The following is a 55,393-nucleotide window of genomic DNA, read 5'->3' as shown; positions in this document are numbered from 1 at the left end:
TCGAAGGCCGCGACCAGCTCGTCCTTGCCGATCCTGCGGCCGTTGAGGCGCAGATCGATGAACCAGGTCTGGTGGTTGATGCCGGAGCAGATGTAATCGAGTTCGCTCACCGACTTGGCGCCGAGCACCTCGGCGATCTGTTCGGCGCCGTGCTGCACACCGTGGCAGAGGCCGACGGTGTCAACCTTGCCGTATTCGATCGCCGCCCAGGTGTTCATCGCCATCGGGTTGGCATAGTTCAGGAATTTCGCGCCGGGCTCGGCGACCTCTCTTATGTCCTTGCAGAAATCGAGGATGACGGGGATATTGCGCTGGCCATAGAGAATGCCGCCGGCGCAGATCGTATCGCCGACGCACTGGTCGATGCCGTATTTCAGCGGGATCCTGATATCGTCTGCATAGGCCTCCAGCCCACCGACCCGGACGCAGCTGATGATGTAACGCGCGCCTTCCAGCGCCTTGCGCCGGTCGGTCGTCGCCGTCACCCGGGTCGGCAGCTTGTTCGCCTCGACGACACGGTCGAGGATCGCCTTGATCATCTCGAGGTTATGTTCGCTGATATCGGTCAGCGCAAATTCGATGTCGCGAAACTCCGGAACGCACAATATATCGGTGAACAGCTTCTTGGTGAAACCGACGCTGCCCGCACCGATGATAGCGATTTTGAAACTCATGATCTTCACCTCGACCCAATCGAATGCTAGAGAAAAGATGATATGGAGGACCAGGCCGCATGCGGGCGCATGTGGTTGAAAAAGCCGTGAAACTGCCTGTTTTCCTCCCGGCCTCTGTGCTGGCCGTGGTCTCTTCCTCTTGTCGATGGCGATTATGCCGAAAATCCGCAAGCCGACCAGAGAAGGATTATGCTTTCAGGGGTAATTTTGTGCTGCAGGAATTGATCACCAATGGACAGGCGATGAGGACGGTTTCGCTGCCTCGCGGAGGCCAGCGGCTGCATGCTATGCCGACGAGTGCCGGGTACGAAGTGCGCGAGAACGAGACCTATGACTGGGACGGCCGCCGCCGCGGCCAGACTCCTTTCACCGTGCTGCAACACACGATCAGCGGCACCGGCCGGCTGCGCTACCAGAACCGCAACTATCGGCTCCAGGGCGGCGATACGCTGCTCGTTTTGGTGCCGCACAATCACCGCTACTGGCTGGAGAAGGGAGACCGCTGGGAATATTTCTGGATCTCGATGAACGGCGAAGAAACCTTGCGCATCCACAAGCTGGTGCTGGCGACCGCGGGCCCGGTGTTGAAGCTGCAGCCTTCGACGATCGATCACCTCGCCGATTGCAGCCTGCGCCTCCTCAAAGGGGCGACGTCGCCGGGGGCCGCCTCTGCGATTGCCTATGAAGCGGCGATGGCGCTCTATGACGATGTCTTCGGCTCACCGGCCTTTACCGCCGAGCTCAGATTGATGCAGCCGGTGATCGACCATATCAACGCCAATCTCGACAAACCGCTGCCGGTCAGCGAACTAGCGAGCATCGTCGGCCTCAGCCGCGCCCATTTCTCACGCAGCTTCGCCGAGAGCGAAGGCATGCCGCCGGCCGAATTCGTGCTGCAGCAGCGGCTGCAGCGGGCCGTCAAGCTGCTGACCAAGGCCGACTTCCTGCCGGTCAAGGAAGTCGCCATCATGTGCGGCTTCGAGGATGCCAATTATTTCTCGAAGGTCTTCCGCCGCGTCTACGGCACCAATCCGACCGAGTTCCGAACAACCGGGATGTATGCCAGCATCGGCAGGCCGAAATAACTTCGGTCCTGGAGCCGATTCAGGCCCGGACCTCGAACACCATGTTGAACGGCGTTTCCGTCGCCCGACGGAAATGCGTGAATCCGGCGTCGAGCGCCACCTTCCGCAGCTTCCCTCCCGGCGCGTGATAAGGGAGACCTAAATTAGGACCTGTCGACATTCAGTCAATCAACCCTCCCTCACCCAATGAGCGTAGGTCGTCGAAGGTCGCGCAGGCCAGCAGCCGCCTGGTGCTGGGCATCATCTGCTTGCTTTCTCAGCCTGCGGGCACATCTTCATTGCTGACCCAGGACAAGGAACGGAGTCTCAATGCAGGGCGGTTCTTCAGGTCTATCTCCAGCTCAGTGCCGCGCCGCGCGGGCGCTCATCGCGTGGTCGGAGGAGGAGCTGTCTTCAGCCTCGAAGGTGGCCAAGGCGACGATTGCCGGTTTCGAGGCCGGAACGCTTCTCCCCGATGAGCAGACGCTCCAGGATATGAAGCGTAGCCTGGAAGCTGGAGGCGTGTTTTTCATTGCGGAAAATGGCGGCGGCGCTGGCGTTCGCTTGGCAAGATCGGCATCGGCTTCTATAGACACTGACGAGACCGAGACGGTCCAATACGAAGAATATCTCAAAAACGACGCCCCTCCCGGCGCTGGCGGTTGAATGGCAAAGAAACAGAAGCTTGAGCACTCCGAGTTGGCGGGGGAATTCACCGAAGACGGGGTTACGGTGCTCGTCGATATCTTTCGAGCCGCCGGCAGCAATGGAGACTGGACGATGGAAGTCGTCACCCAGGCAGAGGACCTGATCAAGTGGGACGAGCCTTTCGCGACCGACCGCGAAGCTTTCGACGAATTCCTCGCGGTCGTGGCGCGGGACGGCATCCGCTCCTTTCTCGACGATGAAGAACCTTCCGTGCATTGAGGGGCAGCCGTGAAAAGCATCAATGATCTCGTCGCCTCGGCGAAAACCGTCTGCGAGCGATATCGGGCGGGGCGGATGGAGCGCGAAACCGTGCGCGAGTGGGTTCTCCGGCTCGGCGCCTATCCCCCGCCGCACGGCGACCGCGTGCGCGAAGCGGCCGAATGGTTCCGCCTGCACAATCGCGAGCCTGTTTCAGAAGACATCGTGCTCGGGGATATCGATCGGCTCGAGGCGATTTCAGCGCCGTGATTCGGGCGTGCAAGCTCTTTCTCGAATAGCTCCAGCCTCGATCCGGACTGGCGCGTTTGCGCCGTTACTCGGCGGCGTAGGACCAATGGCGATTGTGAGCCTTATGCATAATGGCTCATCGCAGCTTCGATACGGAGAGGTCTGGGGGTTTTGCAGCTTCGGCAAGTGTGACACGCTCACGAGGCTGAAATCGCTCCTGCATCTCACGCGAGAAGCGCAAGCCAAGCGGCTAGGTAATTTCAATTCGTGCGGAAGTAGAAGGAACAGCACGTGGCAGCATTTCCGGAAAAGGCAAAGGTCGTCATCATCGGGCTCGGCGGCATCGTCGGCGCCTCCATCGCTCACCATCTCGTCGAGCGGGGATGGGACGACATCGTCGGCATCGATAAGTCGGGAATACCCACCGATATCGGCTCGACAGCCCATGCCTCGGATTTCTGTTATACCACTAGCCACGACTATCTGTCGGTCTGGACCACGCAATATTCGATCGATTTCTACGAGAAGATGGGCCATTACGCCCGCATCGGCGGCCTCGAAGTGGCGCGCACCGGCGACCACGCCTGGATGGAGGAAATCAAGCGCAAGCTTTCCTCGGCCCGCGCTTTCGGCACACGCGCCCATTATGTCAGCCCTGCCGAGATCAAGGAGAAGTTCCCGCTGATCGAGGAAGATCAGGTGATGGGCGGCCTCTTCGATCCCGACGCCGGCCTCGTCATTCCGCGTTCGCAGACCGTTGCCGGCAAGCTGGTCGATAGCGCCGAAAAGGCAGGCAAGCTCAAGGTTTTCGGCAATACGCCGGCGAAGTCGCTGATCGTCGAAGGCGGCCGCATCAAGGGCGTCGTCACTCATCGCGGCACGATCATGGCCGACCATGTCATCGTCTGCGCCGGCCTGTGGGGCCGCCTGATCGCGGAAATGGTCGGCGAAGACCTGCCGGTCATGCCGGTTGACCACCCGCTCACCTTCTTCGGTCCCTATAACGAGTTTGAAGGCACCGGCAAGGAAATCGGCTTCCCGCTGCTGCGCGACCAGGGCAACTCCGCCTATATGCGCGATACCGGCGACCCGGCGACGACAGAGGGCGGCCAGATCGAGTGGGGTTATTACGAAGCCACCAATCCGCGCATGTGCCATCCGCGCGAACTTCTCGAAAAACACGAGGCGCGGCTTTCGCCCTCGCAGCGCGACCTTGAGATGGAACAGATCATCGAGCCGCTCGAGCGCGCCATGGAACTGACGCCGATCCTCGGCGAACTCGGCTATAACGAAGGTCACTCCTTCAACGGCCTGCTGCAGGTTTCCGCTGCAGGCGGCCCATCCTGCGGCGAGAGCCAGAAGGTGCGCGGCCTCTGGTATTGCGTTGCCATCTGGGTCAAGGATGGCCCGGGCTACGGCAAGCTGATCGCCGACTGGATGACCGACGGCCGCACCGAAATCGATCACAACAGCATCGACTACGCCCGCTTCTACCCGCATCAGCTGACGGAGGAGTTCATCGAAGGCCGCTGCTTCGAAGCCGCCCAGAAGATCTATTTCCCGGCGGTCCACACCCGCGAACCCTATGCATCCGGCCGCAACGTCAAGCGCTCGCCCTTCTACGAGCGGGAAAAGGAGCTTGGCGGCTACTTCATGGAACTGGGCGGCTGGGAGCGTGCGCACGGCTACGCCGCCAACGAGCACCTTCTGGAAAAATATGCCGACCGCGTCCCGGTTCGCGAGAACGAATGGGACAGCCGCCATTTCTGGCGCGTCTCGAATGCCGAACATCTGGCAATGAGCGAGGATTGCGGCATCGTCAATCTCAGCCATTTCCATATGGTCGATATCGAGGGGCCCGACCATGTCGAGCTGATGGAATGGCTGTGCGCCGCCAAGATCGGCGGCGATGCAAATATCGGCAAGGGCATCTACACCCACTTCCTCGACGACGAAGGCATGGTGCGCGCCGACTTCACGGTCTTCCGCATGGCCGACCGGTGCCGTCTCGTCAACGGCGCCGATGCCGGCCCGCGCGACCTGCACTATATGAAGCGCGTCGCCCAAGACCGTGGCCTTGACGTGACCATTACCGACGTCTCGGAAAAATTCGTCACGATCGGCATCTGGGGTCCGAACGCACGCGACACGCTCAAAAAGGCCGTCGCCGATCCGGCCGGGCTCGATCAGGAAAACTTCGCCTTCGCGGCGATCAAGCCGATCGAAATCGCCGGCAAGCCCGTCACCGCCTTCCGCATCTCCTATGTCGGCGAGCAGGGCTGGGAACTGCATATGAAGTACGAAGACGGCCTCGCCGTCTGGGACGCGCTGCGCGCGACCGGTGTGATGGCCTTCGGCGTCGAGACCTATGCGAATTCGCGCCGCATGGAGAAGAGCCTGCGCCTGCAGAACGCCGACCTCCTGACCCAGTACAACCTGATCGAAGCCGATCTTGCCCGTCCGAAGGTCAAGGAAGCCGACTTCCGCGGCAAGGCAAAACATCTTGAATACAAGGCGCGTGAGCATCAGCCCGCCATGCTCTGCACGCTTGTGATGACCGAGAATACCGACAAGTCGGGTGTCAAGCGTTATCCCGTCGGCAACCTCCCGGTTGTCGACCCCGCCACCGGAGAGGTTCTGGTCGACGAGCTCGGCCGCCGGTCGTACACGACCTCGATCGCCTACGGCCCGACAGTTGGCAAGAACATTGCTTTGGCCTACCTGCCCTGGTCGCATTGCCAGGTCGGCCGCAAGCTGAATGTCGAGTATTTCGCCGAGAGCTATCCGGTGGAGGTTGTCGGCGTCGGCTATAAGCCGATCTATGACCCGGAAAATCTGAAGCCGCGCACCTAAAGCGCGTCGCGAACTTTCACGTTCGACTGCCATGGCGCCGCAAACATGCGGCGCCACTTCCTATTGGTCGTCGCCATTTGCAGTTTCGACGCCATCGTCAGGCGCACGGCTGGGAATGAATCGTTTCGAGATCAGCCAGCAGCCGAGCGCCCAGAGCGCACCGGCGCACCATCCGGCGAAGACGTCCGTGGGGTAATGAACGCCGAGATAGATCCGGCTGAGACCGATGATGACGGCCAGGAAGACCCCGGCGCCCATGACGAAGATCCGCGTCGACCGGTAACGCTGGGTGCGCGCGACGAGCGCGCCGAGCGTCAGATAGGTCACCGCCGAGGCCATGGCGTGCCCTGAGGGAAAACTGAGATCGCTGACCTCGATCAGATGCGGCACGACATCGGGACGCGGCCGCGCGATAAGGATCTTGAGCAGCGTGCTCGCGAGCCAGCCCGTCAGCACCGAGGAAAAGACAAAGATCGCAATCGGCCAGCGTCGGTCAAGCAAGAGATAGACGGTGATGAGAACCGTCAGCAGCGCCAGGACCGTGATGCCGCCGAGGCTGGTGATATCGTCGACGGCATGGGTCAGCCACGCCGGACCGATCGGCACGGCAAGATCGTCCGCCCGTCGCAGCGCCAGCAAAACCGCCTCGTCGAAACGGAAGGTTTCCCCCTCGAGAACTTCGCTCGTCAGCCGCTGCAGCACGAATAGCCCGCCTGCGACGGATGCCAGCATGATCAGCGTCAGTGGCTCATAGGCATTGAGCCTCGCCAGGAAACCGCGTCGTTGAACCTCACTCATGCCGGCTTTCGAGCTCCCTTCATATCATGTCCATCCCCGCCAGATCGGCAAGGTGAGCCGCAATTTCAAGGCCTTGCAGCGTTCGGAGTTGTTCGAGGGCCTGATCCCCGCCCGATTTCAGATGACCGGTAGCAAAAGCTCAACTTTCTTTTGCTATGGCTTAAGCCAATTGTCCTGGAGGTTTCAGCGATGAAAATTCTGACCGCTGTGGTTGTAATGGCGGCCGCTCTGCAGCCGGTCTCCGCCTTCGGCGAGACCGAATGGATGGGCGGTGCGAGACAGTGGTCGGTCGGTTTTGTCAGCGAACAGCCTTCCTATTGCCGGCTGCTGTGGGACAGCGAAATCGGCAAGACAATGGAGTTCCGCCAGAGTGCCACGGAGACCTTCTGGCTGGTGGCGAAGAAGACATGGGACATTCCGGCCGACACCAAGACCGAGGTGACGCTGACCGATCGTACGCAGACGAAAGTGGTTGCGGCTGAATTCTTCGACAAGAACACGCTTCGCCTCTGGCCTCCGGGCAGCAAGGGAAGCGCCGGGCTGAAGAAGATCATCAAGAATTCCTTCTCTGGAACTCCCGACGTGCAACTGACCTTTGCCGGCGACGAAGGCGACTGGACGCTGCCGCTCTCGCGGGTCGACCAGCTCTATCCGACCTATGATGAATGCCTCGAGCGTCTCGAAGCCGGGGGAAAACCCAAGCAGGATTCCGCGACCAGCAAGCCTTTCTGACCGTTGCCGGTTCAGCCCATTGGCGGCGCAGTCTCGCGGATCAGGCTTCGCACGGCCTCGATATCGCCATTGAGCGGCCGATCGTCTCGATAATGGGAGACCTGCTGCCGCACGACCGCGTAGACAAGGTCCGTGCCGTGCGCCCGCGGCGCCGTCGCAGCCAGGAAATCATGCGCCTGGGCGGCGGCCATCAGCTCGATCGCCAGGATATATTCGGCATTGTCGATGACGGCGAGCAGCTTGCCGGCGGCAGCGGTCGGGTGGGCGAGGAAATCCTCCTGCAGGCCGGAGGTCAGGCCGCCATCCATCGCCGCGGGTGCGGCAAGGCGGCGGTTCTCGTTGCTGAGCGCGGCTGCGGTATATTGCGCGATCATGAAGCCGGAATGGCTGCCGGCATCGCTCGCGAGAAACGGCGGCAGACCGCTCACCAGCGGATTGACCAGCCGGTCCATGCGCCGTTCGCTGATCGCGCCGATCTGGCCCAGCGCAATCGCAAGGCTATCGGCTGCCTGCCCAAGGGCCGGGGCAACCGCATGCGCCTCGGAGGAGACGATCGGCTGCTCCGGCGTGCCCCAGACGGCCGGATTGTCCGTCACTGAAGCCAGTTCCTGGTCGACGGCGCGAGCGGAATTGTCGAAGACGTCGCGGGCGGCGCCATGGGCATGCGGCACCGAACGAAGGCTCAGCGCATCCTGGGTGCGCCGGCCGAAGGCGGCGGCGACAAGGCCGCTGCCGGAAAGGCGGGCGCGCAACGTCGCCCCGACCTTTTCGATGCCGGCGGACGGGCGCAGCTTCAGCACTGCCTCGTCGAAGGCGGCGATCTGGCAGCCTGCCGCTTCCAGCGTAAGCGCCGCGATGGCATCGGCCCAGTCGAGCAGCCGTTCGGCGCGCAAAAGTGCCGTGGCACTCAAGCCGGTGGCGCAAGCCGTGCCGTTGACGAGGCTCAAGCCCTCCTTGGCGCCGAGCACCCGCGGTTCGAGGCCGATCGCTTCCAGCGCGTCGCGGCCGCTCAGGCGTTCGCCGCCGAGCGTGGCGCTGCCTTCGCCGATTAGCACGAGCGCCGTATGGGCATTATGGGTGAGGTAACCCGCCGAGCCTTTCGACGGCACGTCGGGAATGCAATCATGCGCCAGCAGGGCTACGAGATGCTCGACGATCTCGCGCCGCACGCCGGAATGGCCGTGGGCGAAATTGGCAATCTGGGCGGCGATGATGGCCCGCACTTCGCGGGGCGCGAGCAGCGGCCCCACGCCGCAGGCATGGCTGAGCACGATGCTGCGCGACAACAGGCTCTGCGAGGCACGGTCGACCACCGTATCGGCCAGCGCCCCGACTCCGGTGTTGACGCCATAGGCGCGCACGCCGGTTTCGACGATGCGCGCGACGATGCGGCTTGCCTCGTCGACCCGCGCCCAGGCAGCCGGCGACAAGACAAGACTTTCCCCTGCGCCGACGCGGGCGACATCGCGCCAGCTCAGCAGCCTATCGAGAGTGATGGTCATTGACCCGTTCCGAAATGGCCGATGAACTGGCGGAAGGCGGGTGTCGCGCCGCCGGCAAACATCTCGTCCGGCGTTCCGCTGCTCTCGATCAGCCCTTCGCGCATGAAAACCACGCGGTTGGAGACGTTGCGGGCAAAACTCATCTCATGGGTGACGACGAGCATGGTCATGCCTTCCTCAGCCAGCGCGCGCATGACACGCAGCACCTCGCCGACCAGTTCCGGATCGAGCGCCGATGTCGGCTCGTCGAACAGCATGACCTTCGGCTTCATCGCCAATGCGCGGGCTATTGCGGCGCGCTGCTGCTGGCCGCCGGAGAGATGGGCGGGATAGGCATGGCGCTTGTCTGCGATGCCGACCTTTTCGAGCAGTGCCTCGGCCTCGGCGATGCATTCGGCGCGCGGCCGCTTCAACACGTGGATGGGCCCTTCGATGACGTTCTGCAGGATGGTCATGTGGGACCAGAGATTGAAGGACTGGAAGACCATGCCGAGCTCGGAGCGGATATGGTCCACCTGCTTCTGGCTGGCAGGCTTGCTGCGCCCGTTCTTGTGAACCATCTGAATATGCTCGCCGTCGACCCAGATCTCGCCGTCGCTCGCGACTTCAAGCAGGTTGATGCAGCGCAGGAAGGTCGATTTGCCGGAGCCCGAGGCGCCGAGCAGTGAGATTACATCGCCATCCTCGGCGTCGAGGGAAATGCCGCGCAAGACCTCGTGCGTGCCGAAGCTCTTGCGGATATTGCGAACCGAAAGTCGGGTGACGCCTGGCATGGTTGCTCCAATCAGGTCAAAAACGCCCACGCCTTCAGCGCCTGCGGAATCGCACGGCGGTGTCGGGAGAGCGAATATTCGAGCAGGGCCATGCCCTGCAGGATGATGAAGTTCAAAACGAGATAGATGATCGCCGCGCAGAGGAAGACTTCCATCGTGCGGTAGGTCTGCGAGATCAGCCGCTGGGCCACACCGGTGACCTCCCAGACGGTGACGAGGCTTGCAAGCGCCGTCGACTTCATCATCAGCACGATCTCGGTGGAATAGGCCGGCAGCGCGTGGCGGAAGGCGATCGGCGCCAGGATGCGGCGCACCAGCAGGAAGCCTGACATGCCGATCGAGCGCGCCGCCTCGATCTCCTTCGGCGAGACGGCGCGGATGCCGCCTCGGAAAATCTCCGCCGTGTAGCCGGCCGTGCAGAGCGCCAAGGACAGGATGGCGCAGACCATCGGCTCGCGCAGGAACGGCCAGAGGAACGAATAGCGGATGACACCGAACTGGCCGAGGCCGTAGAAGACCAGGAACATCTGGATCAAGAGCGGCGAGCCGCGGAAGACGAAGATATAGCCCTTGGCAAAGCCCGACAGCACCGGGTTGCCGCTGACCCGCATCCAGACGATGACGAGCGCCAGCAGACCACCGAAGAAGATCGACAGCGAAAACAGGATCAGCGTCGTCGGCACTGCTTTGAGCAGCGTGACCATGGTCGAGGCGAGAAAGGTGAAATCCATCGTCGCCTCCTTACGCCTGGCCCATGGCCGACGCCGGCATGCTGCGGTTGGCGCGGCGCTCGGCGCCGTTAAAGACGCGGTCCGAAAGGCTGGTCAGGATAAGGTAGAGCGCGCCGCCAGCGATGAAGAACAGGAAATATTGCCGTGTCGAGCCCGCCGCCACCTGGCTGGTGCGCATCAGTTCGGCAAGGCCGGTGACCGAGACCAGGGCAGAGTCCTTGAGGCTGAGCTGCCAGACATTGCCGAGGCCGGGTATGGCGAAGCGAAGCACCTGCGGCATGATGATGCGGCGAAAGCGCATGCCGCGATGCATGCCGATCGCCGAGGCGGCTTCGAGTTCGCCCTTGGAAATGGCGAGGAAGGCGCCGCGGAACACTTCCGCCTGATAGGAACCGGAAATGATGCCGACGGCAAGCGCGCCGGCGGCAAAGGAGGGCAGGCCGAGGAAGCCTTCGTAGCCCATCGCCTTGCCGATCGAGGTGACGGCCGAGGAGCCGCCGAAATAGATGAGGTAGATAATCAGCAGTTCCGGCACGCCGCGAAACACGGTGGTGTAGACGTTGCCGAGCGCGACGAGGAAAGGATTGCCGGAGAGTTTCGCTGCCGCGACGATCGCGCCCAGCACGGCGCCGATTGCAAGCGCCGTCCCGGTGACGGCGAGCGTCATCAGGGCGGCGACAATAAGCAGCGCGCCCCATCCCGTCGAGCCGAAGCCGAGCAGTTCCAAGCTTGCCATATCGTCCGTTCCCCGTCCGTGGCGGTGTCTTATGGATTTGAGCATAACACGCGGTCCCCGGCGATAAAGCCGGAGACCGGTGCCCGCGGCCAAATGGCCGGAGGCTTATTGCTGCGGGCTGACGTCCATCTTGAACCATTTCATCGAAAGGGTCTTGACCGTGCCGTCGGCAAGAGCCGACTTGATCGCCGCGTTGAACTTGTCGCGCAGTTCCGTATCGGCCTTGCGGATGCCGAGACCTTCGCCCTCGCCCCAGATCGAGCCCGCGATCTCGGGGCCGGTGAAGGCGAGCGCGCCGTTAGCGGCTTGGAAGGCGTTGGCGAAATAGACGGCATCGTCGAAGCCGAGATCGATGCGGCCATTCTGCAGGTCGAGGTCGCGATCGGCGCCGGTCTTGTATTCGCGGATCTCGGCGATGTCGCCGAAATTGTCATAGACGAACTTGGCGTAAACAGTCGCCGCCTGAATGCCGATCGTCTTGCCCTTGAACAATTCCTTCAGCGCCTCGATCTCCTTCACGCCGGTCTGGCCGGGCGTCATCTTGATGGTGGCGCCGGTGCCGGCGGCGTTGGCGAGCGGGCTGTCCTTGGCCGTGGCGAAGGCGGCCGGCGTGGCGGCATAGGGAATGGTGAAGTCGATCACCTGCCGGCGCTCTTCGGTAATGGACAGCGCATCCATGATGACGTCGAACTTGCCGGCGTTGAGCGCCGGGATCATGCCGTCCCAGTCGGAGGCGACGAGCGTGCATTCGATCTTGGCGCGCTCGCAGAGCACCTTGGCAAGCTCCGGCTCGAAGCCGCCGAGCGTGCCGTCGGCATTGGTAAGATTCCAGGGCGCATAGGCGCCTTCAAGCGTGATGGTGGCCTTCGTCCAGTCCTTGGAAAAGGCCGGCGCTGCGAAAGCGGAAAAAGCCGCCACGCCGCAAAACAGGATTGCGCTGAATTTCATCGATGAATTCTCCTCTGGAGTTGAAACAGACCTTGCGGCACCAACGCCGATCTTCGCCGGCTTGCCCCTTCCGTCCTATTTTCATGCAAGGACCGATTGGGAGGTTGTATATGGTACCATATGAGATATTTTGTGATATGCAAGAGAAAAGTCGATTTAAACGGCGATTGTCATTCGTGCAGAAGGAATAGGCAATGAAGCGTTCCGGGGAGATGAAGCGCGACCTGGCGGGCAACGACACCACGCCGCTTTATGCCGGCGTCAAGCAGGTGATCCTCGACCGCATCCACAGCGGCGAGTGGCCGCCGAAATACCGGGTGCCGTCGGAGAACGAGCTGGTCGTCGAACTCGGCGTCAGCAAGATGACCGCCAACCGGGCGCTGCGCGAACTTGCCAATGAGGGCGAACTCGTGCGCATCCAGGGCGTCGGGTCCTTCGTCGCCGAGCGAAAGGGTTATTCGGCGCTGTTCGAGGTGCGCAACATCGCCGAGGAAATCGCCGAGCGCGGCCATGTCCACGAGGCTTCCGTCGTCGTTCTCGCCCAGGAAACAGCCTCTCCCGAGGTTGCCGACGCCTTGGAACTTGAAATCGGCGCGGCAGTGTTCCACTCGCTGATCGTACACAGCGAAAACGGCGTGCCGGTGCAGATCGAGGACCGCTTCGTCCATCCCGAGGCCGCCCCCGAATATCTCGCCCAGGATTTCACGATCGTGACGCCGAACGCCTATCTGACGGCGGCCGCCCCGCTCAGCGGCTCCGAGCACGTCGTCGAGGCGGCGATGCCGCAGGCCTGGGAATGCAAGCTGCTGACCATATTGAAGACCGAACCCTGCCTGACAATCCGCCGGCGCACATGGTCGGCAAAGCAGGTGGTCTCGACCGCCCGCCTCGTCTACCCCGGCTATCGCTACCGGCTCGAGGCCCGCAGCGGCAAGATGTTTGAAGAGTAAATCGTCGCATCTTGTATATGGAACTTGCCGCCTATTGCGAGGCTGGCGTGAACCGCGCCACCAGCGCGTGACGATCGCCGGGATAGGTGAAGCGCACGTGGGTCACCGGGCCGGCGCCGCTCCAGGTGCGGCGTTCGACCACCAGACAGGCGGTGTTGCGCGCAATGTCGAGTGCCGCGGCCACTTCGGCACCGGCTGATATGGCGTGGATGCGATGTTCGGCCGTGCTCCACGGCACCTGGTTCAGCAGCCACGGCCCCGGCGCCATCGTCAGAAAATCGACATCGGCGGCTTCAGGCACGGTCGCCAGGCTGATCAGCCGCTCCTCCAGGCAGAAGGGCCGGATACCCGCATTGTGGATGCAGACGACCTCGACGACCGAAGACGCCACAGGCAGTTCCAGCCGGCTTCTGTCTTCCGCCTTGGCCTTGCGGCTCGTCTTCTTCGAAACCGTATAGGAATAGGGCAGGTTCAGCGACTGCACCTCGGCCTTGATGTCGTGGATTTCGAGAACGGCCGATTGCGCCTGCGGCTGGGTGACGAAGCTGCCGGATTTCTTGCGGCGCTCGATGAGGCCGGCCTTGGCGAGCTGGGTCAGCACCTTGTTCACCGTCATGCGCGAGCAATCATACTGCGTCGCAAGATCGACCTCGAAAGGAATACGGTGCCCCGGCGGCCATTCGCCCGAAACGATACGGCCCTCGATCTCGCCGAGAATGCGCTGGTGCAGGGTCAGATCCCGGCTTTGGTTCATCGCCACGTTCCGATTGGTTCCTCGATCTAAATCCGATACCCGCCTGTGAAAAGCGCTTTTTCAAGCAGCCAACAATTCGCCCATCGCCGCGAGGAAACGCCGGTCGATCGCGTCGCGCCCGACATGGCGCCCGCCCGCCACCTGCTTGCGGCCGCGCGCCCAGACGCAGTCGACCGAAATGCCGCCGGCAAACAGCCAATGATCGAGGATTTGGTCGCCGGAAAGGTAGGGAACGGCTGAAATATCGAGCGAAACGAGATCGGCAGCATGGCCCTCGACGAGACCGGCCGATGCCTTCAATGCCGCGCCGCCGCCGGCAAGCGCCTGGGTGAACAGGGAAACCGCCGTCGAGCCGCCGGGTGCTGCGACGACATTGCGGGCGCGCAGCGCCAGACGCTGCGAATATTCGAGCTGGCGCAATTCTCCGGGCAGCGAGATCAGCACATTGGAATCCGAACCGATGCCGTAGCGCCCGCCCTCCGCAAGGAAAAGCGGCGCGGCAAAGGCGCCGTCGCCAAGATTGGCCTCGGTGACCGGGCAGAGGCCGGCGATCGCCCCGCTTCTCGCCATCCGCCGCGTCTCGTCCTCGCTCATGTGGGTCGCATGGATCAGGCACCAGCGCCGGTCGACCGGCATATGATCGAGCAGCCATTCCACGGGACGCGCACCCGACCACGCGATGCAGTCCTCGACCTCCTTCACCTGCTCGGCGACATGGATATGAATGGGGCCGCCGCCCGCCATCGGCACCAGTCTTGCAAGTTCCTCCGGCGTCACAGCCCGCAGGCTGTGCGGCGCGAGCCCGAGTTCGGCGCCGTCGAGCCGGCCTGTCACCGCCCGGCACCCTTCCATCAGCCTTTCGAAGCTTTCGAGCGAATTGATGAAACGCCGCTGGCCGTCGATCGGCGCAACGCCCCCGAATCCGGAATGGGCATAAAAGACCGGTAGAAGCGTCAGGCCGATACCCGTCTCTTCGCTCGCCGCGCCGATGCGTTCGGCAAGCTCGGCGACATTGGCGTAAGCGCTGCCATCCCGGTCGTGATGGAGATAGTGGAACTCGCCGACGCGGGAAAAACCGGCCTCTAGCATCTCGGCATAGAGCTTGGCGGCGACCGCCTCGACGTGCTCCGGCGTCATCGCCAAAGCGAATTTGTACATCACCGTGCGCCAGCTCCAGAAGCTGTCATTGGCAGGCCCGCGCACTTCGGCAAGACCCGCCATCGCCCGCTGGAAGGCATGGCTGTGCAGATTGCCCATGGCGGGAACGACGAGAGCATGGCGTTCGTCGCCCGGCGCAGGAGAAACGCTCGCCTCAAGCCGCGCGATGCGCCCGGCTTCGAGCGTCAGCCGCACATCCTTCTGCCAGCCTTGCGGGGTCAGGGCCGTCGCTGCGTGAAGTGTGGTCATGACCTCATTCTCCTCCTGTCGCGCCGCCGATCTTTCTTTTCCAGAAAAGCGCGCAAAATTTCTCTTGTCACCTACCGATTATGTATATACATGTTTCGATATAAGGAAAGGCGCAAAGCTGATGACCGGGAACAATTTTTCAGAGGAAGCCCCATCCGCAGACATAAGGCCGGTACTGTGGCGTAATGCGCGGCTGGCGACGCTCGCGTCTGACAGGGCGGGTCTCGGCATCGTCGAAAAAGGCGCCCTGCTCACTGAAAACGGCCGCATCGCCTTTGCCGGCGCCGAAAGCGAATTGCCGGCATCCGCCATCGAGCAATCCCAGATCGTCGATCTCGAAGGCCGCTGGGTCACCCCCGGTCTCGTCGACTGCCACACCCATATCGTTCACGGCGGCAATCGGGCCCGCGAATTCGAGATGCGCCTGGCCGGCGCGTCCTATGAGGAGATCGCCCGGGCCGGCGGCGGCATCGTCTCCTCGGTCAAGGCGACCAATGCGCTGTCTGTCGAGGAGCTTGTCGCCGAAGCCCTGCCGCGGCTCGATACGCTGCTTGGCGAAGGCGTCACCACGATCGAGGTCAAATCCGGCTATGGGCTCAGCCGGATCGGTGAAGTGAAGATGCTGCAGAGCGCCCGCCTGCTCGGCCATATCAGGCCGGTCCGCGTCGCCACCAGCTATCTCGGCGCACACGCGACGCCAGTGGAATATAGGGGCCGCAACGGCGATTATCTCGACGATGTCGTGCTGCCCGGCCTTGACGACGTTCACAATCTCGGCCTTGCCGATGCCGTCGACGGCTTCTGCGAAGGCATCGCCTTTTCCACGACCGAGATCGCCCGCGTCTTCGACAAGGCGAAAGAGCTTGGCCTGCCGGTCAAGCTGCATGCCGAGCAGCTCTCCAATCTCGGTGGCGCCAAGCTCGCCGCCTCATATGGCGCGCTTTCGGCGGATCATCTGGAATATCTCGATGAGGATGGCGTTACCGCGATGGCTGCCTCCGGCACCGTCGCCGTACTCCTGCCCGGCGCCTTCTACGCCATCCATGAGAAGCAGAAGCCGCCGGTAGAGGCGCTGCGCCAGGCAGGCGTGCCGATCGCGATCGCCACCGATTGCAATCCCGGCACCTCGCCGCTGACCTCGATGCTGCTGACCATGAACATGTCGGCGACGCTCTTCGGCCTCACCGTCGAGGAGTGCATCGCCGGCGCCACCCGAGAAGGCGCCCGTGCGCTGGGCCTCATCGCCGAGACCGGAACGATAGAGCTTGGCAAATCGGCCGATCTCGCCGTTTGGAATGTCGAAAGCCTCGCCGAGCTCGTCTACCGCATCGGCTTCAACCCGCTTCACGAACGTGTCTTCAAGGGCGAAAGGAACGGCCGATGACCATCACGCTCCACCCGGGCTCCGTCTCCCTCAGAGATCTCGAGAGGATCTACTGGACAGGCGAACCTGCTAGGCTCGATCCCGCTTTCGATGCCGGCATAATCAAGGCGGCAGCCCGCATTGGCGAGATCGCAGCCGGCAACGCGCCTGTTTACGGCATCAATACGGGCTTCGGCAAACTCGCCTCGATCAAGATCGACAGCGCCGACGTCGCCACATTGCAGCGCAATCTCATCCTCTCGCATTGCTGCGGCATCGGCGCGCCGCTGCCCGAGGATATCGTCCGACTGATGATGGCGTTGAAGCTGGTCTCGCTCGGACGTGGCGCCTCCGGTGTGCGGCTGGAACTGGTGCGGCTGATCGAAGGCATGCTCGAGAAGGGCGTCATTCCGCTGATTCCGGAAAAAGGGTCGGTCGGCGCCTCCGGCGATCTCGCGCCGCTTGCCCATATGGCGGCGGTGATGATGGGCGAGGCCGAAGCCTTCTTTGCCGGCGAACGCTTTCCCGGTGCGCTGGCCTTGGAAAAGGCCGGGCTGAAACCGGTCGTGCTCGCCGCCAAGGAGGGCCTGGCGCTGATCAACGGCACCCAGGCCTCGACGGCCTTGGCGCTTGCCGGCCTTTTCCGCGCCCATCGAGCCGCCCAATCCGCATTAATTACCGGCGCAATGTCAACCGACGCCGCCATGGGCTCCTCGGCACCCTTCCACGCCGATATTCACAGCCTGCGCGGTCATAGGGGCCAGATCGATACCGCAGCCGCTCTTCGCGGCCTGCTCGAAAACTCCGTGATCCGCCAGAGCCATATCGAGGGCGACGAGCGTGTGCAGGATCCCTATTGCATCCGCTGCCAGCCGCAGGTGGACGGCGCGTGCCTCGATCTCTTGCGCTCAGTCGCCCGCACACTCGAAATCGAGGCTAATGCGGTCACGGACAACCCTCTGGTGCTGTCGGACAATTCCGTCGTGTCGGGCGGCAACTTTCACGCCGAACCCGTCGCCTTCGCCGCCGACCAGATCGCGCTTGCCGTTTGCGAGATCGGCGCCATCTCGCAGCGGCGCATTGCGCTGCTGGTCGATCCCACCCTCTCCTATGGCCTGCCGGCCTTCCTCGCCAAGAAGCCGGGCTTGAATTCCGGCCTCATGATCGCCGAGGTCACCTCGGCCGCGCTGATGTCTGAGAACAAGCAGATGTCGCACCCTGCCTCGGTCGATTCGACCCCGACCTCGGCCAACCAGGAAGACCATGTCTCCATGGCCTGTCACGGCGCCCGCCGCCTCCTGCAGATGACCGAAAACCTGTTCGGCATCATCGGCATCGAAGCGCTGACCGCCGCCCAGGGCGTCGAGCTGCGCGCGCCGCTTTCGACCAGCCCAGAGCTTATGAACGCGATCACGGCGATCCGCGGCAAGGTGCCGAGCCTCGACAGCGACCGCTATATGGCCGATGACCTCGCCGCCGCAGCCGAACTGGTGGCGACAGGGGCTCTGAATGCCGCCATCTCGAATGGCATCTTGCCGGTTCTGGAGGGTTGAGCGTGATGGTTCCGCCCTTGGCACCCCGCAGCGCCGGAGCGCTTTGCCCATGACCACACCATACGAAATCCGTCAGGGCACCTCGCCCATCATCCTCGGGTTCCCGCATACCGGCACCAAGGTGCCGCCCGAGATCTACGGCCATCTCAATGACAATGGCCGGGTTCTCGCCGATACCGACTGGCATATCCACGAGCTCTATGACGGCCTGCTCGATGATGTCACGACCGTTCGGGCCACCTTCCATCGATACGTGATCGACGCCAACCGCGATCCCCAGGGCGTCAGCCTCTACCCCGGTCAGAACACCACCGGCCTCGTTCCGGAAACGGATTTCGACGGCAAGGCAATCTGGAAGGAGGGGCAGGCGCCTGACGAAGGCGATATTGCGGTGCGGCTGCGCGACTTTCATGCGCCCTATCATGCCGCCCTTGCCGCCGAGATCGAGCGCGTGAGAGCGATCCATGGTGTGGCGATCCTCTATGATTGCCATTCGATCCGCTCGCATATTCCCTTTCTGTTTGAGGGCAAGCTGCCGGATTTCAATATCGGCACCGATATGGGCAAGACCTGCGACGGCGCCATCGAGCAGGCGGTGCTGACGGTGGTCGAAGCGGCCGAAGGTTATGACAGCGTGCTCAACGGCCGCTTCAAGGGCGGCTGGACAACCCGCCACTACGGCCGGCCCGAGACCGGCGTGCACGCGATTCAGATGGAGCTCGCGCAATCGACTCATCTCCAGACAGAGACGCCGCCCTTTGCCTATGACAGCGCCAAGGCGGACCGGCTTCGCGTCCATCTCAAAGACATTCTGGTGCGCATTGAGCAGATCGCGCCAAGCCTGAAACGATAACTCGACAGGGGAACCGTCATGAACAATCCACGTCATAACATTCGCGAAATCCGCGCGCCCCGCGGCAGCGATCTCAATGCCAAGAGCTGGATGACCGAAGCGCCGCTGCGCATGCTGATGAACAATCTTGACCCCGATGTCGCCGAAAACCCGAACGAGCTCGTCGTCTATGGCGGCATCGGCCGCGCCGCCCGCACCTGGGAGGATTTCGATCGCATCGTCGCGACCCTGAAGACGCTGACGGAAGAGGAAACGCTGCTGGTGCAGTCCGGCAAGCCGGTCGGCGTCTTCCGCACCCACAAGGATGCGCCGCGGGTGCTGATCGCCAACTCGAATCTCGTGCCGCACTGGGCGACCTGGGATCACTTCAACGAGCTGGATAGGAAGGGTCTTGCGATGTACGGCCAGATGACGGCCGGCTCCTGGATCTATATTGGCACGCAGGGCATCGTGCAGGGCACCTACGAGACCTTCGTCGAGGCCGGCCGCCAGCACTACGGCGGCAATCTCAAGGGCAAGTGGATCCTGACAGGCGGTCTCGGCGGCATGGGCGGCGCCCAGCCGCTGGCAGCCGTCATGGCCGGCGCCTGCTGCCTCGCCGTCGAATGCAATCCGGATTCGATCGATTTCCGGCTGCGCACCCGCTATCTCGACGCCAAGGCAGAGACGCTCGACGAAGCGCTCGACATGATCGATCGCTGGACCAAGGCAGGCGAAGCCAAATCCGTCGGCCTGCTCGGCAATGCTGCCGAAATTCTGCCGGAGATGGTTCGCCGCGGCATCCGCCCGGATATCGTCACCGACCAGACCTCGGCGCATGATCCGATCAACGGCTACCTGCCGAAGGGCTGGACGATGGCCGAATGGAAGGCCAAGCGCGAAAGCGATCCGAAGGCGGTGGAAAGGGCCGCGCGCGCCTCGATGCGCGAACATGTCGAGGCAATGATCGCCTTCTGGAACGCCGGCATCCCGACGCTCGACTACGGCAACAATATCCGCCAGGTCGCCAAGGATGAAGGCCTCGAAAACGCCTTCGCCTTCCCCGGCTTCGTGCCTGCCTATATAAGACCGCTGTTCTGCCGCGGCGTCGGCCCCTTCCGCTGGGCTGCGCTATCCGGCAATCCGGAGGATATCTACAAGACCGACGCCAAGGTGAAGGAACTGCTGCCCGACAACAAGCATCTGCACAATTGGCTCGACATGGCCAGGGAGCGCATCGCCTTCCAGGGCCTGCCGGCGCGCATCTGCTGGGTCGGCCTCGGCGACCGCCACCGCCTGGCATTGGCCTTCAATGAGATGGTCAAGAACGGCGAGCTTTCCGCGCCGATCGTCATCGGCCGCGACCACCTCGATTCGGGTTCCGTCGCCTCGCCGAACCGCGAGACGGAGGCCATGAAGGACGGCTCCGACGCCGTCTCCGATTGGCCGCTCCTGAACGCCCTGCTCAACACCGCTTCGGGCGCCACCTGGGTGTCGCTGCACCACGGCGGCGGCGTCGGCATGGGCTTCTCCCAGCATTCGGGCGTGGTCATCTGCGCGGATGGCACGGATGATGCGGCCAAGCGTCTCGAGCGCGTGCTCTGGAACGATCCGGCGACCGGCGTCATGCGCCACGCCGACGCCGGCTACGACATCGCCATCGACTGCGCCCGGGACAAGGGCCTGCGCCTGCCCGGCATTCTCGGGAACTGAGCCGCGTGAGGATCCTGCGCGCCGGCGATCACAAGCGCATGCCGTGGAAGAATGGCAAGGGAGAGACGGTGGAGATCGCCGTCTTTCCGCCTAGTGCTTCGATCGATGGCTTCGATTGGCGCATCAGCATGGCAACGGTCGCGGAAGACGGACCGTTCTCGATTTTTCCGGGCATTGACCGGACGCTGGCGGTCCTCGAGGGCAACGGCATGGTGCTCGCGATCGACGGCCGCGCCCCGGCGCTGCTGACGACGCAAAGCGCTCCTCTTTCCTTCCCCGCTGATATCCCCGTCACCGCCACACTCGATCACGGCGCGATCACCGATCTCAACGTCATGACGCGCCGGGGCGGTCTCACCCATAGCCTGACCCGAGTCGAAATCGACGGCGCTACGCGCGTACCGTTACCGTCGCCGACATGCCTGTTGCTCTGCCATCGCGGCGCGGCGTCTTTCCGGCGGAATGGCGAGACCGGGATGCTGAGAGATGGCGACGCGCTGCTGATCGAGGACGCGACGGCGACGGCGCTGGAAATCGACGGCGAGGCCATCGCTTATCTCGTCGCAATTGCCACGGACTGACATCGTGCAAGTATCTGTAAACACAGGACGATCTTGCAAAAACCGTGGCCTGAGCACCGACCACTGCCGTTTCGGGCCGTAGACGCCATTCCCGCTTTCGGTCTAAACTTTGCCCTTCTGATGCAGAAGAAGACCTAGACTGCCCGTGACATCAGGGCGGCAAGGGAGCAGGCGTGACGGATCCATACGATATTCTCGGCGTTGAACGCGATGCAGACGAGGCGAAGCTGAAGGCGGCTTACCGTCGCCTGGCAAAGGTCGCCCATCCTGATTCGGGCGGCGATACGGAAGCCTTCGACAATCTGCAGAAGGCCTATGCGCTGCTGCTCGATCCGGTCCGGCGCAAGGTCTATGACGATACCGGCTATGACGTCGAGTTCGCCGATGCGGCCGAGTTGCAGGCGCTTGTGATGATCGAGAAGCTCGTGACCGACGCCGTTCTCGACGAGCGGGCGCCGGGCAGTTTCGATCCGGTCGCCGTCATGCAGGAAAGCCTCTCCGAGGAACTGCGCAAGGCGCGGTTCAGCAAGAGCGAGCTGGAACGCCACGCGTCGCGCGTCGGCCTGCATCTGGAGCGGTTGGAAAAGCAGTCCGGGCGCGATGTGCTCGCCCATATGTTCCGCGCCCGCATCGAAGCGATTTCCAAGGCGGTCGCGGAAACCGAGGCGAAGATCAAGGCGGCCGAACGTGCCGCCGACATGCTGAGCGGTTATGTCTACGATCTCGATCCATCGCTGCTGCCGGAGGCTTCGGTCACCAATCTCGAATGGATCGAGACCTCCAGAAACCGCTCCACCGGCTGACGGCAGAGCGTGCTTGATCTCAATAAGACAGTTTTGGATACCAGTCCGGTGCGCGGCCTTCCGGCGTCGCATCGAGCACGGTCCAGAGCGGCATCAGGTCGGGCGCGCCGCGTGGATCCTCGCCGGGATCGGCCGTCGCTTCGCCCATCTCCTCGCTCCAGAAATGGCGGATGGTGCCGTCGCGCCGCGTGAAGACGTTGAAGGCGGCGCCATCGCTGCCGTCCCTGCCGATCGCGCGGTAGTCGCGGCTGTATTCATCGGTCATATCCGAGTAGAGCGGCAGGTGATGCCAGCCGCGCTCCTTCTTGAAAGCGAGCAGCCTTTCGATCGGCGAGCGGGCGACGACGGCAAGCGCCACGCGTTGCTGGATGTCGGGCACTTCGCCGTCCCAGGCCGACAGCAGCGAGGTGCACATCGGGCACGGACGCTCGCGCTCAGGGCCGTACATGTAGCTGTAGACAACCAGCGTGTCCTTGTCGGCGAAGAGCTCGCTGAAGGATACCGGGCCGTTACTGCCTTCGAAACGATAATCCTTTTTCACCTCGCCGCCCGGCGGCAGCGCCCGGCGCTGTCTCGCCACGCGTTCGATATGCCGGCGCAATTCAATCTCTTCGGCCAGCAGCGCGTCACGCGCAATACGATATTCCTCGCTCTCATTCGGGAAACGGGCGCCATTCTTGGCCGCGAGTACGGCCGCGGGTACCAGCTGTCGACTATCCATGACGATATCCTCCTGTCGTTGCCTGATGATGTGCTGACCGTAAGGAATTTCAGCATATCCTTAGAATGACGAATGGCGGATACGAAAATCGACAGCGCCGAGACGAAAAATCCCGCTTCGGAATCCCGAAATTCCCTCGCTTCGGGATTCCGAAATTCGAGCCGGTTTGCGCGGTGTCTCCGTGGAGAAATAGTCAAGGACTTCAATCCCCCAACCTATTTCGGGATTCCGAAGCGCTATATAGATCTTGGTGGGTATTCACGCTCGCTACACACAAACTGCTCGGACGCACTGATGCCTGAAAAGCAAAAAGGGCGCTCGACCCTTGCGGGGAGCGCCCTTATCCTGTCGGACAGCGAACAGCTCGACGACGTCGATACTGGGCGCATCCATTTTTCAGGCAGGACCGCTATATGGACGCTTGCATTCGCCGTTTCAAGGGGTTTTTGCATCATCTTTAGCGAGCGGCCGCTAGAGAGCGGCGCCGGTCACCGGATTGACCACCGGCCGCTCGCTTTTGTCTCCATCCCCAGCCGGCTGCACGGTCGTCGGCGCCATCGATTCCGCGTCGCCGGGTTCCGGCTTGCCGGGAACGGCATTGACATCCTTGGGGCGGCGCTGCTCGGGCTTTACGTTTTCATCATTCGTCGACATTGTCTGTCTCCTTCCCGGGAAGAAGTCAGAGCCATCGACATGGTTCCCGCGGCGGATGGAGGATTACCGATGCTTGAGAGATTTCTGCTGCAGGGGCCGCAGGATGCGCGCTTCACCATCCTGCTCGCCCATGGCGCCGGCGCGCCGATGGATTCGGCGTCGATGACAGCGGCAGCGGACGCGCTTGCCGGCGTCGGCTTTCGCGTCGTCAGGTTCGAATTCTCCTATATGGCCGCTCGCCGCACTGAGGAAGGCCGCAAGCCGCCGCCGCGCGCCGAAACGCTCAACCCCGAATATGAGGCGGCGATTGCCGCACTTGGCGCCGGCGGTCCTCTCATCATCGGCGGCAAGTCGATGGGCGGACGAGTTGCGAGCATGGTCGCAGACCGTCTCTATGACACGGGGAAGATCGCCGGTCTGCTCTGCCTGGGCTATCCCTTCCATCCCCCCGGCCAGCCAGCCAAGCTGCGCACCGGCCATCTCGCAGGGCTCAAGACGCCCACGCTGATCTGCCAGGGAACGCGCGACGAGTTCGGCACGAAGGACGAAGTGCCGGGCTACGCCCTTTCCGAGCGGATCGAGGTCCTCTGGCTCGAGGACGGCGATCACGACCTCAAGCCGCGCAAGAAAATTTCCGGCTTCTCCGCCGCCGACCACCTTGCGACTATGGCAAAGACGGCAAAGGCATGGGCCGAGCGCCTGCCGGTTTAAACATCTACCTTGCGGCCGTCAGTCGCCGCCGGGTGGAAAGCTTTCTGACATCGATGCGCCGGTCGGCGGCGAAAACGGTGATTTCGAAATGATCGGCCTGCACCACGTCGCGGATATTCCTGGGCCGGTGCGCCGCGACGTTCACCCCACCCCTCAGCCGCACACTGTCGTAGAGGATGCCGGCGCCGCCGCTGGCGCGCACCTGTTCGCCGAGCACCTGCGATGCAGCATAGCTCGCGCCGTCATAGACGTCGGGCCGCAGCGCCTGCTCGCCGCGAATGTCGAGATAATTGCCGATCAGGGTGGCGGCATAGCTTCGATAGCTGCGCGCCATCGTCGCCACCCCACGCGCCACGGCCTCGCGCCTCAGATGATGGCCGACCTCGGCGGCAGCCGTCTTCAGATTGCCGGCGGCATACCAGGCGCCAAGATCGGGGCCGTTGAAGCGCATCCCGCCGGGTGCGACATGCAGGAATGCCGCCATCACGATACTGGCGTTCGGACTGCCGTAGACCCATTCGTTTGCGGGAAGCCGCCGGATGCGATCTGCCACGAGCCGGTCATTGGTCCATCCCACAAGCTCCATCACGGCTTCGAGATCGGCCGCCCTCGCCACCGTATCGAAGAGACCGATCGGCGGAAATTGCGACGGGATCAGCCGGTAGGACGGATGCGGCGCCTCGGCAAAACGCTCGCTCACCGGAAGACGATGTCCGTGTCTTCGTAAGGCGTGAATGCCTCGTCGAGCCTGTTCGGCGGCATGTAGAGCCCGCCGCGCGCGCCGTCGAGGAAGCGGCGCACGGTCATCAGCCCGTCCTGGGTTCCGCTTGTCACGATATCAAGCGGCGGATGGCCCCCGAAAACCGGCGCCTGATGCGGCGCGCGCAGCCAGGCGACGCCGGCGCGTTCGTCGGCAAACAGAACGCCGAGCGCCTGGTGGATGCCGAGCACGGCGGAGATCCGGGTCAGCGTATCGACGTCGAGGGTGAAAGCGCCGTGCTCGCGCGCCTGCTTGGCCCAGCTGTGATAGGTCGAGCGGGAGGGATAGCCGAGCACGAGCAGACGCTGTTCTTCGGTGAGCCCCCAGAGATCGGCGATCGCCAAAAAGGTTCGCAAGGCCGGCGGGCTCAGCCGTCTTCGGTTTGCCGGTGCAAACCGCTCCGCATCCAGCCGCTCCGGCTCCTGTTCCCTGCGTCTTGCCTGTTGCATAGGTATCTCCCGTCTTGAACTAGATTTAGTCCAAATCTGGGCATCGGGCAAGCAGATTGGAAGAGTGATTTCAGGAAAGCTCCCCCGCCGCTTCCCGAATTGTCTGCATCAGGATCGATTGCGGCGCCGACGGCACGCAATCGGCGCGCATCGTCAGCCCGACCGGTCCTTTGGTTTCGCCGGTATCGATCGGCAGAAGCGCCAGCCGCCCATCGGCGACATCGCCTGCCACCACGCCGTTGGAAATGATCCAGATCGCATCGCTTGCCCGCAGAAAGGCGCGGCCGAAGGAATCCGAGACCGTCTCGATCTGGTTCGGCAGACTGGAGATGCCGTTGGCGATGAGGAAATTTTCGACGACCGGCCGGATGATCGAGCCGCGAGTCGGCATCAATACCGTGTAGTCGCCGAAGCCCGAAAACGGCGATTGCCGACGCCTCAGCAGCGGATGGCCGATCCGCACGGCAAACACCACCTGTTCGGAATAAAGATGCTCGAAGGAGAAACCCGCCATCTTTTCGGCGCCGGCGAGGCGCCCGACGACGAGATCGAGGTCGCCGACGCGAAGCTCCTCCAGCAGCACGGCGTTTTCGCCGGTGACGATCTTCACCCGGCTCCGCATCCTTTCCTTAAGGAAGAGTTCCATCGCCCGCGGCATGATGCGCGACGAGACCGTCGGCAGGGCGCCGACCCGGATCGGCGGCGCGTCGGCGAACTGCTCCTGCGAGACGGAATCGAGACCCTGGCGCAGCGCCGTCAGCGCCGCCCCGGCATGCCGCAGGAAAACCTCGCCGTAGCGGGTAATCTTGATGCCACGGCCGTCGCGCTCGAAGACGTCGACGCCCAACACCTGTTCCAGTTCACGGATCGTCTTCGTCACCGCCGGCTGGCTGACATGCAGCAACTCGGCCGCCTTCATGACGCTCTTTTGTCGAGCCACCTCTACAAAGGTCTGCAGATGGCGAAACTTGACGCGGCTGTCGATCATCGGCTTCCATAACTCCGAGGTTATCGAAATGCCTTAAAATATCATTTTACTTAACCGGATCAACCGTTCAGTTTTGTCGTCAAGAGGTGTAGGAAGTTCAACGAGAGTCATCCTCGGACTTGAGCCGAGAAGCCACAGCGCGGCTGCTGGTGGATGTCGTGTGGATGCTCGGGTCAAGCCCGAGCATGACGGAGGGTGGGAAGGCACAAGAGCCATTCGGCTAGCCTATGGCCGAATCCATATGACGCGGGCAGAAAAGAAAGTTCGGTTTTGTGAACACGTGATGCGGCGTGTCACTGTTAGACGAGAAGAATTCGGCGGGAAGGCCAGCTTCACATTCCGTCATCCTCGGGCTTGACCTGAGGATCCATGCCGCGGCTGTTGGTGGGCGCCGTATGGATGCTCCGGTCAAGCCCAAGCATGACGGAGGGGTGGTGTGCGTGACTCGAACAGGGAGAAGCGACGTGCAGTTCGCCCGCATAAACGACGTGACCATCCATTATCAGCTCATCGGCGCTCCCGCCGACCGGCCGGTGATCGTCTTCATCAATTCGCTCGGAACGGATTTCCGCATCTGGCGCGACGTGGTGGTGCGGCTTGCCGGCGACTATGCCATCGTGCTCTACGACAAGCGCGGCCACGGCCTTTCCGACGTCGGCCAGCTTCCCTCGTCCATCGAGGACCATGCGACCGATCTTGCCGGCCTGCTTGATCTTCTGGCGGTAAAAGCTGCCGTCATCTGCGGCCTCTCTGTCGGCGGTCTCATTGCCCAGTCGCTTTATCAGCGCCGGCCGGATCTCGTCGGCGCGCTACTCCTTTGCGATACCGCCCATAAGATCGGCACTGCTGAGAGCTGGAACGCCCGCATCGCCGCCGTTGAAGGAAAGGGCATCGGCAGCATCGTCGACGCCGTCATGGAGCGCTGGTTCACGCCTGCCTTTCGCCGGCCCGAGAACACCGCCTATTCAGGCTATTGCAACATGCTGACGCGGCAGCCGGTCGAGGGTTATGTCGCCGCCTGCGAAGCGATCCGCGACGCAGATTTCACCGAAGCGGCCAAGTCGATCGCTGTGCCGACAATCTGCATCGTCGGCGACCAGGACGGCTCGACGCCGCCCGATCTCGTGCTTTCCACGGCGCGGTTGATCCCGGGCGCCCGTTACGAGATCATCCGCGATTGCGCCCATATTCCCAGTGTCGAGCAGCCGGAGGCACTGACGGCGATCATCCGCGCATTCCTCACATCGATTTCGCCTGGAGAAAGCAGCCCATGAACGAGACCCCTTCCGAACGTTACCGGCAGGGCATGGCGACCCGCCGCGCCGTGCTCGGCGATGCCCATGTCGACCGTGCCGCAGCCAGCGAGACCGCCTTCGACCGCCCCTTCCAGGAACTGATCACCGAAGCCGCCTGGGGCCATGTCTGGTCGCGCCCGGCGCTGACCAAGCGCGAGCGCTCGATCGTCACCATCGCCCTTCTCGCAGCGCTCGGCCAGGATGAGGAGGTCGCCATGCATGTGCGCGCCACCGCCAATACGGGTGCGAGCCGCGAGGATATTTGCGAGGCGCTCTTACATGTGGCGATCTATGCCGGCGTTCCTGCTGCCAATCACGCCATCAGGATCGCAAAACAGGCCTTTGCGCAAATGGACGCCGAAAAGGCGGCCTGAGGGGGAAACATGTCCGAACGAGCAAACAGCAAGCCGGAGACCGGCGCCTTCTTCGCCCGCGACCGCGCCTGGCACGCGCCGGCGCTGACCCCGGGCTACAAAACCTCCGTTCTGCGCTCGCCGCAGCGTGCCCTGCTGTCGCTCGACGGCACGATCTCGGAAACGACAGGCCCGGTCTTCGGTCATTCGATGATCGGCGAACTCGACAACGACCTGATCCTGAACTATGCGCGCCCCGGCGAAAGCGCGATCGGCGAGCGCATCATCGTCCATGGCCGCGTGCTCGACGAGCGCGCCAAGCCGGTGGCGGGCGCCCTGGTCGAGTTCTGGCAGGCCAATGCCGGCGGGCGCTATCGCCACAAAAAGGAAACCTATCTCGCCGCGATCGATCCGAATTTCGGCGGCTGCGGCCGCGCCATCACCGACGCGGAAGGCCGCTACCATTTCCGCACCGTGCGGCCCGGCGCCTATCCCTGGCCGAACGGCGTCAACGACTGGCGCCCCGCCCATATCCACTTCTCGATCTTCGGCCACGGCTTTGCCCAGCGCCTGATCACCCAGATGTATTTCGAGGGCGATCCTATGATCTGGAAATGTCCGATCGTGGGCACGATCCCCGACAAGGCGGCGATCGAGCAGCTGATTGCGCCGCTCGACTGGGGCAATACGATTCCGATGGATTCACGCGCTTATAAATTCGATATCGTGCTGCGCGGGCGCCGCTCGACGATGTTTGAAAACAGGCTGGAGGGCAACTGATCATGCAGCAGCTCGGCTACCTCAAGGAAACCCCATCGCAGACGGCCGGCCCCTACGTCCATATCGGTCTGACGCCGAATTTCTGCGACATAACGGGCGTCTATGACAGCGATCTCGGCACGCGGATGCTCAACGACAAGACGCTCGGCGAACGCATTACCGTCACCGGCCGCATCTTCGACGGCGCCGGTGCCGTGGTGCGCGACGCCGTCGTCGAGATCTGGCAGGCCGACAGCGCCGGCCTCTACAACAGCCCATCGGAAATGCGCGGCGCCGCCGACCCGAATTTCACCGGTTGGGGCCGCTGCCCGACCCGCGCCGAGGACGGCGTCTACAGCTTCGAAACCATCAAGCCCGGCCGCGTCCCCTTCAAGGACGGCCGCAGACAGGCGCCGCACATCACCTTCTGGATCGTCGCCCGCGGCATCAATATCGGCCTGCATACGCGCATGTATTTTCCGGAGGAGACCGAAGCCAACGCCGGCGATCCGCTGCTTCTGCGCATCGAACATCGCGAGCGCGTCGCAACCCTGGTCGCCATCCGCGACGGCGCGACCTGCCATTTCGACATCCATCTGCAGGGGCCGAAGGAAACGGTATTTCTGGATATTTGAGGATAGGCGGGCTACGTTCGGAGAGCTCCGCGCGAATAGCCCCCTCACCCTGCCCTCTCCCCGAGGGGGTCCGAAGAACGGGTCGAGACCGGCGGCTCGACCCCCGGGTCGGCGTCCACCCCTGCACTTTTGCCTGAAATGCTCGAATAGAGGCATCCATGACCGCATCGCCCTTCGACCACCCCTTCCTCTCCGGCCTCGTCGGTGACGATGAAATTGCACCCTACTTCTCCGCCGAAACCGATATCCGCGCCATGCTCTCCTTCGAGGCGGCGCTCGCCAGGGCCGAGGCCGTGCATGGCCTCATCCCCGGCGATGCCGCAACGAAGATTGCCGAAGCCTGCGCCGGTTTTTCTCCGGATCTCACCAGCCTTCGCGCGGCAACCGCAAAAGACGGGGTCGTCGTCCCCGAGCTCGTCAAGCAGCTGCGCGAAGCTGTCGGCGAGGAAGCGGGCAAAAGCCTTCATCTCGGCGCCACCAGCCAGGACGTCGTCGACACTAGCCTGATGATCCGCCTGAAAGCAGTGGTTTTCCTGTTTGCCGGCCGGCTTTCCGCCATCTTTGCGACCTTCGACGGGCTCGACCGGCAGTTCGGCCGCAACCGCCTGATGGGCCATACCCGCATGCAGGCGGCGATCCCGATTACCGTTTCCGACCGTCTCAATGCCTGGCGCGCGCCGCTCGCGACCTATCGCGACCGCCTGACCGAGCAAAGCTTCCCAGTCCAGTTCGGAGGTGCTGCCGGCACGCTCGACAAGCTTGGGCCACAGGCTGCGGCCGTCCGTGCTTCACTCGCCCAGGAGCTCGGCCTTACCGACATCAGGCAGTGGCAGAGCGCGCGTCTGCCGATCGCCGATATCGCCGGCCTGTTCACTTCAATTTCGGGCAGCCTCGGCAAGATGGGACAGGATGTCGCGCTGCTCGCCGAGATGGGCGGCGAGATTGAAATGTCGGGCGGCGGCACCTCCTCAGCCATGGCGCACAAGCAGAATCCGGTTGCCGCCGAAGTGCTCGTCTCGCTCGCCCGCTTCAACGCCGCGGCGCTTTCCGGCATCCATCAATCCCTCATCCACGAACAGGAACGTTCTGGAGCGGCCTGGACGCTCGAATGGCTGCTCCTGCCCGAAATGACAATGGCGACCGCCGCCAGCCTGCGGCTGGCAAAGGAGCTGACGGGGAATATCAGAAGACTTGGAACCGCCTGAGGTGACGGCTCGAGGTCCGGCAGCGGCAAAGTCGGAGCGGAGCTTCGGGGGCGTTGGGGCGGCAATTGTTTTTTTGGTCGCGCGCAACCATCTAATAGGCATGACTTGCGGAAAACGCCCCGCCCGAGCAGCCCGTTTACCGAAAACCAACCATACTGGGTTGCTTTCCGAAGCGAAAGCCGATTGCTTAGGAGAATATACTTCTTCTTCCGCTAGCGGTTAGGAGAACGAAAGGGGGCGCAGGCAAACTCGTGGAATTCTGCTGCTTCGCATCGGGATAAACTATGATTACGATGGCGATGCGGGAAGGCCGGTTTGAAAAACGATGACGACAGAACTGTTTCAAGTTAAATTTTGGGGCGTCCGCGGCAGTATTCCCGTATCCGGCCCTGAATTCGACCGCTACGGCGGCAACACTTCCTGCATCGAGATTCGCTGCGGAAAACATCGGATGCTTTTCGACGCCGGTTCCGGCCTGCGCGAGGCGGGGCTGTCGCTGCTCGCCGACGGCGTCAGTGACGTGGATCTGTTCTTCAGCCACTGCCACTACGACCACATCATCGGCCTGCCCTTCTTCAAGGCGATCTATTATCCCTCGATCAACGTCAACATCTGGTCCGGCCATCTCGACGGGAAGATGAGCACCAGGGAAATGGTCGAGCAGTTCATCAGCCCGCCCTGGTTTCCAGTCAAAACCGACATCTGTCAGGCGACGATGAACTTCCGCGATTTCCATGCCGGTCAGGTTCTGACCCCGCATGAGGGCATCGAGATCAGGACTTTCACGCTGAACCATCCGGGCGGGGCCATCGGCTACCGTATCGAATGGCAAGGCCGCTCGATCGCTCTCATCTACGATATCGAGCATATCCCCGGCACTCACGATCCGGTCTCCCTGGAGATGATGCAGGGCGCCGATCTCGTCGTCTATGACTGCACCTACAATGAAGACGAGATGCAGCGCTTCAAGGGCTTCGGCCATTCGACCTGGCAGCACGGCACCGAGCTCGCCAAAATGGCGGGCGCCAAGCGCTTCGCCCTGTTCCACCACGCCCCCTCCCGCACGGACGAACAGCTGGCCGAGATGGAAGCGCAGGCCGAGGCCGCTTTCCCCGGCGCCTTCGCCGCCCGCGACAACCAGACCGTTGTGATTTAGGCGGTACGCCGGCGCAAGGAGGCGCCGGCCCATTTGTGCCTTGCTGACGGAACAGATGCCGGGTCCGACCGTTTCCCCGGCAGCGCAAGATCGATGAAACGGGGTATCAGCCATGACCGTGCTCTCCGGACAATGCCTTTGCGGGCAGGTGCAGCTTTCTGTGCGGGGCGAACCGTTGCGCGTCGGCATCTGTCATTGCACCGACTGCCGAAAGGAAAGCGGTTCGGCCTTTACCTTCTATGGAATTTGGCCCGCCAATCAGTTTGAACATTCCGGCGAAACGGGCGAATTCCACGGCCGACGCTTCTGCACCGGCTGCGGTTCGCGTCTGTTTTCCGCCGATGACGAAGAGGCCGAAATAAAGCTAGGCACCCTCTCGGAGGCGCCGACGCCGCTCGTGCCGCGCTACGAACTGTGGATCAAACGCCGCGAAGCATGGCTGCGACCACTGGAGGGCGCAGAGCAGTACGAGGAGGACCGAACGTGAACCGGACCACGCTCGTCCGGCATCAGTTCGTTACGGTCGCAGGTATCGAGACCTTTTACCGTGAAGCCGGACCACGGGATGCGCCGGTCCTGTTGCTGCCGCACGGCTATCCCTGCTCGTCCTACGAATTCCGCAATCTCATGCCCCGCCTTGCCGACCGCTGGCGCTTGATCGCCCCGGATTTCCCGGGCGCGGGCTATAGCGGCACGCCCGACGGTTTCGACTACAGCTTCGATGGCTATGCCGCCTGGCTGGAGGCTTTTATCGGCGTGCTCGATCTCGACCGCTTCGCCCTCTATCTCCATGATTTCGGCTCTCCGATCGGAGCGCGGCTAGCAATCAGAAACCCCAGCCGCATCGTGGCGCTGATCATCCAGAATGGCGATATTCCCTATGAGGATGCGCTCGGCCCGAAATATGCTGACATCGAGGCGACGTGGGCGCTCCCACGCGCGGAGATGAGGAGGGCGCTGGCGGAAGCAATCAGCGAGGAGACATTCCGGGAGGAATTCCTCAACGACCTGCCGCCGCCTCTGGCCGACGCTATCCCGCCGGATCTCTGGAAGCTGCACTGGTCGCTGATCACGCCGCGGCGCAAGGAAATCGCCATCGACCTGATCGCCGGGTTGAAGGAGAATCGCGCCTGGTTCCCCGAACACCGGAGATACCTGAGGGAATACCGGCCGCCGACCTTGATCGTCTGGGGGCCGAACGACCACTATATGCCGGAAATGTCGGCACGCGCCTATCTCCGTGATCTGCCGGATGCCGAACTGCATCTGCTCGACGGCGGGCATTGGCTGCTCGAGACGCATCTGGATGAAGCCGCAGCCCTCATGCGGGACTTCCTCGGGCGCGTTCATCCCGGCTGATCGAGTGCTTTAATTGCAATGCCGCCCGCGTCGCATAAATCAAGTCTGATGCAAACCCGCTTCAGGCTTTCAGAAGTGCCGCCGCCGGCAACCAGCGGACGGCGGGATGCAGGGCGGTCGCCGCAAACAAGGCCGAGAGGAAATCCCAGGCCACCTCATCATGCACCAGATGGTGAGTGAGGAGGCCGATGGGCTCTTCGTTGCCGGCAAACCTGTCGCCGAGTTCAGCGACCAACTCGGCCACAAGTTCCTCCTCGCTGCGGCCACCACGGGTGCCGTGCCAGTCGATAATGTCGACATGGGTGTTGAGAAACGGGATCGGCCCACCCAGCTTTGCCCGCCCGTAAACCGAAAGCGCCGCAAAAGCGAGTTCCGGCAATGCCGGGATAAGCCCGGCGTCAATCCGGTTCCACGGCGGCACCAGCACTGGCAGGAAGCGGGCGGGATGGAGCCGCTTCAGGAGCTGCAGTCCCTGACGCAGCTCGCCGAGCACCACCTCTGACGGCCGCTCGCCGCCGAGTTCCTGTTTTTTGCGTTCCGGTCCGGCGTGGTTGGTGTGGCACCAGCCATGGACGGCAACGGTGACGGCCGCCTCCTCCGCCAGCCGCGCGGCCAATGCCTCGCCGGTCAGGCCGGGGATGACGGCAAGCGTCAGCGGAATCGCGTTTTCGCCGCTCAGCGCCAGCAGCCGCTCCAGATCAGGCGTCGGCTCGACGGCATCGTCGTCGCGCAGCCAGAACCGCGCCACGCGGCCGGCGGCCTGCCAGCGGTCCAGCTCGCGGCGCAGCGGTTCCCAGCTCATCCTCATCACCTCGCTCCTATTTTGTACGCTTTTCGCAAAATCTCGTCCAAGGCGCGGGCAGCCGTCGCAAGCGAGCGCTCCTCCAGGACGAAGCGCCGCGCCGCCTGTCCCATCGCTTCGCGTTTTTGCCCATCGCCGAGCAGGGCCGCGACGGCCGACGCATAGGCAGCAACATCGCCCTCCGGCGTCAGCAGGCCGGTCACCCCGGCCTCGACCACGGCGGGCACGCCCGCCGTTTGCTGCGCGACGACAGGCAGGCCGGCGGCCTGAGCCTCGAGATAGGCAAGGCCATAGGCCTCGCCGCAGCCGGGCCAGACATAGATGCCGCCGCGCGCGAGCAAGCCGGCGATCTCGGCCTCGCCCCGCTCGCCCAGCCATTCGATGCGGCCGGCAAAGCACGCAAACAGCGCCTCCACCTCCCGGCGCATCGGCCCGTCGCCGATCACCGCAAGTGTCCATGGCCGGTCTTCGATCAGCCGCAATGCTCTTGCAAGCATCGCGTAGCTTTCCATCTTGTCGCCGTCACGCATCATCGCGACGGTCATCAGCCGGCTGGAATCGGGCGCCGGCCGTACCGCCTCGAACAGCGCCGGATCGATGAACGGCTTGAGAGCTGCAAGCCGCGCGTGCGGAAAGGTGGCGGAAAGCCCGGCCCGGTCACGCTCGGTGAAGCCGATATTGACCGCCGCCTGCATGATCGCCTCGCCCACGCGCTCCTGCCGGGCCGCCCAGCCGGTCTGGTCGCGTTTTGCCGCATAGGAAGCCTCGGCGGTGACATAGGGAATGGCGAATTCGGCCGAGATCGCAGGCCCGAAGGGATCGGGCGATTTGTAATAGGGGTGGTAGCAGAACCAGAGATCCGGTCGAGGCTCGGATCTCCATGTCAACCGCAGCCGCTCCAGCTCGGCGGATATGGCAGGTTCGAGCGCCGCTGCCGCCTCCGGTGTCGAGGCATGGGTGCGGAATTCGGAGACGACCTCGACTTGATGGCCGGCAAGCTCCAATGCCCGGATCAACAGCCGCGCCATCAGCCGGTCGCCCGAGGGCACCGGATGGTTCGGCGATTTCATCGGCGCATAAAAGGCCACCCGCATGCGCATCCTCTTCATAGACACTCTGTTTCCAATCGGCATTCACAAGCGATCATAGCTATCCGAATTCATCGTGAAATCAGCTTGATGCAGCACGAGGTCGCATTAACTCCGTCCTGGTTTACGGCATCATGCCCGGCGGCAAAAATTTCCCCTGTTGCTGCTTTCCCGAAAACTTGCGCATAAGCATATGGAATGTGATCGCAATGGAAGCAATTCCGCCTCCTTCCCCATCTCTATGGGCCTGCGGTTGCATCGACAAGAACGGGAATGAATGACGACGGCCTCGGTTAAAGGGATTTTTTCGGAACGCTCGATCAGAAGGGCAAGGCTCGGTTCCGGGCTGGTCATCTTCGTCTTCGTCCTCCTGCATTTGTCGAACCATGCGCTAGGGCTTATTTCGCTCGCCTCTGCGGACAAGGCCCGCCACCTTTTCCTGGTCCTCTGGCGCAATCCCATCGGCACCGCCCTCTTTTATGGATCAGTCCTGATCCACATCGCTCTGGTGCTGCGCGCCATCTACATCAGGCGCAGCCTGGTCATGCCGAAGGGGGAAATGGCGCAGATCGTGCTTGGCCTGCTGATCCCGCTGCTCCTGATGGACCATGTCATCGGCACGCGGGTCGCCCATGAACTTTACGGCTATATCGATGACTACGAGACGGTCGTCGAACAGCTGTGGATCAGGGCGCCGGCGAACGGTGTGCGTCAGGTGCTGGGCGTCCTCGCCGTCTGGATCCACGGCTGCATCGGCATCCATTTCTGGCTGCGCTACCGCCCATGGTACGCCGAATGGTCGGCGCTTCTGCTCGCGCCGGCGATCCTCATACCGGTGCTCTCGCTCCTCGGATTCGTCCAGATGGGCCGCACCCTTGCAGACCCCGCCTATCAGTTGACGACCAATCCGTACGAGGTGAACCTCAACGCCCGCTATCTCTCCGATCCCGAGGTCCGCAGCCGCGTCGCCACAGTGCGCGCCGGGCTCTACGGCGCTTTCTCGGCCTCGCTGCTCCTGGTTGTCATCGCCCGCGCCCGGCGCAAGCTGAAGGAGCGCCTCGATCAGGTCGTCGTGCATTATCCCGGCGGCGAGGTGATCCGGGTGCCGCGTGGCTTTACGGTGCTGGAAGCAAGCCGGCTCGGCGGGTTGCCGCATTATGCCGTCTGCGGTGGCAAGGGCCAGTGCTCAACCTGCCGAGTACAGATCCTTGGCGATTACCAGTATTTGCCGCCGCCAGACAAGCTGGAGCAGACCACCCTGAAACGCATCAATGCCGGTCCGGACGTGCGGCTCGCCTGCCAGCTTCGGCCGAACGCCGACCTAGCGGTCGCGCCTCTTCTCGTGCCGTCCGTCGAGGCTCCTCCTGCCAACAGCCAGGAGACGAGCCCCGGCCGTGAGCGTGAGATCGTCGTGTTCTTCGTCGATATCCGTCATTTCACCACGCTGACTGAAACCCGCCTCCCCTTCGACGTCGTCTTCCTGCTGAACCGCTATTTCGCCATCATCGGCAAGGCGGTGGAGCAGGCAGGCGGGCGGCTCGACAAGTTCATCGGCGACGGCGCCATGGCGCTGTTTGGCCTCGACACCGCGCCGGAGGAGGCCTGCCGCCAGGCGCTCAACGCAGCCGCGGCGATCGTTGCTGAGATCGAGAAGCTCGCTGCCGAACTCGCCGATGAACTGACGCTGCCGCTTCGCATTGCGATCGGTATCCACACCGGCCCGGCCGTCGTCGGCACGATGGGATATGGTCGCGTGCGCAGCATGACGGCGATCGGTGATACGGTGAACGTCGCGAGCCGGCTGGAAAGCGCGGCCAAGGAATTCGAAGCAGCGATTGTCATCTCCGAACCGGTGGCGGACCTTTCCGGCGCCGCTCTTTCAGGCATCGAAAGCCGTGAAATCAACGTGCGCGGCCGCGCCCTGCCCTTGAAAGTCTATGTCATTCCGAGAGAGAAAGCGGCAGAACCGCTCGAAGGAAAAGCCTGATGCACGGCAAGCCCTGGCTCACCGCCAAATATTGGAGCCGCCGTCTGCGCAAGGCGCGCAATGGCGCTGCGTCGCGCTTCTTCAACACCCGCTTCGGCCGCCGACTGCTGATCGAGAATATCGGTCCGCGCGTCGTCTCAATGACGGTCGATGCCGGCGATCATCTGATGACCTTCTCGCCCGCCGACTATATCGGCCGCAAGGTCTTCCGGAAGGGCCATTTCGAACGCGACGCCGTCGACCGGCTGATCGCCATCCTGCGCGAACGCGGCCTGCTAAGAAAAGACGCGACGCTGCTCGAGATCGGCGGCAATATCGGCACCCAGACGGTCTATTTCGCCTTGAGCGGCACCTACGCCCGTATCGTCAGCGTCGAGCCCGACCCGCGCAATTTCCCGCTGCTTGAACTCAACATCCGTCAGAATCGGCTGGAGGAGAAGGTCCGGCTCGTCAACTGCGCCGCCGGCGAGAGCGAAGGCAAGATCGACTTTTTTTTGAACCTCAACAATCACGGCAAGAGCAGCGCCGTCCGCCAGAGCCCGACCGACAGGAAGATCAGCGTGCCGGTGAAGCCGGTCTCCGAAATCCTCGCCGAACTTTCGATCGATCCGGCCGCAATTGGCCTTGTCTGGATGGATATCGAAGGCTACGAGCCGGTCGCCTGCCGGTCGATGCAGCCGCTGCTTTCCCGCCGCGTGCCGCTTCATATGGAATTCACGCCGCTGTTCTACGGCCCGGAGGGCACGAAGGAATTCATCGCGATGCTGTCAGGTTTCTATGAGGATTGTCTCGTGCTCTTCGAGGACCTCGAGGAAGAGATGAAGGTGCGGGATCTGCCGAGCGACATCGACCAGTACAACGTGCTGTTTTTGCCGTAGAGGCAGCCTTGTCCCGTGGATCCCCTCATCCGGCTTTGCTTCCTCTTCTCCCCAGGCGGGGAGAAGGTGGCCCGCAGGGCCGGATGAGGGTGCTGCACGGCACGGCTTTCATTTGGCTAGCATTTTCAGTCGTCGCTGACGCCGATTGCAACAATGATGCCCCGACCACCTTCAATGCAGACGATGAATTCGGCATTATGCTTGCCACCACCTGGCCCTTTCAAGGACGACTTTCCGCACCACTTTGCGGTTGTCGGGAACCAGCTGCGGCGGCTGTGCGATCGTCGGCTTGAGCGTGACCTGCAACCGAAAGACCGCGGCGTAATGCTTCCGGTCATGCTCTAGGCAAAGACCTCTGCTCTTATTTCCGGACGCAGCGGATCCGCCCCGAACTTGTTCGGACCTTCGGTGCCCGGTAACATGGAAATAATAATGATCACCGGGAATGTGACCAGAACGACATAGGGAACAAAGCTCAGAATGAACAGCGCGAGATACCACCAGCCGGAAATGTTGCGATCATGGAAGCGGCGAACCTGCAGAGATATTAGCGGCAAAAGAATCGCGAGTGTGAATACCATCCAGATGACGACGGTATAATGAATCGGTGACGGGGCTCCACCGCCGCTGGTGGCGAAAGCGAGTACAAAGGCTAGAATTGCTAGTGGAAACAGCGCCAGCGCATAAAATAGCGAGAACCACCAATATTCCGACCGGGAAGCCCTGCCAGAAAATGTCACACATTTCTTGAAGACTGTTCGAACGGCTTCAGTAAACCCCATTTGCGATGCCCATTTCTGCTTGTGGTAGGCGTCGTAGGTTCTGACGCCGTCTTGCCGCTATAGCAGCTCCGATGGAAACAGCTACAATTCAAACGTAAAAATTGCAATAAGTCTCCTGCTTAGTGGTTGGTTGCCGTGTTCTGGGCGCGCGCCATCTCTTAGCGCCTATCCGGCGGGCGGCATCACCATCGACTGATGGCAATGCACGCCGGCGAGCACGCCGGAGGCGGAAGCGAGCGTGGCATTGTGCATGGAGCTTGCAGCATCGCCGGCGGCGAAGATGCCCTTGACGCTGGTCTCCTTGTTTTCGCCAGTGCGGATGACCGGCCCGAACGGACCGTCATCGAAGGCGCAGCCGAGCTGTTCGGCAATGGGGCTCGCCATCGCCGTTTTCGGCGCGACGAATATGGCGTCGAGCGGCACGGTGCGGCCATCGGCGAGGCGCACCGCCTGGAGTTTCGGGCTGTCGCCCAACAGCTCCACGACAGGGCTGCGTTCGATGCGTACGCCGCGGGCGGTGAGCCGTGCCAGCTGCTCTTCATCGGGCTCGAACAGCACCTGGGTGAAGAAGGTGGTCGCGCCCCAGTCCGGGATCATCATCGCCGAATGGGCGGAATGCGGATGGTTTGCGAGGATGCCGAGCTCGCCGCCGCTCACCTCAAAGCCATGGCAATAGGGGCAGTGCAGCGCCGAGCGGCCCCAGCGCTCCCTGAGACCGAGGATGTCAGGAAGCGTGTCGCTGACGCCGGTTGCGAGAATAAGGCGGGCAGCGCGTTCTTCGCCGCCACCTTCGATGGTGACGACGAACTCGTCACCCTCCTTCTGCGCGCGGGAGACCTTGCCGTCGCGCAGCGTGATGTTCGGATAAAGCGAAAGCTGTCTCTTCCCCTCGCCCATGATCGCCACCGGCGCCCTGCCGTCCTGGCCGAGGAAACCGTGCGAGGCCAGCGAAAACCGGTTTCTCGGCGCGCCCGCATCGACAAGCAGCACCCGCCGCCGCGCCCGGGTCAGCTGCATCGCTGCCGACAGGCCGGCAAAATTGCCACCGATGACGATAACTTCGTAGGACATGCGATCACTCCTTGTGAAATTGACCTCTTATGAATCAACATAAGTTACATGAAATGCGACCGTCAATACTCATGTCACTTGTCCTGTTACAAATTTTTTGTGAAAATGACGCGCCGATCGACAGGACGAAACCATGCGCAACGACAGCCGCCTTTCCCGCATGCTGCACGTGCTGATCCACATGGATCGGCATGAGCATTCGGCGACCTCCGAAATGATTGCAAAGATGCTGAACACCAATCCCGTCGTCGTCCGCCGCACCATGGCCGGGCTTCGCCAACAGGGTTATGTGCGTTCAGAAAAAGGCCACGGCGGCGGTTGGACGCTGGTGCGGCCTTTGTCCGAGATCACCCTGCTAGACGTCTACAACGCCCTCGGCGACCCCCACGTCTTCGCCATCGGCCCCGCCGATGATCAGCCCGAATGTCTGGTCGAACAGGCGGTGAATAACGCGTTGGCAGACGCGATGAAGGAGGCTGAGGCCCTGTTGCTGAGACGGCTGGGCAGCGTGACGCTGGAGGAAATCGCCGCTGAGTTCGAGGCAAAACTGACGGCGCGCTCAGCTACGACCTATTCTTGTGCCTCGTGAGCGGATGCTGCCGGTAGGACTCAGCCGTCACGCCCCTCACCTTCCATGAGGCAGTATCGCGATCGGGGTGCTGGTTGTTGCTCTCCTTGATCGCCGCGGCCCAGTCGGCGCCGTTGTTTTCGGTCGCTCCGGTATTTTCGATGCTCGTGATCGTATCGAACCATGTCACCATGTTCTCGGTGCAGGTATTGGCAAGCGGCGGAAAAGAGTGCGGATTGTCGAGCGAACCGATCATCAGGTTGGTGCGGCCGTTTTCAAGGTGATGGAAGAACAATGGCGTGCCGCAATTGGCGCAGAAGCCGCGCTCGACAAGCTCCGAGCTCTTCCAGACGCTCGGCTTGCCGCGTTCCCAGGTGAGCGCATCGTCGGGGGCGGCGACGAGCGCGGCAAAGATGTTGCCCGAGGCCTTCTGGCACATGCGGCAATGGCAGAGATGCGAATTGTCGAACATGGCGGTTGCGTGGTAGCGCACCGCACCGCACTGGCAGCCGCCGCTCACTTCAATTTCGAGACGTTTCATTTTTCTCCTCCTCCAACCTGCCAAAAAAGAGTCCGGCGCCCTTTCAGGTGAATTTGACCTCGTCGCGAACGCTATTGCCAGCCCGCTTCGGACGCCTCACACCCTCCGATACAGAAAATACCGCCCTTCCTTGATCCCCTCCGGCAGCGGCAGCGCTGCAAGCTCCGGATGCTCCAGCGGCAGACCGCTGACCGCGATACCGTCTGGTGCGAGCACGCCGGCCATCAACTGCGGCAGCCAGGTGAGCGTCACCGCGTCGATCTCGTCGTGACCGGTGCCGATGTCGGCATGGGCGAGAGCAGCGCCGATGCCGAGGAAGGCTTGGCCGGAGTCGCGGATATTGCCGGTGACCATATCGTCCGGCGCCGGGGTCGAGGCCGAGTAGGAGCGAACCTCCCAATCGAAAGCGATGATGCGGCGGCCGGGGAATTTCTCACGCAGGTGATCATAGGTGCGGCCGTTCCCGAGGCCGAACTCCAGCACCGGCCCTTCCATTTCCCCCACCAGATCGGTGATTGCGTTCAGAATGTCGCGTTGGGCCGTCAACCGGCGAATGAAGCTATCGAGGCGGCTCATCGAAATCCGTATCCGTGATGAAAATCGTGAGCGCGTGCTAACACATGAAACCTTGCCAAGTCGATTGCCGTATATGGGATTTGGCGTTGCAGCAGCGACATGGGTCTGTGCTAAGGTCGATGACATGACAATTGTGACCGACGAAGAATTCTTTGCAAGCGTGCCGCTCTTCAGCGCCTTCGAGGGCGTGACCGATGCCGGCAACTACCGGCCGCTGCCGGAGGGATGGGTGCTGGCGCTTGCCGATATAGTCGGCTCGACGCAGGCGATCGCCGGAGGGCGGTACAAGGACGTCAACATGGCGGGCGCCAGCGTCATATCGGCTGTCCTGAATGCCGTCGGCCAGGGCGACTATCCCTTCGTCTTCGGCGGCGACGGTGCGCTGATCGCGCTGCCGGGTTCGCTGGAGAAGACGGCGCGGGATGCGCTCGCCGCCGTGCAGGTCTGGGTCGAGGAGGATCTCGGCCTGATGCTGCGTGTAGCTATCGTGCCGGTCGCCGATACCCGCGCCGCCGGCCTCGATGTGCGCGTGGCACGCTATTCCGCGAGCCCCTACGTGACCTATGCGATGTTTTCGGGAGGCGGCACGAGCTGGGCGGAAAGGCAGATGAAGCTCGGCCGATATGGCATCGGGCGCGCCGCCCCAGGAACGCGGCCGGATCTTACCGGCCTTTCCTGCCGGTGGAGCCCGATTGCAGCCGAGAACGGCGAGATCGTCTCGATCATCGCCGTGCCCGGCGAAGGCCGGCCGGGCGAAGACTTCCGCGACCTCGTCAACGGCATCGTCGCCATTACCTCCGAGCAGAACCGGGGCAGCCACCCGGTGCCAGCCGACGGCCCCAAATTCGCCTTCTCGCTGAAGGGCATCAACCGCGAGGCCAGGGCCACCGCCCCGGCCGGCAGGCGGCTGCGGCAGAAGCTCATCATCTTCCTGCAACTCGCCATCGTCCTGGCGTGCCACAGGCTCGGCATTCGCCTCGGCCGCTTTGATGCGCGCCGTTACAAACGCGACGTCGCCGGCAATTCCGATTTCCGTAAATTCGACGACGGGCTGAAGATGACGGTCGACGTCGATGCCGAACATCTGAAACGGATCGAAACGCTGCTGGAGGAAGCGCAGGCAAAGGGCGTTGTCCGCTACGGCCTGCATCGGCAATCCTCGGCGCTGATGACCTGCTTCGTGCCGACGCCGGTCTCGCGCGACCACATGCATTTCATCGATGGCGCCGCCGGCGGTTATGCAGTGGCCGCCAGCCGGATGACGGGCAAATCGCTTTCAACAGCGACCGTATCGTAGGCGCAAAAGGCGACCGCGAGCATCGTCGAACATTATTTTTCGTAATGAAATCGGCACTGGATAATTTCCAACTGCTGACTGGCACCCTTGCCTGTCACACAGTACACGAGCCGATGCTCTCCAAGGATGCGCCGTGACCAAAATCCGGAAAGATCTCCCTTCAGCGGCTCTGGCTTGCCAAGACCTTTAAAGGGCGACCTTTTGGTATCCCTGAGCAGCTCGTTGATTTTCTCGACCAACTTCTGGTCGGTTTTCTGCCAGTATTCGTATTCTTCCCAGGAATTTGGGGTCCAGAGCAACTTCATGTCAAAGAGTTGGATCTTTCTCTATCCCCTGCCCGCTACGAAGCTGCCCAATACTTTCGCGTAGCCGGGCAGAATTGGCGGGGGTCGAGAGCAGGTGCAAAGTCTCTTGCATGCTTTCGTACTCGCTTTCGGCAATCAACACCATTGCTTCCGAACCTTGACGAGTCACGAGCAGAGGAGCGCGGGAAGACAGGACCTGATCAAAATAGGTTGCGATGTTCTGTCGGAACTCCGTCAAACGAACATGTGCCATCGAGCACCCCTTTCTGAGAAGCGCCGCGCAGGAAGTGCAGCGGTTTTCGCTATCGAGCGTACAGATATATGTACAGATTTCTCGAAAGTCAAATGCCAGGTTGGGTTCCCGTCACGCCTTGATGACGTGATCCGTCGCAAGGCCAAGCCGGTCAAAGACGTTGCGGGTGTCGACGATCAGCGAAGCAGTTTTAGCAAGCGCCGCATAATCGACCCTGTCATGATCCGTTGCGACCAGAACGGCATCATAGCCGGCCACCGCCTCCGGCGTCAGCGCCACCGACTTCCGCCCCTTCAGCGCCTGGTATTCGCGCGTCGGCGGAATTTCGGTGACGAAGGGGTCGTGGTAATCGGCGCGGCCGCCGCGTTCCTCGATGATCTCGATCAGCCGCAGGGACGGGCTCTCTCTTATATCGGCGACGTTCTTCTTGTAGGCGAGCCCCAGCACAAGCACACGGCTGCGGCTCAGCGCCTTGCCGGCGCGCATATCGAGCGCTTCGGCAAGCTTGCCGACGACATAACGCGGCATTGCCGAATTGATCTCGCCTGCAAGCTCGATGAAGCGGGTCGGCAGCTCGTATTCGCGTGATTTCCACGTGAGGTAAAAGGGATCGATCGGGATGCAATGGCCGCCAAGGCCCGGGCCAGGATAGAAGGGCATGTATCCGAAGGGCTTCGTCTTGGCCGCGTCAATCACTTCCCAGACATCGATACCCATCGCCGCATAGACGGTCTTCAGCTCGTTGACGAGAGCGATGTTGACCGAACGGAAGATGTTTTCGGTCAGCTTCACCGCCTCGGCCGTCGCATTCGAGGAGACCGGAACGACGGTCGACACCGCAGCACCGTAGAAGGCCTTCATCAGGGCCAACGCCTCGGGCCCGTCGCCGGCGACGACCTTCGGGATGGTGGCCGTGTGGTAGTGCTGGTTGCCGGGATCCTCGCGCTCGGGCGAGAAGCCGACGAAAAAGTCCGAGCCGGATTTCAGCCCGGTGCCTTCAAGAATGACCTTCACCACGTCGTCTGTTGTGCCGGGATAGGTGGTCGATTCCAGCGCGACGAGTTGGCCGGGGCGCAGGTGCTGGGCGATCGAGCGTGACGTCGCCTCTACGAAGGAAAGATCGGGATCGCGGTGTTTGGTCAGCGGCGTCGGCACGCAGATGATGATGACGTCGCATTCGGCAAGGCCGGCAAAATCTGTCGTCGCCCGGAACCGGCCCGCCTCGATCTCGGCGGCAAGCGCCTCGTTTCTGACGGCGTCGATATAGGAGCGGCGGCCCTCAAGCGCCACGATCTTGCCGGGATCGATGTCGAAGCCGGTGACCGCAAAGCCGCTGCGCGCCACGGCGATCGCCAGCGGCAGGCCGACATAGCCGAGCCCGATGATGCCGGCACGCGCCGCGCGGGTTTCGATCTTCTGCAGAAGCGTATCGAAGGTGGAGGTGGCCAAGGCGAGATCTCTCAAACGAAACAGGGGTAGCTGATCTAGTGCATGATCGCGTGGAATTAAACCCGGCTCCCATTCTCCGCGGCGCTACCCCGCGCTCCGTCGTTCTCGGCTTGGCCCGATGACCCACGCCGGCCTCCACGCCAGCAGCAGGCATGGATCCAGGCTCAAGACCTGGGATGACGGAGCATGGAGGCCTGTTTCTGCCAAACTCGACGTCGGCGCAACGGACAATGGATCACCCTTCCTGGTCCCAGGCGTTGCCGCGCGCCTCTCCATCGGCCTCCCACGACGTCTGCTCAGCTCGAGCCACGTTTCCCTACCCCGTGCCCTTAGAGCGGAGGAGAGCTGGTCGTGCCGATATCCCACCTCAGAATCCCCCCGGAGGTGTGGCCGAAATGCCCCGGAACCACCCTTTGCTGCAACTTGGGCGCACAAAAAACTCCGGGTCCCATTGTTTCGCATTTGCAGCATACCTATCTGAGTTTGATATTGAACCATCGAGAAAGGACTTCCCGTCCGATCCCCGTACCGGGGAAAATGAGGGGGCGCCGCTGCCGGGCTTTCGGCAGATCGTTGACACTATTTTACCGCTCGTACATCCTGATTTCCTTGTGACCTGCGCATGAGAATGTGCTGGCCTGGGGATTTTTGGCTCTTGGGGATGGCGTGCCTTATGAGGATCATACCGCGAATGAGCACGATCGAATCCAGCGTGTCCTCCATCCTATTGGACCGGGTCGCCGAATGGCTGACGCATTCCTCGCTGGCAGGCGACGACCTCGAAAACATCGTGCGCGGCTTCTGCGAAAGGCTTGCCGCCGCCGGCCTGCCGATCGCGCGCGTACACCTGACCTTTTCGATGCTGCATCCACTCTACGATGCGTTGAGCTTCACCTGGCGGCGCGCCAGCGGCGTCACCATCGAGGGCTTCCGCATGCCCGCCGGCCAAAAGCCAGACCGCTTCCTGCAGAGCCCCTATTATTATCTGCTCGACAATAACCTGCAGCACATACGCCGCCGGCTGATGCAGGAAGGGCCGGCCGAATTCCCGATCTTCGAAGACCTGCGCAAGGACAGGATGACCGATTACCTCGCCTTCGTGCAGCCCTTCGGCGACGATTCGGTGCAGGGCATGATGGGCTCCTGGTCGACCGACCACCATAACGGTTTTACCGACGACATGATCGACGCGCTGCTCCGGATGCAGAACCATCTGGCAGTCGCCGCCAAGATGGCGGTACTCGGCAAGCTCGCCAACAACATGCTGACCACCTATCTCGGCGGCGACGCCGGCAAACGGGTGCTGAACGGCCAGATTCGCCGCGGTGACGGCGAGACGATCCGTGCGGCCCTCGTCATGGGCGACATGCGCGAATCCACCATGTATGCCGAAAAGGAAGGCAGGCAGGCCTATATCGACACGCTGAACCAATTCTTCGATGCGATTGCCGCCCCCTTCAACCGCAATGGCGGCGAGATCCTGAGCTTCCTCGGCGACGGCTTCCTGGCCGTCTATCCCTGCGGACGTCACAAAGACCCGTCCAAAATCGCCTGCGAGGCAGCCCTTTCGGCGGTGCACCAGGCGCAAGCACGGGTCGCCGAACTCAACCGCGATCGCGAGGAGAGGGGTCTATCCAGGATCGGTTACGGCATCGGCCTGCATGTCGGCAATGTCATGTTCGGCAATGTCGGCCTCAAGGACCGGCTGACCTTCTCCGCCTTCGGCTCGGCGGTCAACGAGGTGCAGCGTTTGCAGATCCTGACCAAGAAATACGGCCGCGAAGTGGTCGCCAGCCAGGCCTTCGCCGGCTATTGCGGCGGCGAATGGACGACGCTCGGCGAGGAGAAACTGCGCGGCATACGCCAGAAGGTGACAGTGCTGCAGCCGCGCGCCCCGGCCTCGGAGATTCATGTCGATGAACACTTCCGCGAGGCCGTGCAGAACGGACTGTCCGAAGCCGAGCAGGTCATTCTCCTGCACCGCGACGCCAAGAAACAGGTCAAGCGCACAAGTATGGAGAAGTTCATCCAGTAAAACGCAAGGTTGCGGCCGCTAAAACTGCGTGTTTCTTCCGGACAGGGATGGTGAAACACGGCCTTTCCCCTTGATTGTCATCAGCTAGACACCCCGTTTGCGGTACGATAGTGTTACCTTAACGGGAACATAGAAGACTGGGGAATTTCATTGGTATGGCGTCCGCTGCCGATCTGTTGCGTATTGAGAATCTTGACGTCTCCTTCTCCGTTTTCGGCGACCGCCTGCGTGTCGTAAAGGAAGCCAATCTCCGCATTCTTCCGGGCAAGGTCACCGCTCTCGTCGGGGAATCCGGTTCCGGCAAATCGGTGATCAGCCAGGCCGTCATGGGCATTCTGCCCAATCCGGCCAGGGCCTCCGGCAGCATCCTCTTCACCGACCCCCTCGACGGCAGCACGACCGATATCCTGTCGCTCTCGCGCGATAGCGAGGCGATGCGCGATCTGCGCGGCCGGCGCATGGCGACGATCTTTCAGGAGCCGATGACCTCGCTCTCGCCGCTGCACACAGTCGGCAACCAGATCAGCGAAGCACTGCTGATCCACACCGAGACCGACAAGCAGGCGGCGCGTGAGAAGACCGAGGAAATGCTCGGTCTCGTCGGCTTTTCCAATCCGCACCGCACCTACGACATGTATCCGTTCGAACTGTCTGGCGGCATGCGCCAGCGCGCTATGATCGCCATGGCGCTGATCTGCAAGCCGGCGCTCTTGATCGCCGACGAGCCGACGACGGCGCTCGACGTGACGATCCAGGCGCAGATCCTCGAACTGCTGCGCGACCTGCAGACTAAGCTCGGCATGGCGATGCTGCTCATCACCCATGATCTCGGCATCGTCGCCAATATGGCCGACGAGGTGGTCGTCATCTATCACGGGGAGATCATGGAAGCCGGGCCGGTCGAGGCGATCTTCCGAAATCCGCAGCATCCCTATCTCAAGGCCCTGATGGCGGCCGTCCCGCATTTCGACATGAAACCAGGCGAGCGGCTGAAGGCGCTGCGTGACGTGCCGGTCAATCTCGAGACGCTGGTCGGCAAGAAGAAGCCGCTGCAGGCGGAAACGCCGGGCGTACTGCTTTCGGTCAGCAATCTGTCGAAGACCTTTAAGACGCGCAAGCGCGGTTTCCTCGGCAAGCAGGAAGCCGCCGTCCTGCGCGCCGTCGACGATGTCAGCTTCGATATCCGCCGCGGCGAATGTCTCGGTCTGGTCGGGGAGTCCGGCTGCGGCAAGACGACACTCAGCAAGATCCTGATGCGTGCGGTAACTCCTGATAGCGGCGCTGTCGTGTTCAACGACGGCAAGGACGTGATCGACGTGCTTTCCGTGCGCGGCGATGCACTGCAGGATATGCGCACCAAGATCCAGATGGTGTTCCAGGATCCGGTCTCTTCGCTTTCGCCGCGCATGACGGTGCGCAACATTCTCAGCGAACCGCTGGAGATCCACGACCGCGGCGACAGTGACGAGCGCAAGCGCAAGGTCGAAGGGCTGATGGGCGCGATCGGCCTCGACAAGCGATATCTCAGCCGCTACCCGCACAGCTTCTCGGGCGGCCAGCGCCAGCGCATCGGCATTGCTCGGGCACTGGCACTCGGCCCGAAACTCGTCATCCTCGATGAGCCGGTGTCGGCGCTCGACGTCTCGGTGCAAGCGCAGATCCTCAACCTCCTGAAGGATCTGCAGAAGGAGTTGGGGCTTACCTATCTCTTTATCTCGCACAATCTTGCGGTCGTCGATTACATGGCCGACCGCATCGCGGTCATGTGCAAGGGCCGCATCGTCGAGATCGCGCCGCGCGAGATCATCCTGCGCGATCCAGTGCATCCCTATACGAAATCACTGCTTGCCGCCGTCCCCTTCCCCGATCTCGACCGGCCGCTCGATTTCAAGGCGCTCCGGGAAAACGGCGCCGCCGACAAGCAGAACTGGGGCGTTACCTTCACCGCCGAGCATGACGATGCTTCCGAGCTTGCCTATGCCGACCTCGGCGACGGCCATCTGGTGCGCGCCCGCAAGGGCGTCGATATCCGGGAGTTGCGCTGATGGTGACGCGTCGCACCTTTCTGGGCGGCCTTGTCGGCGCCGCCATCGCCCCCGCCGTCCTTCGCGCCGAACAGGCGGGCGAACCGGAATTCCTCAAGGAGAAGCTGACATCAGGCAGCCTGCCGCCGATGGCCGAGCGCATTCCCGCCCGCCCGCGCATCGTCAATCTGAAGGAGATGGGGCTCGAACCCGGCGCCTATGGCGGCACGGTGCGCACCATCATCGGCAGCCAGCGCGACATCCGCTTCATGACGATCTACGGCTATTCCCGCCTGATCGGCTACAACAAGCACCTGCAATTCCAGCCCGATATCCTGGCCGACTTCTACGCCGAAGACGACAAGGTCTTCACCTTCATGCTGCGCGAAGGCCATAAATGGTCCGACGGTCAGCCGTTCACCGCCGACGATTTCCGCTATTGGTGGGAAGACGTCATCCTGAACGACAAGCTGACGCCGGGCGGCGGTGCGCTCGAGCTTCGTCCGCACGGCAATCTGCCGCGCTTCGAGATGCTCGATCCGCTGACGGTGCGTTATACCTGGGAGAAGCCCAATCCGATGTTTCTGCCGAGCTTGGCAGGTCCTCAGCCGCTCGTCATCTTCGGACCGGCGCACTACCTCAAGCAGTTCCATAAGAATTTCCAGCCGGACGAGGCGAAGATGGAACAGATGATGAAGGAGAGCCGCGTCAAGAAGTGGCAGGATCTTCACATCAAGATGGCGCGCTCCTACCGGCCTGAGAATCCCAACCTGCCGACGCTGGATCCCTGGCACAATACGACGGCGCTGCCGGCCGAGCAGTTCGTCTTCGAGCGCAACCCCTTCTTCCATCGCGTCGACGAGACCGGCAGGCAGCTTCCCTATCTCGATCGTTTCGTCCTCAACGTCTCTTCTTCGTCGATCATTGCCGCCAAGGCCGGTGCCGGCGAGGCCGACCTGCAGGCGACCGGCATCGATTTCAACGACTATACCTTCCTGAAGGAGGCTGAGAAGCGCTTTCCCGTCAAGGTCAATCTCTGGAAGGTCGCGCGCGGCTCTCGCATCACGCTCCTGCCGAATCTCAACTGCGCCGACGAGGTGTGGCGCGGCCTTTTCCGCGACGTGCGCCTGCGCCGGGCGCTGTCGCTGGCGATCAACCGCCACGAGATCAACATGGTCGCCTTTTATGGCTTGGGCACGCCGAGCGCCGATACGGTCCTGCCCGACAGTCCGCTCTTCAAGCAGGAATATGCCGACGCCTTCGTCAAGTTCGATCCCGATGAGGCCAACCGCCTGCTCGACGAGCTCGGCCTGAGCAAGCGCGGCGACGACGGCATCCGGCTGCTGCCGGACGGGCGGCGCGCCGAGATCACCGTCGAGACCGCCGGCGAAAGCAATCTCGACACCGACGTGCTGGAACTGGTGCACGATCACTGGGCCGATATCGGCCTTGCGCTCTATACCCGCACCTCGCAGCGAGACGTCTTCCGTAACCGGGCCATGAGCGGCACGATCATGATGTCGATCTGGTACGGCCTCGACAACGGCGTGCCGACGGCCGACATGTCGCCGTCCGGCCTTGCGCCGACGCTCGACGATCAACTGCAATGGCCGCTCTGGGGCATGCATTATCTCTCCGCCGGCCAGGAAGGCGTGGCGCCCGATCTGCCGGAGGCGGCCGAGCTGGTCGATCTTCTCAAACAATGGGGCTCGACGGCGAAATTCGAGGAACGTCAGGCGATCTGGCACAGAATGCTGTCGCTCTATACGCAGCAGGTCTTCTCGATCGGCCTGATCAACAGCACGCTGCAGCCGATCCTGCGCTCCGCCAAGCTGCAGAACCTGCCGGAAAGAGCACTCTACGGCTTCGATCCCACCTCCTATCTCGGCATCTATATGCCGGATGTTTTCTGGTACAAGGAGGCCTGAGGCGTGCTCAGATACATTCTCTGGCGCATGGCCGCCATGGTGCCGACGCTCTTCGTCATTTCGGCGCTTGTTTTCACCATTATCGAGCTGCCGCCGGGAGACTTCTTCGAGAGTCAGATCGCGGAGCTGCGCGCTTCCGGCGAGACTGCCAACCTCCAGGAAATCGAGGAAATGCGGGAGCAATACGGCTTCGACAAGCCGGAGATCGTGCGCTACTTCTACTGGGTCGGCGGCATGCTGCACGGCGATTTCGGCTATTCCTTCGAATACCAGCTGCCGGTCTCGGACGTGGTCGGCGAACGGCTATGGCTGACGATCCTCGTCTCCTTCACGACGATCCTGCTCACCTGGCTGATCGCCTTTCCGATCGGCATCTATTCGGCGACGCACCAGTATAGCTGGAGCGATTACGGGCTGACCTTCCTCGGCCTTCTCGGCATCGCCATTCCGAACTTCATGCTGGCGCTGATCCTGATGTATTTCGCCAATGTCTGGTTCGGGCTGTCGATCGGCCATCTGATGGACCAGCAATATCTCAACCAGCCGATGAGCTGGGAAAAGGCGAAGTCGATCCTCGCTCATCTCTGGATCCCCGTCATCATCGTCGGCACGGCCGGTACGGCCGGCATGATCCGGCGGCTGCGGGCCAATCTTCTCGATGAGATGCAGAAGCAATATGTGACGACGGCTCGCGCCAAGGGACTGCATCCGATGCGGGCGCTGGTCAAATATCCACTGCGCATGGCGCTCAATTTCTTCATCGCCGATATCGGCTCGATCCTGCCATCGATCATCTCGGGGGCCGAGATCGTCGCGATCGTTCTATCGCTGGAGACGACCGGCCCGATGCTGATCAAGGCGCTGCAGAGCCAGGACATGTATCTCGCCGGCTCCTTCCTGATGTTCCTCGCCTTCCTCAACGTTATCGGCGTGCTGATCTCCGACATCGCCCTCGGCTTCCTCGATCCCCGCATCCGTCTGCAAGGCAGGAGCACCAAATAATGTCGCCCCTTCCCGCACCCGGCGCGCCCCTGCCGCACTACGTCTCCACCGCTCCGTTTGATCCGCATGCGACCGAAACCATGACGGCGGCGCGATCGCGCATCCATCTCGCCTCCCAGAAGCAGCTGATGTGGTGGAAATTCAAGCAGCACAGGCTCGCCTTGATCTCCGGCATCTTTCTCGCGGCCATCTACCTGATGATCATGATCGTCGAGTTCCTGGCGCCGTATGGCCTGCACACCCGCAACGTCGATTTCATCCATGCGCCGCCGCAGCGCGTCCATTTCTTCGACAAAGGCGAGTTCGTCGGTCCCTTCGTCTACGGCCGCAGCATGACTCTCGATCTCGACACGCTGCACCGCGTCTATACCGACAGGCCGAACGACGTGCAGCCGATCCGCTTCTTTTGCCGCGGTGATTCCTATAATTTCTGGGGTCTCGTCGCCTCGAACTATCATCTCGTCTGTCCGGCGATCGGCGGCCAGATGTTCCTGCTCGGCACCGACCGGCTCGGCCGCGACGTGCTGTCGCGCATCCTCTACGGCGCGCGGATATCGCTGACGATCGGCCTGATCGGCATCGCGATCAGCTTCGTGCTCGGCGTCGTCATCGGCGGCCTTGCCGGCTACTGGGGCGGCATTTTCGATCTCATCGTCCAGCGCCTGATCGAAGTGCTGCAATCGCTGCCGAGCCTGCCGCTATGGATGGCGCTGGCAGCCATCATGCCGGTAACCTGGAGCCCGATCGTCATCTATTTCGGCATAACGGTCATCCTCGGCATCATCGACTGGACCGGACTGGCGCGGGCGGTGCGCTCCAAGCTCCTGGCGCTGCGCGAGGAAGATTACGTGCAGGCCGCGCAGCTGATGGGCGCCAGCACGCCCCGCATCATCGGCCGCCATCTCGTGCCCGGCTTCATGTCGCACCTCATCGCTTCCGCGACGATTTCGATCCCCGGCATGATCCTCGGCGAGACTGCGCTTTCCTTCCTCGGCCTCGGTCTTCGTCCGCCGATCACCAGCTGGGGCATTCTGCTGACGGAGGCAAAAAGCGTCAGCGTCATCGCCTTCTATCCTTGGCTGCTCTTTCCGATCATTCCTGTTGTTCTTGTCATTTTGGCGTTCAACTTTCTGGGAGACGGCTTGCGCGATGCGGCAGATCCCTACAAATAGCAGGAAGCTCGGCGGCGCCTTCCGGCACCGCCCCCGCCTCTTGGCCTCCGGACGGTGGGGGTACTAATTCATGTTGTTCACCCCGGAGGGGACACCCATGGCCAGACGTCTCGAAGATGCTCGCATCCTCATGTACAGCCACGACACCTTCGGCCTCGGCCATCTCAGGCGCTGTCGCACCATCGCCCATGCGCTGGTCGAGGATTATCGCGGCCTCAATATCCTGATCATTTCGGGTGCGACGATCGCCGGCGCCTTCGACTACCGCGCCCGCGTCGATTTTGTGAAGATCCCCAGTGTCATCAAGCTGCGCAACGGCGAATATACGTCGCTTGCCAGCCATATCGACCTGCACGAGACGCTGAAGATGCGCGAATCGAGCATCCGTCACACGGCCGAGACCTTCCAGCCGGATATCTTCATCGTCGACAAGGAGCCGATGGGATTGAAGGGCGAGGTCGAGGATACGCTCGCCTATCTCAAGGCGCGCGGCTCAGTACTGGTTCTTGGGCTGCGCGAGATCATGGACGCTCCGCATCTGCTCGAGGCTGAGTGGAAGAAGAACAGCGTCATGCAGAAGATCGACCAGTACTACGATAGCGTCTGGGTTTACGGTCCGCCTGACTTCTACGATCCGCTTATTGGTCTCGACGTGCCGGCCAGCCTGCGCCGGAAGATGGACTTCGTCGGTTTCCTGCAGCGCAGCGTCTCCAAAGGCAAGAGCTCGGTCAACGCCCGCAAGGACAATTACCTGCTCGTCACGACAGGCGGCGGCGGCGACGGTTCCGATCTCGTCCATGACGTCATGAACGCCTATGAGGCCGACCCCATGCTGACGCAAAAGGCGCTGGTCGTGCTCGGTCCCTATATGCCGGCCGCCGAGCGCGCCAAGCTGGTGCAGAAGGGTGAAGCCATTCCCTATATCGAGGTCATCGAGTTCGACAATCACATGGAGGAACTGATCGCCGGCGCCACCGGCGTCGTCGCCATGGGCGGCTACAACACCTATTGCGAGATCCTCTCCTTCGACAAGCCGGCTCTGATCGTGCCGCGCGTCAAGCCGCGCGAGGAACAGCTGCTGCGCGCGAAGCGGGCAAGCGAGCTCGGCCTCGTCGACATGCTGCTGCCGGAAGAATCGGCCGATCCCAGGATCATAGCCGAGGCACTGAAACGCCTGCCTTTCCGCCTGCCGCCGTCGAAAAGCGGCAGCAACATGCATCTCGAAGGGCTGGACCACATCTCGCAGACCGTCGGCCGGTGGCTCGACGGCCGCGGCAGCCATCTTTCCCTCGTCGGCGCGGAATAGGGCACAGCCTTGCCACCACGCCGCAAGATGCTCGTCGTGCTGAAAGGCTATCCCCGCCTATCGGAAACCTTTATCGCTCAGGAGCTGCTCGGCCTCGAAAGGGCCGGCTTCGACCTGACGCTGATTTCCATGCGCCGGCCGACCGACAAGAAGCGCCATCCCGTGCATGACGAGATCAAGGCGCGCGTCGTCTATCTGCCTGAATATCTGCACGAGGAGCCGATCCGCGTTCTGAAAGGCATGGCCGCCGGCTTCGGTAAACCTGGCTTCAAGGTGCTGATGAAACGCTTCTGGGCCGACCTCAAGCGCGATCTCTCCCGCAACCGTTTCCGCCGCCTCGGCCAGGCCCTGGTGCTGGCGCGCGAATGGCCGGATGGGGGCGAATGGCTGCATGCCCATTTCATCCATACGCCGGCCTCGGTAACGGAATATACGAGCATCCTGACGGGCACGCCCTGGACCTGTTCGGCGCATGCCAAGGACATATGGACGTCTCCCGACTGGGAGCTGAACGAGAAGCTGAAGAGCGCCCGCTGGACCGTCACCTGCACCCGGACCGGCTATGAGCACATGCGCATGCTGACATCGCGCAAGGATGCCGTGCACTTGAGCTATCACGGCCTCGATCTCGCCCGCTTCGGCCATTTTTCCGGTGCGCATTCGGCCCGCACCGGGAGCGACCCCGACAACCCGGCCTTCATCCTCAGCGTCGGCCGCGCCGTCGAGAAGAAGGGCTACGACGTCTTGTTGCGGGCGCTGGCGCTGCTGCCCGCCGACCTGCATTGGCGCATGGAGCATATCGGCGGCGGCGACGAGCTTGCCAGACTGAAGGCGCTCGCCACCGAGCTCGGCCTCTCCGGCCGCATCGTCTGGAAGGGCGCCATGGCCCAGGAAGACGTGCTCGATCACTACCGCCGCGCCGATCTCTTCGCGCTGGCCTGCCGCATCGCCGCCAACGGCGACCGCGACGGCTTGCCGAACGTGTTGGTCGAGGCCTCGAGCCAGCGCCTCATCTGCGTCTCGACCGCCGTGTCCGGTGTGCCGGAACTGCTGACGGATGGCGAAAACGGCCTCGTCGTGCCGCCGGAGGATCCGGCGATGCTTGCGAAAGCCCTGGAGGCGGCGATCCGAGACCCGGCGCTGCGCCAGCGCCTCGGTGACGCTGCCGAGAGACGGGTGCGCGAGAATTTCGACTATCATTCCAGCATCAGACAGCTCACCGGCCTGTTCGAGGCCGAATGGCAGAGGGCGTCATGACGGCACCGCGCATCTTCTTCTACGTCCAGCACCTTCTCGGCATAGGCCACATCGCCCGCGCCAGCCGCATCGCCAACGCTCTTGTCAAGGACGGATTCGATGTCA

General features: G+C 62.5%; 57 protein-coding genes and 1 pseudogene (2 of these 58 only partly in view). 34 read left to right on the top strand and 24 right to left on the bottom strand.

Annotated elements, in window-relative coordinates:
• Positions 1-674, bottom strand: partial view of an alpha-glucosidase/alpha-galactosidase gene (gene melA / locus J2J98_RS24435; protein WP_207603706.1) — the start only. 793 nt of this gene lie to the left of the window's left edge; 674 of the gene's 1,467 nt are visible here — the first part of the coding sequence; it begins with the start codon at positions 672-674; its stop codon lies beyond the left edge, outside the window.
• A gap of 59 nt (positions 675-733) precedes the next feature.
• Here melA and J2J98_RS24430 point away from each other — a divergent pair, with 59 nt between their 5' ends.
• Positions 734-1,759: an AraC family transcriptional regulator gene (locus tag J2J98_RS24430; RefSeq protein ID WP_207603705.1), complete on the top strand. Its 1,026-nt coding sequence runs from the start codon at positions 734-736 to the stop codon at positions 1,757-1,759.
• 19 nt (positions 1,760-1,778) lie between these two features.
• Here the strand turns inward: J2J98_RS24430 and J2J98_RS30890 are convergent.
• Positions 1,779-1,907: pseudogene (locus tag J2J98_RS30890) on the bottom strand (SAM-dependent methyltransferase); the annotation flags it as partial.
• 161 nt (positions 1,908-2,068) lie between these two features.
• Between J2J98_RS30890 and J2J98_RS24425 the strand changes: the two are divergent.
• From J2J98_RS24425 to J2J98_RS24410, 4 genes are all read left to right on the top strand, one after another.
• A complete protein-coding gene (locus J2J98_RS24425; RefSeq protein ID WP_064707289.1) occupies positions 2,069-2,404 on the top strand; it encodes a helix-turn-helix domain-containing protein in 336 nt (111 codons plus the stop codon).
• The gene (locus tag J2J98_RS24420) at positions 2,405-2,665 is read left to right on the top strand and encodes a hypothetical protein (protein WP_064707290.1); all 261 of its coding nucleotides are present in this window, start codon (positions 2,405-2,407) and stop codon (positions 2,663-2,665) included.
• Between the two features lie 9 nt (positions 2,666-2,674).
• A complete protein-coding gene (locus tag J2J98_RS24415; protein WP_064707291.1) occupies positions 2,675-2,914 on the top strand; it encodes a hypothetical protein in 240 nt (79 codons plus the stop codon).
• 270 nt (positions 2,915-3,184) lie between these two features.
• The gene (locus J2J98_RS24410) at positions 3,185-5,746 is read left to right on the top strand and encodes a GcvT family protein (protein ID WP_207603704.1); all 2,562 of its coding nucleotides are present in this window, start codon (positions 3,185-3,187) and stop codon (positions 5,744-5,746) included.
• Between the two features lie 60 nt (positions 5,747-5,806).
• On the opposite strand, the gene J2J98_RS24405 is transcribed toward J2J98_RS24410, so the two are convergent.
• Entirely contained in the window at positions 5,807-6,544 is a 738-nt protein-coding gene (locus tag J2J98_RS24405) for a phosphatase PAP2 family protein (RefSeq protein ID WP_064713245.1), read from the bottom strand.
• A gap of 189 nt (positions 6,545-6,733) precedes the next feature.
• Between J2J98_RS24405 and J2J98_RS24400 the strand changes: the two genes are divergently transcribed.
• Entirely contained in the window at positions 6,734-7,276 is a 543-nt protein-coding gene (locus tag J2J98_RS24400) for a hypothetical protein (protein ID WP_064707295.1), read from the top strand.
• Between the two features lie 11 nt (positions 7,277-7,287).
• On the opposite strand, the gene J2J98_RS24395 is transcribed toward J2J98_RS24400, so the two are convergent.
• The 5 genes from J2J98_RS24395 to J2J98_RS24375 form a co-directional block, all read right to left on the bottom strand.
• Positions 7,288-8,778 (bottom strand): HAL/PAL/TAL family ammonia-lyase, encoded by a 1,491-nt coding sequence (locus tag J2J98_RS24395; RefSeq protein ID WP_207603703.1) that lies wholly within the window; start codon positions 8,776-8,778, stop codon positions 7,288-7,290.
• The gene (locus J2J98_RS24390) at positions 8,775-9,551 is read right to left on the bottom strand and encodes an ABC transporter ATP-binding protein (RefSeq protein WP_207603702.1); all 777 of its coding nucleotides are present in this window, start codon (positions 9,549-9,551) and stop codon (positions 8,775-8,777) included. Before J2J98_RS24390 ends, J2J98_RS24395 begins: the two co-directional genes overlap by 4 nt.
• An 11-nt stretch (positions 9,552-9,562) precedes the next feature.
• Entirely contained in the window at positions 9,563-10,282 is a 720-nt protein-coding gene (locus tag J2J98_RS24385) for an ABC transporter permease (RefSeq protein WP_207603701.1), read from the bottom strand.
• A 10-nt stretch (positions 10,283-10,292) separates the two neighbouring features.
• Positions 10,293-11,018 carry an ABC transporter permease gene (locus tag J2J98_RS24380; protein ID WP_207603700.1) on the bottom strand — a complete coding sequence of 242 codons (726 nt, stop codon included), beginning with the start codon at positions 11,016-11,018 and terminating at the stop codon, positions 10,293-10,295.
• Positions 11,019-11,123: 105 nt separating this feature from the next.
• On the bottom strand, positions 11,124-11,966 hold the full coding sequence (locus tag J2J98_RS24375; RefSeq protein WP_207245718.1) for a transporter substrate-binding domain-containing protein: 843 nt from the start codon (positions 11,964-11,966) through the stop codon (positions 11,124-11,126).
• 194 nt (positions 11,967-12,160) lie between these two features.
• Between J2J98_RS24375 and hutC (J2J98_RS24370) the strand changes: the two genes are divergently transcribed.
• On the top strand, positions 12,161-12,916 hold the full coding sequence (gene hutC / locus J2J98_RS24370) for a histidine utilization transcriptional repressor HutC (RefSeq protein WP_207603699.1): 756 nt from the start codon (positions 12,161-12,163) through the stop codon (positions 12,914-12,916).
• 31 nt (positions 12,917-12,947) lie between these two features.
• Here hutC (J2J98_RS24370) and hutC (J2J98_RS24365) read toward each other — a convergent pair whose 3' ends face one another.
• Positions 12,948-13,670 carry a histidine utilization transcriptional repressor HutC gene (gene hutC, locus J2J98_RS24365; RefSeq protein WP_207603698.1) on the bottom strand — a complete coding sequence of 241 codons (723 nt, stop codon included), beginning with the start codon at positions 13,668-13,670 and terminating at the stop codon, positions 12,948-12,950.
• Between the two features lie 60 nt (positions 13,671-13,730).
• Positions 13,731-15,077, bottom strand: coding sequence for a formimidoylglutamate deiminase (locus J2J98_RS24360; protein WP_207603697.1), 1,347 nt, complete (start codon positions 15,075-15,077; stop codon positions 13,731-13,733).
• A gap of 121 nt (positions 15,078-15,198) precedes the next feature.
• On the opposite strand from J2J98_RS24360, the gene hutI reads away from it, so the two are divergent.
• From hutI to J2J98_RS24330, 6 genes are all read left to right on the top strand, one after another.
• Positions 15,199-16,461 (top strand): imidazolonepropionase, encoded by a 1,263-nt coding sequence (hutI, locus tag J2J98_RS24355; protein ID WP_207603696.1) that lies wholly within the window; start codon positions 15,199-15,201, stop codon positions 16,459-16,461.
• Positions 16,458-17,993 carry a histidine ammonia-lyase gene (gene hutH / locus J2J98_RS24350; protein ID WP_207603695.1) on the top strand — a complete coding sequence of 512 codons (1,536 nt, stop codon included), beginning with the start codon at positions 16,458-16,460 and terminating at the stop codon, positions 17,991-17,993. Before hutI ends, hutH begins: the two co-directional genes overlap by 4 nt.
• 49 nt (positions 17,994-18,042) lie before the next feature.
• Positions 18,043-18,846: an N-formylglutamate deformylase gene (gene hutG, locus J2J98_RS24345; protein ID WP_207603694.1), complete on the top strand. Its 804-nt coding sequence runs from the start codon at positions 18,043-18,045 to the stop codon at positions 18,844-18,846.
• Positions 18,847-18,864: 18 nt separating this feature from the next.
• Entirely contained in the window at positions 18,865-20,538 is a 1,674-nt protein-coding gene (gene hutU / locus J2J98_RS24340) for a urocanate hydratase (RefSeq protein WP_207603693.1), read from the top strand.
• Between the two features lie 5 nt (positions 20,539-20,543).
• The gene (locus J2J98_RS24335; protein ID WP_138396125.1) at positions 20,544-21,119 is read left to right on the top strand and encodes a HutD/Ves family protein; all 576 of its coding nucleotides are present in this window, start codon (positions 20,544-20,546) and stop codon (positions 21,117-21,119) included.
• 173 nt (positions 21,120-21,292) lie between these two features.
• Positions 21,293-21,922, top strand: coding sequence for a J domain-containing protein (locus J2J98_RS24330; RefSeq protein ID WP_011427926.1), 630 nt, complete (start codon positions 21,293-21,295; stop codon positions 21,920-21,922).
• Positions 21,923-21,941: 19 nt separating this feature from the next.
• Here J2J98_RS24330 and J2J98_RS24325 read toward each other — a convergent pair whose 3' ends face one another.
• Together J2J98_RS24325 and J2J98_RS24320 are read right to left on the bottom strand one after the other, a co-directional pair.
• Positions 21,942-22,643 carry a DUF899 family protein gene (locus tag J2J98_RS24325; protein ID WP_064707309.1) on the bottom strand — a complete coding sequence of 234 codons (702 nt, stop codon included), beginning with the start codon at positions 22,641-22,643 and terminating at the stop codon, positions 21,942-21,944.
• 471 nt (positions 22,644-23,114) lie between these two features.
• Entirely contained in the window at positions 23,115-23,297 is a 183-nt protein-coding gene (locus tag J2J98_RS24320; protein ID WP_138396128.1) for a hypothetical protein, read from the bottom strand.
• Positions 23,298-23,366: 69 nt separating this feature from the next.
• On the opposite strand from J2J98_RS24320, the gene J2J98_RS24315 reads away from it, so the two are divergent.
• Positions 23,367-24,008 carry an alpha/beta hydrolase family protein gene (locus J2J98_RS24315; protein WP_064707311.1) on the top strand — a complete coding sequence of 214 codons (642 nt, stop codon included), beginning with the start codon at positions 23,367-23,369 and terminating at the stop codon, positions 24,006-24,008.
• A gap of 4 nt (positions 24,009-24,012) precedes the next feature.
• Here J2J98_RS24315 and J2J98_RS24310 read toward each other — a convergent pair whose 3' ends face one another.
• From J2J98_RS24310 to pcaQ, 3 genes are all read right to left on the bottom strand, one after another.
• Complete coding sequence (locus J2J98_RS24310; RefSeq protein ID WP_207603692.1) at positions 24,013-24,708, bottom strand: RES family NAD+ phosphorylase; 696 nt, start codon at positions 24,706-24,708, stop codon at positions 24,013-24,015.
• Positions 24,705-25,217: an MbcA/ParS/Xre antitoxin family protein gene (locus J2J98_RS24305; RefSeq protein ID WP_064707313.1), complete on the bottom strand. Its 513-nt coding sequence runs from the start codon at positions 25,215-25,217 to the stop codon at positions 24,705-24,707. Before J2J98_RS24305 ends, J2J98_RS24310 begins: the two co-directional genes overlap by 4 nt.
• A 70-nt stretch (positions 25,218-25,287) precedes the next feature.
• A complete protein-coding gene (gene pcaQ / locus J2J98_RS24300; RefSeq protein WP_207603691.1) occupies positions 25,288-26,205 on the bottom strand; it encodes a pca operon transcription factor PcaQ in 918 nt (305 codons plus the stop codon).
• A 464-nt stretch (positions 26,206-26,669) separates the two neighbouring features.
• Here pcaQ and pcaD point away from each other — a divergent pair, with 464 nt between their 5' ends.
• The 8 genes from pcaD to J2J98_RS24260 all read left to right on the top strand — a co-directional run bounded on the left by pcaD (position 26,670) and on the right by J2J98_RS24260 (position 32,967).
• The gene (pcaD, locus tag J2J98_RS24295) at positions 26,670-27,479 is read left to right on the top strand and encodes a 3-oxoadipate enol-lactonase (RefSeq protein ID WP_207603690.1); all 810 of its coding nucleotides are present in this window, start codon (positions 26,670-26,672) and stop codon (positions 27,477-27,479) included.
• Complete coding sequence (gene pcaC / locus J2J98_RS24290) at positions 27,476-27,874, top strand: 4-carboxymuconolactone decarboxylase (RefSeq protein WP_064707316.1); 399 nt, start codon at positions 27,476-27,478, stop codon at positions 27,872-27,874. The genes pcaD and pcaC overlap by 4 nt, the downstream gene beginning before the upstream one ends.
• Positions 27,875-27,883: 9 nt before the next feature.
• Positions 27,884-28,633, top strand: coding sequence for a protocatechuate 3,4-dioxygenase subunit beta (gene pcaH, locus J2J98_RS24285; RefSeq protein WP_064707317.1), 750 nt, complete (start codon positions 27,884-27,886; stop codon positions 28,631-28,633).
• Positions 28,634-28,635: 2 nt separating this feature from the next.
• Positions 28,636-29,247, top strand: a complete 612-nt coding sequence (gene pcaG / locus J2J98_RS24280) for a protocatechuate 3,4-dioxygenase subunit alpha (protein ID WP_207603689.1) — start codon at positions 28,636-28,638, stop codon at positions 29,245-29,247.
• Positions 29,248-29,405: 158 nt separating this feature from the next.
• Positions 29,406-30,452 (top strand): 3-carboxy-cis,cis-muconate cycloisomerase, encoded by a 1,047-nt coding sequence (locus tag J2J98_RS24275; protein ID WP_207603688.1) that lies wholly within the window; start codon positions 29,406-29,408, stop codon positions 30,450-30,452.
• 325 nt (positions 30,453-30,777) lie between these two features.
• Entirely contained in the window at positions 30,778-31,608 is an 831-nt protein-coding gene (locus J2J98_RS24270) for an MBL fold metallo-hydrolase (RefSeq protein ID WP_207603687.1), read from the top strand.
• Between the two features lie 112 nt (positions 31,609-31,720).
• Positions 31,721-32,095, top strand: coding sequence for a GFA family protein (locus tag J2J98_RS24265; RefSeq protein WP_207603686.1), 375 nt, complete (start codon positions 31,721-31,723; stop codon positions 32,093-32,095).
• A complete protein-coding gene (locus J2J98_RS24260) occupies positions 32,044-32,967 on the top strand; it encodes an alpha/beta fold hydrolase (RefSeq protein ID WP_207603685.1) in 924 nt (307 codons plus the stop codon). Before J2J98_RS24265 ends, J2J98_RS24260 begins: the two co-directional genes overlap by 52 nt.
• Before the next feature lie 61 nt (positions 32,968-33,028).
• On the opposite strand, the gene J2J98_RS24255 is transcribed toward J2J98_RS24260, so the two are convergent.
• Together J2J98_RS24255 and J2J98_RS24250 are read right to left on the bottom strand one after the other, a co-directional pair.
• On the bottom strand, positions 33,029-33,775 hold the full coding sequence (locus tag J2J98_RS24255) for a polysaccharide deacetylase family protein (protein WP_207603684.1): 747 nt from the start codon (positions 33,773-33,775) through the stop codon (positions 33,029-33,031).
• The gene (locus J2J98_RS24250; RefSeq protein WP_207603774.1) at positions 33,775-34,863 is read right to left on the bottom strand and encodes a glycosyltransferase family 4 protein; all 1,089 of its coding nucleotides are present in this window, start codon (positions 34,861-34,863) and stop codon (positions 33,775-33,777) included. The genes J2J98_RS24255 and J2J98_RS24250 overlap by 1 nt, the downstream gene beginning before the upstream one ends.
• A 271-nt stretch (positions 34,864-35,134) precedes the next feature.
• Here J2J98_RS24250 and J2J98_RS24245 point away from each other — a divergent pair, with 271 nt between their 5' ends.
• Positions 35,135-36,844, top strand: coding sequence for an adenylate/guanylate cyclase domain-containing protein (locus J2J98_RS24245; RefSeq protein WP_138396145.1), 1,710 nt, complete (start codon positions 35,135-35,137; stop codon positions 36,842-36,844).
• Complete coding sequence (locus J2J98_RS24240) at positions 36,844-37,722, top strand: FkbM family methyltransferase (RefSeq protein ID WP_064707325.1); 879 nt, start codon at positions 36,844-36,846, stop codon at positions 37,720-37,722. Before J2J98_RS24245 ends, J2J98_RS24240 begins: the two co-directional genes overlap by 1 nt.
• A gap of 341 nt (positions 37,723-38,063) precedes the next feature.
• On the opposite strand, the gene J2J98_RS24235 is transcribed toward J2J98_RS24240, so the two are convergent.
• Both J2J98_RS24235 and J2J98_RS24230 read right to left on the bottom strand, forming a co-directional pair.
• Positions 38,064-38,504, bottom strand: coding sequence for a DUF805 domain-containing protein (locus tag J2J98_RS24235; RefSeq protein WP_064707326.1), 441 nt, complete (start codon positions 38,502-38,504; stop codon positions 38,064-38,066).
• A gap of 165 nt (positions 38,505-38,669) precedes the next feature.
• Positions 38,670-39,575 (bottom strand): NAD(P)/FAD-dependent oxidoreductase, encoded by a 906-nt coding sequence (locus tag J2J98_RS24230; RefSeq protein WP_207603683.1) that lies wholly within the window; start codon positions 39,573-39,575, stop codon positions 38,670-38,672.
• Positions 39,576-39,708: 133 nt separating this feature from the next.
• On the opposite strand from J2J98_RS24230, the gene J2J98_RS24225 reads away from it, so the two are divergent.
• Entirely contained in the window at positions 39,709-40,164 is a 456-nt protein-coding gene (locus J2J98_RS24225) for an Rrf2 family transcriptional regulator (protein WP_064707328.1), read from the top strand.
• On the opposite strand, the gene J2J98_RS24220 is transcribed toward J2J98_RS24225, so the two are convergent.
• Both J2J98_RS24220 and J2J98_RS24215 read right to left on the bottom strand, forming a co-directional pair.
• The gene (locus tag J2J98_RS24220; RefSeq protein WP_138396148.1) at positions 40,139-40,684 is read right to left on the bottom strand and encodes a GFA family protein; all 546 of its coding nucleotides are present in this window, start codon (positions 40,682-40,684) and stop codon (positions 40,139-40,141) included. The genes J2J98_RS24225 and J2J98_RS24220 overlap by 26 nt on opposite strands.
• Positions 40,685-40,780: 96 nt before the next feature.
• Positions 40,781-41,260: a class I SAM-dependent methyltransferase gene (locus J2J98_RS24215; RefSeq protein WP_207603682.1), complete on the bottom strand. Its 480-nt coding sequence runs from the start codon at positions 41,258-41,260 to the stop codon at positions 40,781-40,783.
• Between the two features lie 124 nt (positions 41,261-41,384).
• Between J2J98_RS24215 and J2J98_RS24210 the strand changes: the two genes are divergently transcribed.
• Positions 41,385-42,557, top strand: coding sequence for a DUF3095 domain-containing protein (locus tag J2J98_RS24210; protein WP_207603681.1), 1,173 nt, complete (start codon positions 41,385-41,387; stop codon positions 42,555-42,557).
• A 32-nt stretch (positions 42,558-42,589) separates the two neighbouring features.
• On the opposite strand, the gene J2J98_RS24205 is transcribed toward J2J98_RS24210, so the two are convergent.
• From J2J98_RS24205 to J2J98_RS24195, 3 genes are all read right to left on the bottom strand, one after another.
• Complete coding sequence (locus J2J98_RS24205; protein WP_207603680.1) at positions 42,590-42,862, bottom strand: Txe/YoeB family addiction module toxin; 273 nt, start codon at positions 42,860-42,862, stop codon at positions 42,590-42,592.
• Position 42,863: 1 nt separating this feature from the next.
• The gene (locus J2J98_RS24200; protein ID WP_064707332.1) at positions 42,864-43,115 is read right to left on the bottom strand and encodes a type II toxin-antitoxin system Phd/YefM family antitoxin; all 252 of its coding nucleotides are present in this window, start codon (positions 43,113-43,115) and stop codon (positions 42,864-42,866) included.
• Between the two features lie 111 nt (positions 43,116-43,226).
• Complete coding sequence (locus tag J2J98_RS24195) at positions 43,227-44,564, bottom strand: nucleotide sugar dehydrogenase (RefSeq protein ID WP_064713262.1); 1,338 nt, start codon at positions 44,562-44,564, stop codon at positions 43,227-43,229.
• Between the two features lie 691 nt (positions 44,565-45,255).
• On the opposite strand from J2J98_RS24195, the gene J2J98_RS24190 reads away from it, so the two are divergent.
• From J2J98_RS24190 to J2J98_RS24155, 8 genes are all read left to right on the top strand, one after another.
• Positions 45,256-46,599: an adenylate/guanylate cyclase domain-containing protein gene (locus J2J98_RS24190; RefSeq protein WP_207603679.1), complete on the top strand. Its 1,344-nt coding sequence runs from the start codon at positions 45,256-45,258 to the stop codon at positions 46,597-46,599.
• Between the two features lie 155 nt (positions 46,600-46,754).
• Positions 46,755-48,644 (top strand): ABC transporter ATP-binding protein, encoded by a 1,890-nt coding sequence (locus J2J98_RS24185; RefSeq protein ID WP_207603678.1) that lies wholly within the window; start codon positions 46,755-46,757, stop codon positions 48,642-48,644.
• Positions 48,644-50,551: an ABC transporter substrate-binding protein gene (locus tag J2J98_RS24180; protein ID WP_207603677.1), complete on the top strand. Its 1,908-nt coding sequence runs from the start codon at positions 48,644-48,646 to the stop codon at positions 50,549-50,551. Before J2J98_RS24185 ends, J2J98_RS24180 begins: the two co-directional genes overlap by 1 nt.
• A 3-nt stretch (positions 50,552-50,554) precedes the next feature.
• On the top strand, positions 50,555-51,553 hold the full coding sequence (locus J2J98_RS24175; protein ID WP_064695601.1) for an ABC transporter permease: 999 nt from the start codon (positions 50,555-50,557) through the stop codon (positions 51,551-51,553).
• Complete coding sequence (locus J2J98_RS24170; protein ID WP_064707337.1) at positions 51,553-52,725, top strand: ABC transporter permease; 1,173 nt, start codon at positions 51,553-51,555, stop codon at positions 52,723-52,725. The genes J2J98_RS24175 and J2J98_RS24170 overlap by 1 nt, the downstream gene beginning before the upstream one ends.
• A 97-nt stretch (positions 52,726-52,822) precedes the next feature.
• The gene (locus J2J98_RS24165) at positions 52,823-54,031 is read left to right on the top strand and encodes a glycosyltransferase family protein (protein WP_207603676.1); all 1,209 of its coding nucleotides are present in this window, start codon (positions 52,823-52,825) and stop codon (positions 54,029-54,031) included.
• 9 nt (positions 54,032-54,040) lie between these two features.
• On the top strand, positions 54,041-55,288 hold the full coding sequence (locus J2J98_RS24160; RefSeq protein ID WP_064707339.1) for a glycosyltransferase: 1,248 nt from the start codon (positions 54,041-54,043) through the stop codon (positions 55,286-55,288).
• On the top strand, positions 55,285-55,393 hold the start of the coding sequence (locus J2J98_RS24155; RefSeq protein ID WP_207603675.1) for a glycosyltransferase family protein. It continues 1,058 nt past the right edge of the window; the window shows 109 of its 1,167 coding nt (coding positions 1-109); its start codon is at positions 55,285-55,287; the stop codon falls past the right edge of the window. The genes J2J98_RS24160 and J2J98_RS24155 overlap by 4 nt, the downstream gene beginning before the upstream one ends.

Origin of the sequence: Rhizobium bangladeshense, assembly GCF_017357245.1 — a bacterium.
Lineage (GTDB): Bacteria > Pseudomonadota > Alphaproteobacteria > Rhizobiales > Rhizobiaceae > Rhizobium > Rhizobium bangladeshense.
Note: the sequence above shows the minus strand (reverse complement) of the source record. Positions and strands in the feature narration are given on the sequence as shown.

Excerpts from the sequence above, each read along its gene's own strand:
- J2J98_RS24185 (WP_207603678.1), top strand. The coding sequence starts at position 46,755 with ATGGCGTCCGCTGCCGATCTGTTGCGTATTGAGAATCTTGACGTCTCC.
- J2J98_RS24400 (WP_064707295.1), top strand. The coding sequence starts at position 6,734 with ATGAAAATTCTGACCGCTGTGGTTGTAATGGCGGCCGCTCTGCAGCCG.
- J2J98_RS24315 (WP_064707311.1), top strand. The coding sequence starts at position 23,367 with ATGCTTGAGAGATTTCTGCTGCAGGGGCCGCAGGATGCGCGCTTCACC.
- J2J98_RS24275 (WP_207603688.1), top strand. The coding sequence starts at position 29,406 with ATGACCGCATCGCCCTTCGACCACCCCTTCCTCTCCGGCCTCGTCGGT.
- J2J98_RS24270 (WP_207603687.1), top strand. The coding sequence starts at position 30,778 with ATGACGACAGAACTGTTTCAAGTTAAATTTTGGGGCGTCCGCGGCAGT.
- J2J98_RS24165 (WP_207603676.1), top strand. The coding sequence starts at position 52,823 with ATGGCCAGACGTCTCGAAGATGCTCGCATCCTCATGTACAGCCACGAC.
- pcaG (WP_207603689.1), top strand. The coding sequence starts at position 28,636 with ATGCAGCAGCTCGGCTACCTCAAGGAAACCCCATCGCAGACGGCCGGC.
- hutI (WP_207603696.1), top strand. The coding sequence starts at position 15,199 with ATGACCGGGAACAATTTTTCAGAGGAAGCCCCATCCGCAGACATAAGG.
- J2J98_RS24230 (WP_207603683.1), bottom strand. The coding sequence starts at position 39,575 with ATGTCCTACGAAGTTATCGTCATCGGTGGCAATTTTGCCGGCCTGTCG.
- hutU (WP_207603693.1), top strand. The coding sequence starts at position 18,865 with ATGAACAATCCACGTCATAACATTCGCGAAATCCGCGCGCCCCGCGGC.
- J2J98_RS24360 (WP_207603697.1), bottom strand. The coding sequence starts at position 15,077 with ATGACCACACTTCACGCAGCGACGGCCCTGACCCCGCAAGGCTGGCAG.
- J2J98_RS24375 (WP_207245718.1), bottom strand. The coding sequence starts at position 11,966 with ATGAAATTCAGCGCAATCCTGTTTTGCGGCGTGGCGGCTTTTTCCGCT.
- J2J98_RS24420 (WP_064707290.1), top strand. The coding sequence starts at position 2,405 with ATGGCAAAGAAACAGAAGCTTGAGCACTCCGAGTTGGCGGGGGAATTC.
- J2J98_RS24245 (WP_138396145.1), top strand. The coding sequence starts at position 35,135 with ATGACGACGGCCTCGGTTAAAGGGATTTTTTCGGAACGCTCGATCAGA.
- J2J98_RS24380 (WP_207603700.1), bottom strand. The coding sequence starts at position 11,018 with ATGGCAAGCTTGGAACTGCTCGGCTTCGGCTCGACGGGATGGGGCGCG.
- pcaQ (WP_207603691.1), bottom strand. The coding sequence starts at position 26,205 with ATGATCGACAGCCGCGTCAAGTTTCGCCATCTGCAGACCTTTGTAGAG.
- J2J98_RS24225 (WP_064707328.1), top strand. The coding sequence starts at position 39,709 with ATGCGCAACGACAGCCGCCTTTCCCGCATGCTGCACGTGCTGATCCAC.
- J2J98_RS24385 (WP_207603701.1), bottom strand. The coding sequence starts at position 10,282 with ATGGATTTCACCTTTCTCGCCTCGACCATGGTCACGCTGCTCAAAGCA.
- hutC (WP_207603698.1), bottom strand. The coding sequence starts at position 13,670 with ATGAACCAAAGCCGGGATCTGACCCTGCACCAGCGCATTCTCGGCGAG.
- pcaC (WP_064707316.1), top strand. The coding sequence starts at position 27,476 with ATGAACGAGACCCCTTCCGAACGTTACCGGCAGGGCATGGCGACCCGC.
- J2J98_RS24390 (WP_207603702.1), bottom strand. The coding sequence starts at position 9,551 with ATGCCAGGCGTCACCCGACTTTCGGTTCGCAATATCCGCAAGAGCTTC.
- J2J98_RS24305 (WP_064707313.1), bottom strand. The coding sequence starts at position 25,217 with ATGCAACAGGCAAGACGCAGGGAACAGGAGCCGGAGCGGCTGGATGCG.
- J2J98_RS24205 (WP_207603680.1), bottom strand. The coding sequence starts at position 42,862 with ATGAAGTTGCTCTGGACCCCAAATTCCTGGGAAGAATACGAATACTGG.
- J2J98_RS24190 (WP_207603679.1), top strand. The coding sequence starts at position 45,256 with ATGAGCACGATCGAATCCAGCGTGTCCTCCATCCTATTGGACCGGGTC.
- J2J98_RS24180 (WP_207603677.1), top strand. The coding sequence starts at position 48,644 with ATGGTGACGCGTCGCACCTTTCTGGGCGGCCTTGTCGGCGCCGCCATC.
- J2J98_RS24215 (WP_207603682.1), bottom strand. The coding sequence starts at position 41,260 with ATGAGCCGCCTCGATAGCTTCATTCGCCGGTTGACGGCCCAACGCGAC.
- J2J98_RS24220 (WP_138396148.1), bottom strand. The coding sequence starts at position 40,684 with ATGAAACGTCTCGAAATTGAAGTGAGCGGCGGCTGCCAGTGCGGTGCG.
- hutH (WP_207603695.1), top strand. The coding sequence starts at position 16,458 with ATGACCATCACGCTCCACCCGGGCTCCGTCTCCCTCAGAGATCTCGAG.
- J2J98_RS24395 (WP_207603703.1), bottom strand. The coding sequence starts at position 8,778 with ATGACCATCACTCTCGATAGGCTGCTGAGCTGGCGCGATGTCGCCCGC.
- J2J98_RS24325 (WP_064707309.1), bottom strand. The coding sequence starts at position 22,643 with ATGGATAGTCGACAGCTGGTACCCGCGGCCGTACTCGCGGCCAAGAAT.
- hutC (WP_207603699.1), top strand. The coding sequence starts at position 12,161 with ATGAAGCGTTCCGGGGAGATGAAGCGCGACCTGGCGGGCAACGACACC.
- hutG (WP_207603694.1), top strand. The coding sequence starts at position 18,043 with ATGACCACACCATACGAAATCCGTCAGGGCACCTCGCCCATCATCCTC.
- J2J98_RS24250 (WP_207603774.1), bottom strand. The coding sequence starts at position 34,863 with ATGCGGGTGGCCTTTTATGCGCCGATGAAATCGCCGAACCATCCGGTG.
- J2J98_RS24405 (WP_064713245.1), bottom strand. The coding sequence starts at position 6,544 with ATGAGTGAGGTTCAACGACGCGGTTTCCTGGCGAGGCTCAATGCCTAT.
- J2J98_RS24240 (WP_064707325.1), top strand. The coding sequence starts at position 36,844 with ATGCACGGCAAGCCCTGGCTCACCGCCAAATATTGGAGCCGCCGTCTG.
- J2J98_RS24265 (WP_207603686.1), top strand. The coding sequence starts at position 31,721 with ATGACCGTGCTCTCCGGACAATGCCTTTGCGGGCAGGTGCAGCTTTCT.
- J2J98_RS24170 (WP_064707337.1), top strand. The coding sequence starts at position 51,553 with ATGTCGCCCCTTCCCGCACCCGGCGCGCCCCTGCCGCACTACGTCTCC.
- J2J98_RS24320 (WP_138396128.1), bottom strand. The coding sequence starts at position 23,297 with ATGTCGACGAATGATGAAAACGTAAAGCCCGAGCAGCGCCGCCCCAAG.
- J2J98_RS24210 (WP_207603681.1), top strand. The coding sequence starts at position 41,385 with ATGACAATTGTGACCGACGAAGAATTCTTTGCAAGCGTGCCGCTCTTC.
- J2J98_RS24235 (WP_064707326.1), bottom strand. The coding sequence starts at position 38,504 with ATGGGGTTTACTGAAGCCGTTCGAACAGTCTTCAAGAAATGTGTGACA.
- J2J98_RS24260 (WP_207603685.1), top strand. The coding sequence starts at position 32,044 with ATGGCTGCGACCACTGGAGGGCGCAGAGCAGTACGAGGAGGACCGAAC.
- J2J98_RS24425 (WP_064707289.1), top strand. The coding sequence starts at position 2,069 with ATGCAGGGCGGTTCTTCAGGTCTATCTCCAGCTCAGTGCCGCGCCGCG.
- pcaH (WP_064707317.1), top strand. The coding sequence starts at position 27,884 with ATGTCCGAACGAGCAAACAGCAAGCCGGAGACCGGCGCCTTCTTCGCC.
- J2J98_RS24200 (WP_064707332.1), bottom strand. The coding sequence starts at position 43,115 with ATGGCACATGTTCGTTTGACGGAGTTCCGACAGAACATCGCAACCTAT.
- J2J98_RS24430 (WP_207603705.1), top strand. The coding sequence starts at position 734 with ATGCGGGCGCATGTGGTTGAAAAAGCCGTGAAACTGCCTGTTTTCCTC.
- J2J98_RS24255 (WP_207603684.1), bottom strand. The coding sequence starts at position 33,775 with ATGAGGATGAGCTGGGAACCGCTGCGCCGCGAGCTGGACCGCTGGCAG.